This window comes from Ruegeria sp. TM1040, assembly GCF_000014065.1.
Classification (GTDB): Bacteria; Pseudomonadota; Alphaproteobacteria; order Rhodobacterales; family Rhodobacteraceae; genus Epibacterium.
Genome location: NC_008044.1, coordinates 1682647 through 1739588 on the forward strand (window position 1 = coordinate 1682647; position 56942 = coordinate 1739588).

Sequence of the window (56942 nt, forward strand, 5' to 3'; positions counted from 1 at the left end):
CACCCAGGTCCGCATTGAACCGACTCCAGAAGAAATCGCCGAAACCGTGATCGGTGCAGCGCGCCATGTGCGCCGATTTGGTCTGAAGCCGCAGATTGCGCTCTGTTCGCAGAGCCAGTTCGGCAACATCCAATGCGACACCGGGGAGCGTCTGCGCGCAGCTTTGGCGATCCTCGACGACAAGCGGCGCGATTTTGTCTACGAGGGCGAAATGAACATCGACACCGCGCTCGACCCGGAGCTGCGTGAGCGGATCTTCCCCAATTCGCGGCTAGAAGGTGCTGCCAATGTGCTGGTCTTTGCCCATGCGGATGCGGCGTCTGGTGTGCGCAACATCCTCAAGATGCGCTCTGGCGGGCTTGAGGTCGGGCCGATCCTGATGGGCATGGGCAACCGCGCTCATATTGTTTCCCCGTCGATCACCGCACGCGGATTGTTGAACATGGCCGCCATCGCGGGCACTCCGGTCGCCCATTACGGCTGACGCCCAGCGCAGCGCAAAATGATCTCTGCGAGGGGCAGCCCTGCCCTTCGCCCTCCACGCGCGGCGCGCCGTGGCCTCGACCTTGACCTTGACCTAAGGTGAGTCGGCGCCGCCCTGCTGGATTTACCACAAGATTAGCTTTGCAACTTTGCAGACCTGACAGATTTCCCCTGCAAAATTCGCCCAATTCCAGGGTTTGCAAAACTTTGCAACTCCACTTGGCAAAATCTATCGCTAACAGGTTCTAATTCGTCGCAGCAGCCGTCGCCGCGCTTGCGAGAGCTTTGCTCTTGCGCCTAGGCTCTGTCCTCAGAACAGACAGGGAGGAGGACCCCGATGACCTATTCTGAGGTATATGCGCAGTGGAAAGCCGATCCAGAGGGGTTCTGGATGGAGGCGGCCGGCGCCATCAGCTGGGACAAAGCCCCGTCAAAGGCGCTGAGCGATCTGGGCGGTGGGCTCTATGAGTGGTTTGCCGACAGCAAGGTCAACACCTGCTACAACGCGGTGGACCGTCATGTTGAGGCCGGGCGCGGCGAGCAGACCGCGATCATCTACGACAGCCCCGTCACCCACACAAAACGCGAGATTTCCTTTGTCGAGCTGCGCAACCGCGTGGCCACCCTCGCCGGTGCGTTGCGCGCCAAGGGGGTCGAAAAAGGCGATCGCGTCATCATCTACATGCCGATGATCCCCGAAGCGCTGGAAGCCATGCTCGCCTGTGCGCGGATCGGCGCGGTGCATTCGGTGGTCTTTGGCGGCTTTGCCTCCTCGGAGCTTGCGGTGCGGATTGACGACGCCACCCCCAAGGCGATCATCGCCGCCTCCTGCGGGATCGAGCCGGGACGTATCGTCCATTACAAGCCGCTTCTGGATGGAGCCATCGACATGGCCAGCCACAAGCCGGACTTCTGCGTGATCCTCCAGCGCGAGCAGGAAGTTGCGGAGCTTGTCGAGGGGCGCGACGTGAACTGGCACGGGTTCCAATATGGCGTCGAGCCTGCAGACTGTGTGCCGGTCGAGGGCAATCATCCCTCCTATATCCTCTATACCTCCGGGACCACCGGACAGCCCAAGGGGGTGATCCGCCACACGGCCGGGCAGCTTGTGGCGCTCAATTGGTCTATGAAGAACATCTATAACGTCGATCCGGGCGATGTGTTCTGGGCCGCGTCCGACGTGGGCTGGGTCGTGGGACACAGCTATATCTGCTATGGACCGCTCATCCATGGCAACACCACCGTTGTCTTTGAGGGCAAGCCCGTGGGCACGCCTGATGCGGGCACCTTCTGGCGGGTGATCTCGGAACATAAGGTCAAAAGCTTCTTCACCGCGCCCACCGCATTCCGCGCCGTCAAACGCGAAGATCCCAAAGGCGAGTTTGTTGGGAAATACGATCTTTCCTGTCTGGAGCAGGTCTATCTCGCGGGCGAGCGCGCAGATCCCGACACGATCATCTGGGCGCAGGACCAACTGGGCGTGCCAGTCATCGATCACTGGTGGCAGACAGAAACCGGCTGGTCGATTGCTGCCAATCCGCTTGGTATTGAAACGCTCCCGGTGAAGCTCGGCTCCCCCGCCGTGCCAATGCCCGGCTATGACGTGCAGATCCTTGACGAGGGGGGCCATCCTGTCGCCCCCGGAGAGCTGGGTGCGATTGCGGTCAAACTCCCCCTGCCCCCAGGCACGCTGCCAACGCTCTGGAACGCCGAAGAGCGGTTCAAGAAAAGCTACCTCACCACCTTTCCTGGCTACTACGAGACGGGCGATGCAGGGATGATGGATGAGGATGGGTATCTCTACATCATGGCGCGCACCGATGACGTCATCAACGTGGCCGGACATCGCCTGTCTACAGGCGCGATGGAAGAGGTGCTTGCGGGCCACCCGGATGTTGCAGAATGCGCCGTGATCGGCGTGGCAGACCAACTGAAGGGGCAGATGCCCCTGGGCTTCCTCTGCCTCAACTCCGGCTGCAATCGTCCTCATTCCGAGATCACCGCCGAGGTGGTCAAACTGGTGCGCGAAAAGATCGGCCCCGTGGCGGCGTTCAAACTCGCCTGCGTGGTGGATCGCCTCCCCAAGACGCGCTCGGGCAAGATCCTGCGGGGCACCATGGTCTCCATCGCGGACAACACCGAGTGGAAGATGCCCGCGACCATCGATGATCCGGCCATCCTGGACGAGATCAAAACCGCCCTCCAAAGCCTCGGCTACGCCCAAGGGTAGGACAGAACAAAGAAAAGCGGCCCGCCTTGGGGCCGCTTCCTCGTCCACGCTGCGATGAGCGCGGTGCTCGTATCAGATCTTTTCCTTCAGGCTCTCTGCAAAGGCATCGATCTGACGCTCAGCATCTTCGCGCGCCAAACCATAGCGCTCCTGCAGCAGACCAGCGAGTTTGTCTCGGTCGCCGGCCGCCTGATCGATCTCATCCTCGCTGAGCTTGCCCCACTGGGTTTGCGCCTCGCCTTTGAGCTGCTTCCATTTGCCTTCGATAATATCCCAATTCATGATCTCTGCTCCTTTGCAGGTTGGATCACAGTGCGTCCACAGACGCTCGCTGCTTGACCTCTCAACGTCCCGCCTCCGGGATTGTTCCAAGAAATCCTCCGCAAAGAGATCAGAAATCAGGTCAAGGTCGCAGCTCCTTTGGCTCAAAGAAGAAACGCACATGGCTGTCCGGCCGCTCTGCCAGCTCTCCGTTGCGGTAACGGTATTCGATCCGGTAGCGCTGCGGTCCATCCGGGTAATACCCAGCACAAGGCGCATCCGGATCGTAACTCTCATTGAGCTGACTCTGGATCAGCTCAGCATATTGCGGGCCGAGATCCGGGTCCCCGCCATCAACGTAGCGGATCGTCGGCGCCTGCCCCCAATTCGAGGGGCAGCCCCAGCCGAACAGAAACTCGTATTCGGAAGAAGCCAGGAAAACCCACGGCTCACCGGCGGGGTTCTCGATCGCAAACCACGACGCGTTGTAGATGATCCCCTCCTCGGTGCGCATGTAGGACAAACCGGAGCACGATTGCGTGGCGGGATCATAGCCGTCGCATTCATAGGGCGTCTCGCCCATTTCCTCAATGACCTGCAATACAGATACAAAGCTCTCCGCCTGCAGCGGCAAAGCAGAGCCAACAGAGATGGCACACACCGCAGAAAACGCGATTAATCTATTCATGTTTTGGGGTTCTTTCAAAAAATATCGCTCCGGGAACAGCCTTCGCGCTTCCACAGGCAGGATCAAGCACAATCCCCAAATAACAAGTTAAATTCCCCCCTTCCCAGCCCCTCAAACGGACACTAGTCTCCGCCTCAAGGAGATTGTTAACATGTCAAATCAAGAGCTTTGGCGCCTGAGCGCAGAAGAATTGTCCACCCAGACCCGCAACGGCGACATCAGTCCAACAGAGGCGGTGACCTCTGTGCTTGCGCGGATGGATCAGGTGAACCCGGCGCTCAATGCGGTGGTCGAGGATCTCCGGGACGAGGCTCTGGCGCGGGCCGAAGTTCTCGACAGCACGCCAAAGGCGCTGCGCGGCCCCTTGCACGGCGTCCCTGTCACCATCAAGATCAACATCGATCAAACCGGGCATCCGACATCAAACGGCATTCCTGCGCTCAAGGATCTGATCGCCCCCGATGACGCGCCGGTGGTGCAAAACCTAGAACGCGCCGGAGCTGTGGTGATCGGGCGCAGCAACACGCCAGAGTTTTCCTTCCGCGCCGATACCGACAATCCCCTTTATGGGCGCACCCATAATCCCTGGGGGCAGCATATCTCGCCCGGCGGCTCTTCGGGCGGTGGCGGCGCTGCAGTGATGGCGGGGATTGGTCCGCTGGCACATGGCAATGACATTGGCGGCTCCCTGCGCTTTCCCGCAGCGGCCAATGGCGCGGTCACCGTGAAGCCGGGCTTTGGGCGCGTGCCCGCCTGGAACCCCAGCCAAAAAGCCGAACGCGGCCTATTGGCCCAATTGATGAGCGTTCAAGGCCTGATGACCCGCTCCGCGCGCGATTTGCACCTCTCGATGCCCGCGATGATCGCGCCCGACATTCGCGACCCCTTCCACGCCCCGGTGCCGTGGCGCGGGGCGGCGCCGGACGGCCCGGTCAAGGTCGCCTTCACCCGCAACACCCATGGCTATGACCTCCACCCCGAGGTGGACGCGGCGCTCTTGGCGGCGCGCGACGCGCTGATGGATGCCGGGTATATCGTCGAGGAGATCGAGCCCCCCAATGTCTTTGAGGCCGGGCGCACAGGCTATCGCGCGCTCATGGGCGAAATTCATGCGTTGATGAAACCCGACCTCGACGCCATGGGCTCCGAGATCATCCGCACGATGTTTGACACCTATTTTCAGGAGTTCCCGCCCTTCCACGGTGATGAGCTGCTCAAGATGTACGCCAAACGCAGCCATTACGCCCGCCAATGGGCCATGTTCATGGCCGATTACCCGCTGGTGCTGACGCCCTTCCTGCCGCATCCGTTCTTTGCGCCTGATCGCGATCGCGAAGGTGTCGCGGGCGCCCATGATGTGCTGGGCTGTGCGGTCTACTCCTACGCCATGAATTACATGGGCCTACCAGCCGCCTGCGTGCCTGCGCGCCTCGCACAGCTTCCAAAGGGCCTACAACCCATCAACGTGCAGATCGTGGCGCCGCGCTGGCGCGAAGACATGGCCGTGGATGCCGCTATCGCCATTGAGGATCGCATCGGACAGATGGCTGCCCCGCTCTGGGATCACATGCAGTCCATGACTCGCTGAGCGACGACCTGTGCGCGCCGATGCCTTCTTCTAACCAGAAATATCCCCGCCGGAGGCACGGCCTTGGACCCATGGGTCCAAGGCTCAACCTGTCGCGCGCCAGCGCGGCCTCAGTTGAACTGTTCCGAGATCAGCCGTTCCTCAAGCCCATGACCGGGGTCAAACAGGATCTTGTGGCTGATCCGGCGTTCACTCTGGATTTCAACCCAGTCGATCTCCTTGAAGGAAATCGAATCCGCTTCCGCCATCACGGGTCGCTTGGCCGCATCGATCACGTCAAAACGCACGGTGGCCCCACTGGGCAGCAACGCGCCGCGCCAGCGCCTTGGGCGAAAGGCCGCAATCGCCGTCAGCGCCAGCACATCCGCCCCGATGGGCAGGATCGGGCCGTGCGCCGAAAAATTATAGGCGGTGGAGCCCGCAGGCGTCGACACCAGCGCGCCATCGCAAACCAGCTCCGCCATCCGCTGCCGCCCATCAACCGAGATCTTGAGCTTGGCCGCCTGCGGACCCTGCCGCAGCAAGGACACTTCGTTGATCGCCATCGCCTCATGCATGACCCCGGCCCGGTCCTGCGCCCGCATCCGCAAGGGGTGGATGATCTCTTCATTGGCGGCCTCCAGCCGTTCCAGAAGCGCGTCCTCGCCAAAGCTGTTCATCAAGAAACCAACCGTGCCGCGGTTCATCCCGTAGATCGGAATATTGAGATCAACGGTGTCACGCAGCGTGTGCAACATGAACCCATCGCCCCCCAGCGCCACGATAACATCTGCGGCCTCGACGGCGACAGATCCGTAGCGTTTGCTCAGAACAGAAAGAGCCGTCTGCGCCAAAGGGGCCTCGCTGGCCAGAAATGCGATTCTCATAAGGCGCGATCCTGTTTCCGGTAGGGTCCAAACGGTTCCGAAACAAGCACAGGTTTTCCCCGTTGACCAGAGTTGCCGTTCACCTGATGCGTTTCGTCGCTTTACAGCCTTTCAGATCCGTGAAGTTTCCTATAGGAAATCTCGCAAATACCAAGCCCCAACCAGACGGAGCCAATATGACTGACGCGACCCGCGACCCCGGTTTCTTCACCCAAAGCCTCTCTGAGCGCGACCCAGAGCTTTTTGGCGCAATCACCGATGAACTCGGTCGTCAGCGCGACGAGATCGAGCTGATCGCCTCCGAAAACATCGTCTCTGCTGCCGTCATGGAAGCGCAGGGCTCTGTGCTGACCAACAAGTATGCCGAAGGCTACCCGGGCCGTCGCTATTATGGCGGCTGCCAGTATGTCGACGTGGCCGAAAACCTCGCCATCGACCGGGCCAAGCAGCTGTTCAACTGCGAATTTGCCAATGTGCAGCCCAACTCCGGCTCGCAGGCGAACCAGGGCGTGTTCCAGGCGATTCTGAAGCCCGGCGACACCATCCTCGGCATGGATCTCGCGTCCGGCGGTCACCTCACCCATGGTGCAGCGCCAAACCAGTCCGGCAAATGGTTCAACGCGGTGCACTACGGCGTGCGCGAATCCGACTGCCTGATCGACTATGATCAGGTTCAGGCACTTGCGACCGAGCACCAGCCCAAGCTGATCATCGCCGGCGGCTCCGCGATCCCGCGCCAGATCGATTTTGCCAAGTTCCGTGAAATCGCTGACAGCGTCGGTGCCTATCTGCTGGTGGACATGGCGCATTTCGCCGGTCTTGTTGCAGCAGGCGAGCATCCTTCGCCCTTCCCGCATGCTGATGTGGCCACCACCACCACCCACAAGACCCTGCGCGGCCCGCGTGGCGGCATGATCCTGACCAACAACCCGGATCTGGCAAAGAAATTCAACTCTGCCATCTTCCCGGGCATTCAGGGCGGCCCGCTGATGCACGTGATCGCAGGCAAAGCCGCCGCCTTTGGCGAGGCGCTGAAGCCCGAGTTCAAATCCTACCAGAAACAAGTGCGTGCAAACGCGGTTGCGCTGGCGGATGAGCTGATCAAAGGCGGTCTGGACATCGTGACCGGCGGCACCGACACCCATGTGATGCTGGTAGACCTGCGCCCCAAAGGCGTGACGGGCAACATCGTCGACAAAGCGCTCGGCCGTGCGCATATCACCACCAACAAGAACGGCATCCCGTTCGACCCGGAAAAGCCCACCGTGACCTCCGGTATCCGCCTCGGCACGCCTGCAGGCACGACCCGTGGGTTTGGTGAGGAAGAGTTCCGCGAGATCGCCCGTCTGATCGTCGAGGTGGTCGACGGTCTCGCAGCCAATGGCGAGGACGGCAACGCCGCGGTCGAAGAAGCCGTGCGTGGCAAAGTCGCGGCGCTCTGCGGCCGCTTCCCGCTCTATCCAAACCTCTGATCTGGCGCCTCACCCGAGGTTGCTCTGCACCGCCGCGCTCTTTCGGGCGCGGCGGTTTTTTTTGCGCCGGTCCGCCTGGCGTGGCTCGCCTCCCATACCCGCGCTATCATACGGGCATGTGTGGTAGAATCGGCCTTCCTCAACTCAGCTGGAAAGACTTTGTCGCCTGGCAGCGCGGCGAGTTTGACTGGCTCGATGTATATCGCGAGGACCGCTCAGAGCCGCTTGCCCCCAGCTGGAACGTAAAACCCACGCAGACCGTTGAGGCGCTGTTCCTGCGCCAAGGTGCCCTGGTGGCTGAACATGCCAGGTGGTGGCTGGTGCCAAGCTGGTTCAAGGGCGCGCCCTCGGACTGGAGAGCCACGACGTTCAACGCCAAGATCGAGACCGCCGACACACTGCCAAGTTTTCGCGGTGCCAGCCGTTGCGCGATCCCGGCAAGCGGATATTTTGAATGGACCGGCGACAAAGGTCAGAAACAGCCCTGGTGGATCACGGCGCAAAGCAATGCGCCGATGCTGTTTTTTGCCGGGTTGCAAACGCGGCTGGCAAGCGGGCTCAGAACCTGTTCGATCCTGACGCGCCCTGCACTTGCGCAAACAGCGCATCTGCACCCGCGCTCGCCGGTCATTCTGGCCGAGGGTCAGCTTCAGGACTGGCTCAGCGGAGAGATCGACCGCACGCGCGCGAAATCGGAGCTTGGCACCGCGTGGGACGGGCGCCTGCGGTATCATCAAGTCCCTCGGTTTGGCATCGAAGACGATGGCCCCGAGTTGATCGAAGCGATTGGGCCAGAGCCGCTGATCTAGCTGGCTCCGGCCCCATAGGTCTGTTTCGAGACAGAGATCAGACCTCGGATGCGGGATCTTTCAACGCGTCCTCAAGCATGCGCTCGTTGCGAATATCCTCGATCCGGCGAATGCGATCTTCGCTCTGGCGGATGTCGAAACGGTATTTCACCACGTTGATGAGGCTCAGCGTCAGCAGCAAAATCCCCATCGCCCAATAGCCTTTGGTCGAAAGCGGCACTTCGGTCGAGAGCCACAGCGAAATCCCGAGCATTGCGTAGGCAATCACGACGCCAGCGATGTTGAGGTTGGTGATCAGGGCGTTTTCATTGCGCATGTTGGACATAAGTCAGTTCCTTCGACTGGTGTTTCTTGAAATTTTACTGAGGCTTACACGATACAGCTGAGGCAGATGCATCGGCTGGACTGCGATCAGGGCGCAGCCTTCAGACGACGCAGCACATCCTGCGGCGTGCTGCGGGTGGCTGCGCCAAAGCCCGCGTCTGCCAATTGATCCGCCACCGATTGCGGTGCGAGACCCGCTTCGATCTCGCCCAGAATTTCAGAAGCCTCGAACGGATCCTCCTGCCCCAGAACCTCGGCAATAAGCTCGGCGGCCTCATCCATGGGCTGACGGTCCAAGGACCGTCCCAGCGCGGCCTGCGCGCGATGCTCTCCCCGCACGGACTTGGCAGCGATTGCCCCTTGGCGCAGGTCAATCAGGCGACGGCTGGCGGTTTCGACCGATTGACGCAACCTCAGGATGCGCGCTTCGAGACGAGTCTGGGTCTCGTGTCGCAGTCTGCGCTCATTTTCCATCTCGGAAATCGCGGCTGCGGCCGTCGTGGCCAGGTCCTCGCGCCCGTCTGCCAGAGCCGCCTGCGCGCGTTGCGTCAAATCCGCGATCCGCGCGTCAAGGGTTGCGATCTGGCGCCCCTCGGCGCGTTCTTTCTGGATCAAACTGACCAGCGTTGATTTTGCTGCCTTCAGATCATCATTCGCCTGAGCGATCTTTTCTTCGATCAGCTCGATTGAAAACTGCTGGCGAAGCTCGCCTTCGGCGCGCCGGTTGGCCCCGATCATCAGAGTTCTAAGCGTAGAGAGCACGTTCCATCCTCCATTCGTGAACATTGTTCATAAGGGGGATGTACGGTATTTGTGAACGTCGTTCAAGCTAAAAATGAACAGCGTTCACGGAATTGGAGATTTACTTCATCGTCAGGCGCGACAACACCAGCGCAATCATGCGCCGGATTTCTTGCGGCGGGACGCCCGAAATACGATTTTCGAGCCCCAGCAAGACAATCCCATGCACCGAGGAAAACAGCGCCCGCACCGTGAGCGCCTGTTCCTGCTGCGGCTGATCTGGGAAAAGTTCGGCCACAGGACCGGCAATGTGCTGAAACAGCCGATCCAATGCGGCGCGATACCAATCAGGCACCTCCCCATCGGCGGGGAGTTCCAGGTCAAACAGAGCGCGCCACAAGAGATTGTTTGCACTTGCAAAATCCAGATAGGCTTCGCTCATTCGGATCAGCCTGTCGCTGGGCGAGGCCCCTTCGGAGGCTTTGACCGCGGCTTCAACCTCGGCCCCGAGACGCTGAAACGTGCGCCCGTTGACCGCCATCACCAAGGCCGTCAGATCGTCAAAGGCGTTGTAGATCGCCCCAACCGCGCAGCCCGCATCCTTGGCCAGATCACGCGCCCGCAGCGATGTCACGCCAGCCTCGCGAATGCGCGCCTCTGCAGCGCCCACCAGTTTTTCGCGCAGCTCCGCCCTGCGCTGCTCTGCCTTGGATGTCATTTTATTCGCCCATTTCTTGAACCGCGTTCATGTCCCCCTCTCTATAGGCTGCCGCAGTCCGGGAATGCAAATCCTCGCCGTGCGGTGACTGATCTTGGAGTTTCGCGTGGACTTGATGAGACTTTTCCCGTCATTTCTCGGTCATGACTGAACCTGCCCAAAATCCAATCCCCATGAATCGCACGCGCCGTCTTGAACGCGCCCTTGGCGACTGGTGCCGCGCGCGCCTGCCACATTACCTGTCTGAACTGGTGATGTTCACGCTCAAACAAGGTTGGGCGGCAATCTTCGGGATCTTGCTCCTGGGCGGGCTCTTGGTCTCCAGCCGCATCTGGCAGGCAGATTGGGCGCTGGCGCGCTATGATGCGCTGCTGATCTATGCGCTCGGGCTGCAGGCAGTGTTCCTGATCACCGGCATGGAAAGCACCCGCGAAGCGCGGGTGATCTTGTTGTTTCATCTCACCGGCACGATCATGGAAATCTTCAAGGTTCAGGCCGGAAGCTGGGCCTATCCGGGCGCGGGCGTCCTGAAGCTCTGGGGCGTTCCGCTGTTTTCGGGTTTTATGTATGCGTCAGTAGGGTCTTACATGGCGCGGGTCATCCGGCTGTTTGACATGCGTTTTGCGCCCTACCCGCCGACATGGATGGCAAGCTGCCTCGCGGTCCTGATCTATGTGAATTTCTTCAGCCACCACTTCCTGCCCGACATACGGCTCGCGCTCTTTGTTGCAACGGTGGTGATCTTTATCCGCACCCGCATCTGGTTTTACATCGGCGGCCATGCCTATTGGATGCCCTTGCCGCTAGCGGCCTTCCTGTCGAGTTTTTTCCTCTGGGTGGCCGAGAACGTGGGCACGCGTACGCGAACCTGGCTCTATGCGGGACAGGACAGCGACCACTGGGTCAGCTTGGCCAAGATGGGCAGCTGGTACCTGCTGCTCTATGTGAGCTTTGTCACCGTGACCCTCGTGGTGCGCGATGCACTGTCGGCAGAGGCCTTCCGGCCGTCTGGCCCATCCGGGATCAGACGAAACCCCGCCAGCGCAGCACAACCACCATCAGCACAATAACACAGAGGATCGCAAAGGCAGAGGTCGCAGCCATGTCCAAAAGCCGCCCCTTGCGCCGGTCCTTGAGGTCGAGCTCTGTCAGATAAGCCCTGAGACGGCGGGCTTTTTTGACGAGCGCGTCCTCGTCCAAGGTGAGCGCAAGCCGGGGATGGTCAAAGCGTTCTTCTGCGCGCAATAGATCATCTGCGGCCTTGCGCAGACGATGCGGCACATGACGGCGCGCCCGGCGCAAACTGTCCGAAAGCGGACCTGAGAGCCTCAGGCGTTTCTCCAAAAGGACACGCAGCTGCTCCAACTCGCTCTGAAGCGTTTCATTCATAAAGACGGCATCCCCAAGGCTTTGACGCGATGCGCGCGACCTTAGCCGCGGCGGCGCGGGATCTCAATGCTGCTGCGCGGTTTGGGGCTGACACTGCCTGCAGAGAGGGCTATCACCCCGTTATGCTGAACACGATCATACATGGCACCCCGACCGACCAACCGCCCCTCTTGATTGCCCATGGCCTCTATGGCTCCGGGCGCAACTGGGGGGTGATTGCCAAACGACTCGCGGACGAGCGGCAAGTGATCGCGGTGGACATGCGCAACCACGGGCTGAGCCCCAAGACCCAGAGCCACAGCTATGTCGATCTGGCCGAGGATCTGGCCGAAGTGATTGCGGCCCACGGCGGGCGCATGGATGTGGTCGGGCACTCGATGGGAGGCAAGGCCGCGATGATGCTGGCGCTGCGCCATCCCGAGGCGGTCAACCGCCTGGTGGTCGCCGATATCGCACCGGTCAGCTATCAGCACACCCAGGCGCATTTCATCACTGCCATGCGCAGTGTCGACCTTGCGCGCGTGACGCGGCGCTCGGACGCCCAAGAGCAGCTGGCGGCGGCTGGTGTGGATGCGATGTTGCAAAGCTTTTTCACCCAATCTCTGGATGTGGAGAACAAGAGCTGGCGCCTCAACCTCGATACCTTGGAGCGGGAGATGCCGCATATTCTGTCGTTTCCGGAGGTGGAGACCCATTGGGATGGGACGGCGCTGTTTCTGACCGGGGCGCATTCGGATTATGTGCTGCCAGAGCACCGCCCGCAGATCAAACGCCTGTTTCCAGCGGCGCGCTTTGCCAAGATCCCCGGTGCAGGCCATTGGCTCCACGCGGAAAAACCACGCGAGTTCGAGGCCACCGTACGCGGTTTCTTGAACGCGTGAACGCAGCGCAGAAGCCCTGGGGGCGCTGCCCCCGGCCCTTGTCGGGCCTCCCCCGGGATATTTCTCGTTAGAAGAAGGACTTAGTAGGTCAAAAGCAGGCGGTCGCGCACGGCTTCGCTCTCCATGCGCTGCCCGCTCATCTGAAAGCGTTTGAGCATGGATTGCCCCATATTGACGAGGATCTCGCGTTCAAACAGACCCTCAGGGATGGCGATGTCGCAATAGATATCGCCGGATTTCTTGGTGCCATCGATCGAAAGCGCGACCCTGACGCCGCGTGCCTTGCAGGCCGCGATCGCCGCAAACAATTCTTCGAGGCGAAACGCCTGGGCGCCGTAAAGGATGGTTTGCGAATGAGCGTAAGGCGGGTCGCAGTAAATCACATCGCCCGCGCGCGCCTGCGCCATGGCAGAGCGGTAGTCCAGACAGGCAAAACTTGCGCCTTTCATGCGCGCGCGCCACATCTCGACCCGTTCGGCAAATTTGTGAGGTTTCATCACCGGGTGGCTGCCGCAGGGGGTCGACATATATCCGTCCTTGCGACGAAAGCGCACCACCCCACCGTAACAGGCGCGGCAGAGAAACAGGAAATCGGCACCGTTGGGGGTGTCATTGTAGCGGGCCTTGATCGCCTCATAGGTGGCAACCCTGTCACCGGTCATGAAGCGGTCATAGCGGCTCTGATACCACGCGTTGAGGCGCGCGGGGTCCTCGCGCAGCGCCTGCCAGATCTCGACCAGGGGAGGATAGATGTCTGAGCCCAGCGCGCGATGTGGTTGCAGGTTCGCCATCACCCCGCCTGCGCCCAGAAACGGTTCAAAATAGGTGCCGTAGTCCTTGGGAAGATGTGCAACGATTTCATGGGCAAAGCGCTGCTTGTTGCCCACCCATTTGAGAAGCTGCGTCTTGAAGGGTTTTGGCAAAGCGGGCGCGACGGCTGGAACTGGTATCTCTATTGCCATCCGCTCCCTCTGGTTTCTTGATGCACGGTGTGTTTCGCATACGCTATCCGCGCGGAATCTGCCAGTGGGACGCGGGCTGACAAAAAAAGGGGGCACCTGCGCGCCCCCTTTCATGTTGATCCGGCCTACAGGCCAGAGGCTCAGAACTTCAGGCTGTAATCCAGGCTGAGACCGACGTCCTTGTAGCCCGCGCTGCCAAGCCCGTCGTAGCGCGCGGAGAGTGCGAGTTTGCTGCCGTTCTCCCAGACATAGCGCAAACCGAGGTCCAGTTTGGCGCGCCATCCCGCGTAGCTTGGCAACACCGTGTCCGCGACCGCCGTGCCACTGGTGGAGGACCAGACGCCCGCCAGACCGCCGGTCAGCACCGCTTGGTCTGCTGCGCCAATCGGCAGGGGCGTGGCAAAGCCCACACCAAAGCTTGCCTGACGCAGGTGGATTTTCTGCGCCCCGATGCTGTTGCCGAGACTGTCGACATAGGCGTCCTGCTCCTCGTTGGCGTAAGCGGCGTCGATATAGGGCGTGAAGATCGTGTCGCCCTTCTTGATGTCCCCCGCGACCCGCAGTTGGGCCAAGACGCGCGTTGTGTCAAAGGAATCCTCATAGGTGCCAAAGGGCGCAACCTTGTTTGAGGATTGGCCATAGAGCACGCGTCCTTCGACGTAGAGGGCCTGATCCGAGATCTGCGCCACCGCATAGGGCCCCACCATCCAACCGGTGCCTTCGACACGGCGGCTGCCTTGATCCTGATGCAGATGGTCGAACTGGAGCATCGCCCCAACCAGCAGCCGATCGCTCAGGGTCAGATGCCCGCCGACCGCCCCAAAGGCATAGCGCGCCTCGGTTGTGTCATCCTCGCTCCAGCTGCCTTGCAGGCGGAACCAAACCGGCAGACCGCCACGCGACGCGAGATTGAAGTTCCCGGCGCCCCGCGTGACATAGGCATCAAGCGTTCCCGATCCGATCCCGGTCTGCGACAGGAAACCAATGAGCTCTGGCTGGTTCGAGATCAGCTGGTTGGCGCGATTGTAGAGGAAGCCGGCAATCTGCTTCTGGGTTTCCACAACCGTGGTGTCGTCAAAGACAAGCGTGTTCGAGGCATTCGTCGGGTTTGACGCTGCGTCCTCTGCCGCTCCTGCGGGCACTTCGACGGTGACAGTCCCTGCGCCGGTTGCGCGCAAGCTGATGGTATAGTCGCTGCCCGACCCTGTCACGGCGGTGACGCTGGCGTTTTGTGCCACAACATCGCTCGCGCTAAAGCCTGTCACTACCTCGTTGAAGGTTGCGGTGACGGTAAAGCTCTCATTGGCGCTGATGCCGTCGCTCGGGCCGCCGCTCAGCACCACATCGGGCGAAGTCGCATCAACCGCAACCGAAGCGGAAGCCGAGGCGCCGCCCCCCGTTGTGGACGAATAGGCCGAGACGTCGCCGCTGGTTTGCGGGGTTGCAGAGGTGGCCGTATAGGTTCCGGTCGCCGCCGCAAAGACCGCCGTTGAGTCACGGTTCACGCGCCCTTTTGCCGAGGTCGCGGCGCCAGACGCAGTTGTCTCAACCGTGGAACCATCAGGGAAGGTGACTGTGACGGTTGCCCCGGCCTGCGCGGTGCCTGTCACCGTCAGGGTTTTATCGTCATTCACGACCACATCGGTGATCGTAGGCTCTGGCGGCGGCGTCCCATCAAGGACCGTGACCACAAAAGAAACCTGCACCGCGTCATTGCCTGCCACATCGGTGGCATCCATCGTCACAGTCGTCTCGCCAATCGGGAAGTCATAGGCGCCGTCCAACACAGTGTCGCCGACCTTGTAGATGATCGTCACCGAGTCATCTATGTCGTCGCTCCCCGAGCCAAGGCTTGTGACGTCCAACGATGTGGAGGTTGCGTCTGGCTCGGTGGATGCCGTCTGATCCGAGGGCGCTGTCAGGACCGGCGCGGTCGCGTCGCCGGGGGTGATCGTCACTGTAAACGACACTTGCGCTGCCGCATTGCCTGCCGCATCGGTGGCATCCATGGTCACAGTGGTCTCGCCAATCGGGAAATCATAGGCGCCGTCCAACACGGTGTCGCCGACCTTGTAGATGATCGTCACCACGTCATCGAGGTTGTCGCTGCCCGAACCAAGGCTTGTAACATCAAGCGCGGCTGTGCTTGCCCCCACGGCAGTTGCCGCAGTCTGATCCGAAGGCGCTGTCAGGACCGGCGCGGTCGCGTCGCCGGGCGTGATCGTCACAGTAAACGACACTTGCGCTGCCGCATTGCCTGCCGCATCGGTGGCATCCATCGTCACAGTCGTCTCGCCAATCGGGAAGTCATAGGCGCCGTCCAACACAGTGTCGCCGACCTTGTAGGTGATCGTCACCACGTCATCGAGGTTGTCGCTGCCCGAGCCAAGGCTTGTAACATCAAGCGCGGCTGTGCTTGCCCCCACGGCAGTTGCCGCAGTCTGATCCGAAGGCGCTGTCAGGACCGGCGCGGTCGCGTCGCCGGGGGTGATCGTCACTGTAAACGACACTGGCGCTGCCGCATTGCCTGCCGCATCGGTGGCATCCATCGTCACAGTCGTCTCGCCAATCGGGAAGTCATAGGCGCCGTCCAAAACGGTGTCGCCGACCTTGTAGGTGATCGTCACCACGTCATCGAGGTTGTCGCTTCCCGAACCAAGGCTTGTAACATCAAGCGCGGCTGTGCTTGCCCCCACGGCAGTTGCCGCAGTCTGATCCGAAGGCGCTGTCAGGACCGGCGCGGTCACATCGCCCGGGTTTACGGTCACGGTGAATGTGTCCTGCGCAGAATTCCCGGCGGCATCGGATGCCATCATTGTCACAGTGGTGTCGCCAAGCGGAAAGTCATACGCCCCGGAGAGCGCGGCGCTGCCGACATAATAGGTGATGCTGAGGCTGCTATCTACGTTGTCACTGACCGAGCCGAGGTCCGTAACATCAAGGGATGCGGTAGAGGCCCCCGATTCGGTCGTGATTTCCTGGTTGGAAGGCGCAGTCAGGGCGGGGCTTTCCTCATCGGAGACGACAACTTTGAACGTCACCGGCGTGGCATCATTGCCAGCAGCATCAGACGCAGACATCGTCACGGTCGTCTCTCCAACTGGGAAGTCGTAGGAGCCGGTGATCGTCGTACTGCCGATGGCGTAGGCGATGTCGATGCTCGAATCTGCGTTATCTGACGCGGAGCCAAGGGAGGTCACATTCAAAGACGCTGTCGCCTGTCCCGCATCGGTAGTCGCGGACTGATCGCTTGGCGGTGTCAGCTCGGGCGCAATCCGATCAGTGAACCCTAGGTATCTGATCTCCCCATTTGTATCAGTGGAGAACTCGTAGGTACCCGCGGCAAGTTCCATCGAGTCTGTTTGCAGATCGAACGTCAACCCGATGTAGGTTGTCAGCCGGAAGGACTCGCTACTATCGGAATCGAACACAGGCCCTTCCTGCCGAGTGACTTCAACCAGCGACGATGGGACTCCCAGGCAATCAGCGAGATTTTCAGCGGTCACTTCGGGCATCGGGTGCCAATTTCCGCTCCAAAGCTCTGCCCCACCTGCAGCTTGAAATTCCACCCCTAATAGAAACAAAAACGCCTCTTCGCGATGAGGGTCGACACGAAGGTCAACATCACACGACCCCAGCCGGGCATATTCAAAATGATACTCGCCGAAATCGAACGAAAAGGCTGCCGCAGGCATCAGCGCAATTGCCCCCAGGGCTCCTGCTTGGGAAAACCTTTTTAAGGTCACTTTTCTCTCCATTTTATGGGAGGCCAAGACGACTGAGAAAAAAATTGGGAACAATGAAACACGGTGCCGACTTGGCCAAACGTCGCTTCGTTAAAAAGCTGATGCCGCAGAACTATCGATGCGCACTTAAGAATGAGTAAATGATTACATGGTGTTGCAATCCAGTGTGGAGCGCGCACCTAGGTGACGCAACACCCCAACAAAGCACAACGCGCCGGGATCGCTTGACAATAATTTTTCAGAAATTTTCAGGCTCGGCCCTTTTGTCCGTTGGCCAGTACGCGCAACAAAAACATCTCATACGAGCCCATTTAGTAATTTCAATTTGAATGAATTCAGCGCCATTTGCGCCCCATTTAGATCACCTGAACTATAGAAACGCGGTCGACAACACAGGAAACCGGCTCAATAGGACAAGGATTAGCGCTACCGCCAAAAGGAATGGCCAGAGGGAGCGCAGGATCTGGCCGGGCGTGGCGCCACTCATGGAAGACGCAATATAAAGCCCGACCCCAACGGGCGGTGTCAGCAAGCCCAGCACGAGGTTCAGGCACATGACGACACCAAATTGATGGGCGCTGATGTCATAGTGGTTTACCGCGATCGGCAACAAGATGGGCGAGATCAGGATCACGGCGGCGATCCCATCCACCAGCATCCCGATCAGCAGCAGGATCAGATTGACGATCAGCAGAAACAGAAACGGGTCACTGGTGATCGAGGTGATCAGCGCCGCGAGCTTTTGTGGCAGGGCCTCGTAGATGATGACCCAGCCAAAGACATTGGCACAGGCGATCATGAAGATGATCATCGAGGCGTTGATGGCAGTGCGACGGAACATCGCAAAGAGGGCCGCAGGCTTCAGTTCGCCATAGACCAGCCACCCCATCCCAAAGGCCAGCAGAGAGGCGATTGCAGCGCTCTCGGTCGGGGTTGCAATCCCAAACACCACACCGCCGATGATCGCACAGGGGATCAGCGCTGCGGGCAAGCAATATAGAAGCGCCGAGAACGCCTCTGGCGCGGTGAACCAGCTGCCCTTTGGAAAGCCTGTGGCGACACCGATCCCGAAGATCACCAGCGCAAAGGCCCCTGCAAGCATCATCCCCGGAATGAGGCCTGCAAGAAACATCTCGCCAATCGGAACCTGGGCCAGTACGCCGAAGATCACGAACATCATCGACGGCGGGATGACCGGCGCAAGCAACCCGCCCGCCGCTGTCGTGGCAGCGGCAAAGCCCGTGTCATACCCCTCTTTTTCCATCTCTGGCGTCATCGCACGGGCCATCACCGCGATCTGCGCTGTGGCCGATCCGATGATCGCCGCCATGAACATATTGGTCAGCAGGTTGATATAGGCGAGCCCACCGCGAAACCCGCCGACAAAGACCCGAGCCGCATTGATCAAGCGGCGGGTCATGCCGCCTTCGTTCATCATCTCCCCCGTCAGCATGAACAGCGGGATCGCCAGCAGGCCGTAACTCTCTAGCCCGGAGAACATCTTTTGCGCAAAACTGTCATAGAGGACCGTGTTGCCGCTCTCCCAGATGTACCAGATGGCCGTGAGCGCCAGAACCAAGGCCACCGGCACCGCGATCAAGAGTTTGAAAGCAAAGATCAAAGGCGTCATGAACGGTCATCCTCTGGGTTGGCACCCTGCCCGATCAGATTTGCAAAACTGTGCAGTGTCATCCCGAGCGCGAAGACCCACATCACGGACCAGACCCAATGTTTCTGAAGGCCGAGGGTGGTGGTGGGTTCGGCGTAGACAAAGTTGAACGTCGCGCCCTGAAAAGCTGCCAGATCAAAGCCGCTCTGGATCAGGGCCAGCGGCGCAAACCAGCGCCAGCAAAACCACAGCATCGCAAGCGCAAACCCCAAAACGATCCCGTCCACCAGCTGTGCCGCGATCTTCTGAAGCGCAAGAGGCAAAGTATCGGTGAGGATCGTCACAGCGACCGAATGGCCAAAATGCACGGCTGCGGAGGCGCCCAGAAAGGCCATCCAGGCCATCGCATAAATCGCCAGTTCATCCACCCAGAACAAGGCCGCGCCAAGGCTTCGCGTCACCACATTGAGCAGGATCAGCGCCGTGATGGAGACCGCAAGACATGCGGCCAGCGCCAGCTCACAGCGTGCCCAGGCTGCCGAGATACGTCCGATCATTTCGCTCTCCGCCTCACTGGCGCGCCCCTCTCGCGAGGGGCCGCCGCCGATGGCTGTTGAGGGTCAGTCCCGCGCGGTGGCCGCAGCCGCTGCGCGTAATGGCCCGAGCATTTGCGAGCGCTCCGACCAAACCGCATTCCAGCTCTCGACCGCCTCACCAAAGAATGCCGCATCGACCGTCTTATAGGTGCGCCCCGTCGCCTTGATCTCATCCAGCCAGAGCTGTTCTTTCTCCACATAGGTATCGATCGTGCTGTCTACATGGCGCGCCATGAGATCTCCGATCAGGGCACGGTCCGCCTCCGAAAGGCCCGCCCAGACCCGTGCAGAGACAAGCCCCACCATCGGGAACATCATGTGGTTTGATTGCACAACCGTATCCGCATGTTCGTAGTATTTGAGCACCCAGATCAGTTCGGCATCCATGTCGATCGCATCGACCTGACCATTGGCCAGCGCATCATAGACCGAGGGCAGCGGCATCGGCGTTGGGGCGGCGCCAATGGCATTGTAGAAATCGAGGATCGGCTCGAAGGGCGTGATCCGCAGCTTCAGACCCGCAAGATCGTCAACACTGTTGACCTCACCACGGGTCACGATCTGACGCAGCCCCGCCATGCCATATCCCGTGCCGACAACACCTGTTTTGGCAGGCAATTGTGCCAGCATGGAGGTGGCGGTTTCACTGCGCAGGATTCGGCCTGCGTGGGCGATGTCCTCCGCGAGATAGGGCGCATAAAGCGCGCCAAAATCCGGGGCGCGATTGGACACTTCGGCTACCGTCATAAACGCCATGTCCAGGGCGCCGGTCTGCAATTGTTGCAGCATCTCTGCCTCGTTGCCGAGCTGGCGCGCGGGAAACACGGTGACGCTATGGGCCCCATCGCTGGCCTTGGCGATATCTGCGCCAAAGGCTTCGGCAGCTTTGGTCCAGATGTGTGGCGGCGGTGTGATCAGGCCAAGACGAAACTCCTTGGCCTGGGGGGCAACCGTACTCGACAGCACAAATGCGGCGCCTGTGATCGTTTTCCAAATGACATTCATTGGCCAATTCCCTGTTTTGCTTATTGTTTTGATCATCAAAGCTGCACCCAATCTGCAGGTGGCTTCCCCTTGCCGGGATGGAGCGCGCCGCAGTGTGGACAGGTGCGAGCCTCGAGACTGTCGTGGAATTTGCTGTAGATTTTTGGGAGCGCAGTCACGATCCCCTCGGGTCCATCAAGGGCCACCTCTTCGCGGTGAACGAGCCCCTCGCACTCAAAACAGTACCACTCGAACCCTTCTTTCATACCGGGCTGGCGCGGCGCCTCTACGACGATCCCCACCGAGCCCTCCTGCGGACGTTGCGGCGCGTGGCGAACATGGGGCGGCAGCATAAAGACCTCGCCTTCCCGCACTGGAACGTCATAGATTTTGCCCCCATCGGCAATCTTGAGCATCATGTCGCCCTTTTGCTGGAAGAACCATTCCTCCACCGGGTCGTCATGAAAATCCATGCGGGTGTTGGGCCCTCCCACAACCATCACGATCATGTCGCCTTCCTTGTGCAGCAGCTGATTGCCCACCGGAGGGCGCAGCTTATCCGCGTTTTGTTCCACCCATTTCTCAAAGTTAAAGGGCTTCAATGTCGGATGCTGAGGCATGGGTCTCTCCCGCGTGCAGCCCCCGGCACTTGGGGGCGTTGGGTTGCGCTTATCGCTACCCTAGGAAATATTGCCCATGCGAAATATTTATTTCCGCGAAAGTGGGTATCCAGATTGCTGATACCGATCTCAGGCCAATATCATCAGGGCAGTCCCGCCGAGCGCACAAAGGGTAGCAGCAAATAAGCGCTTAATATCAACACTCTCGCGCCCATAGATGAGCCATATAAAGACGGCAGAGAATAGCACTTCCAAAGTCCCAAGGAGGGCCACGGTCGCCACAGCGCTTATCTTTAGGGCAAAGAACTGTAGGAGTTGTCCGACACTCAGGGCCAGAGCCGTACGCCAATGCGCGGGACTGCGATCCGTCAGCAGATACCTCAGCCCCCGCTCTGGCGACCGGTGCAGACCGTGGCGCGCCAAACTCCAGATGATCGCGGCTCCTGCACCAACAAAGGTGCCAAGCGCCGGGTCTGGCAGTCCGTTCAATCCCAGCCCGCGCAAGCTATAGGCAAAGGCATAGGCCAACGGCGAAAGTAGCCCCAACATCACCCCGGATGACAGGCCTCCCGCAGCCGGTTGTGTGCTCGGACGCAGGTAGATCCAGACCCCGATCAGGATGACACAGCCGCCCCAAAGCGTTGCCACATCAGGAATTTGCTCGAGGAGCAGATAGGCAAACGGCAGTACAAAGATGGGGGTGAGACGGCGTAGCAGAGTTGCGGAAACGGCACCAATCCGCTCGGTCGCGCGATACATCGACCATCGCGCCAGACCGTTTGCGCTCAGCCCCGCAAGAGCAAAGACCCCAATAGCGCAGAGCCCTTCTGGCTGCCAAAGCGCCGAGAGCGGCACAACGCCACTGCCGAGCCAAATCCCGCCGGAGATCCCAAACAGCACCAGCACCGACAGGAAGACGCCGTTGTCTGCCTGCGCTCCGGGTTTGCTTTGCACAATCGATACAGCCGCGCCGCCGTAGGACAGCGCGGCCAGTATCGCCAGCCCCTCTCCGATCATGATGCGGGATCAACGCAGGAGGCCACAATCCTCAAAGGCGGCACTGGTGGCGGCTTTCTCGGCCTCGGTGAGCTCCAGCATCGGATGACGCACACGTCCCCCGGTCTGTCCCAAGAGTTCCTGCCAGTATTTGCCATGCGCGGTCGGCTTGCCAGCGGGTTTGGTGTCGCGCAACGCATTGCGCACGGGTTCCAGGCTGTTGCGCAGCTTCCGGGCGGCTTCGAATTTTCCGGCAAAGGCCAGTTCGGTGTATTCATGCATGCGCCGGTCGGCCTTGGTCTGCAGAAGATAGGGCGGCGAGGAACACAGATAGAGCTGCCAACCCAGATCCTCGATATTGTCGAGCCAATCGTCTTCTGCCGAGGTCGACACAAGGATCTTGTCCCCGACCATCTGCGTCAGTCGGGCATACATCTCGCGCGGAACAGAGTATTTGATCGCCATGATATTCGGCAGCTCGGCAATGCGCGCACATGTCTCCGGTGCCATCAGATAACCGCTGTCCGGGTGGCTCCACATGGCGATCCCGATATCAAGACGGTCGCACAGGTATTTATAATAATTATACAAAACCTCATCTCGGTCGTGGCAAAAGCTCAGCATCGGGGCATGCACCACAACATAATCCGCCCCGCAGCTCTGAGCATGGCGACCAAGGTCGAGCACCGTGTCCACGCTTTGGTCCGAGATCGACATGATCGTGCCCGCCTTGTCGCCGCATTCCTCGACTGCGATGGTCATGTTGCGCTTGCGCTCCTCGATGGACATCGACCAGAACTCGCCTTGCTTGCCAGCAATGAACAGGCCTTGAATGTCCAGATCGTCGATCCAATGGCGGATATTGCGCCGCAGCCCCGCCTCGTCGAGTTTTAGCGCCTCATCAAAGGGATTTAGCGCCGCCGCCCAAATGCCGCGCATGGTTTCACGGGCGTAGGCCTTGGCTTCGTTCTTTTTGTATTTCATGGGCTTGGCTCCGATGTTTCACGCGCTTGGCAGCGGCTATCTTGGGCCCAACTAAGGCTATGGCCTGCGGAAAAACCAACCAGATTGACCGAAACTGGATATCCAATATTCTGATACCGAAGCCGATCTGAATTCCGCTAGGCTAGGGCCAAAACAGCAGGCAGCACAGGAGGCAGCCATGAAAATCGGCATCATCGGAGCAGGTGCCATCGCGCAATATGTCGCTCAGCAGTTGCGCCTGCGTGGGTTGGGGCCACATGTGATCCTTGCGCGCTCGGCGCCGCCTCCAGAGGCTCAGGAAGCGCTCGATGGCGTGGACTATGTGCAACGGGTTCAGAACTTGCCGCAGGATATCTCGGTGATGGTGGACTGTGCCGGACACGGTGCCCTGGTGCAGCACGGCGCGGCCCTCCTTGAACGCGGCATCGCACTTGTGACGCTCTCGCTTGGGGCGCTTGCCGATGACGCCCTCCATGCAGATCTGGAACGGGCGGCCCGCGCGGGCAAGACGCGGCTGCATTTGGCAAGTGGTGCTATTGGTGCGCTCGACTGCCTGAGGGCGGCAAAGGTCGGAGGGCTTGCCGATGTGGTCTATGTCGGGCGCAAGCCCCCCCAGGCGTGGCGGGGCTCGGTCGCCGAGCACGTTCTGGAATTGGACGGACTAAGAAGCCCGGCCACCCATTTTCGCGGCAGCGCCCGCGAGGCCGCCATCGCCTACCCCAAGAACGCCAATGTCGCCGCAGCAGTGGCGCTGGCGGGAACCGGGTTTGACACCACTCGTGTTGAGCTGATTGCCGACCCAAGCGCGCGCGTGAATATCCACGAAATTCAAGCGCATGGCGATTTCGGCAGTTTTCATTTCCGCATCGAAGGCAATGCCCTGCCCGACAATCCGCGCAGCTCGGCGCTGGCCGCCATGAGCGCGGTCGCCGCCATCGAGCGCGCCTGCGCCGCAATCATCACCTGAGGACCACCTATGGCCACTCGCCACACCCGTATCGTTGAACGCGCTCTGACCCGGCTCAAGCTGCGCCAACTGAGGTTGCTTGTCGCCGTGGGCCAGCATGGAAGCATTCAGAACGCGGCGCGCGATCTCAACATCTCGCAACCAGCAGCGACAAAGATGATCCAGGATCTCGAAGTGGATTTTGAGGTCAAACTGTTCGAGCGCACCAATCGCGGCGTGGTCCCCACGGTCTTTGGAGACTCGCTGATCCGACATGGCAAACTGATATTCGCGCAGGTGTCCAACGCCGCACAGGAGCTCGATGATCTCAATGAAGGCAACAGTGGCCGAGTCGTGGTGGGTACGCTCTTGGCCGCATCGCCTTCGCTCTTGCCGATGGCGGTCGAGCGTGTGCTACAGGACCGTCCAAAGGTCGCGATCAAGATCGTCGAAGGCACACATGAGGTGCTGATGCCCGGTCTTCTGTCGGGGGAAATCGACATGGTCGTCGGGCGCCTGCCCAGCCATCGCCACCGCGAGAATATCACGCAGGAAAAGTTCTTTGATGAGAGGATCTTGGCAGTCGCCGGCCCGCAACACCCCCTTGCCTGTGAAAGCAACCTGACATTCGACGATATCCGGCCTCATGGCTGGATTCTTCCCCCCATCGAGACCACGCTCCGGCGGCAGACCGATCAGTTTTTTATCCGTCAGGATCAGTACATGCCGCAAACCGCGATCGAGTCAGTATCGTATCTGGCCAATCGCGCGCTTCTGCGCAGCCATGATTTCATCGGCTTGATGCCCGCACATGTTGCGGCCCTCGACATTGAAAACGGGCTCCTGAAGCCGCTGGATTGGGTGGTGCCCTTCGGGGCTGGTCCGGTGGGCGTCTCGTTTCGCGGCCAGCAGAGCCTCTCGCCGGCGGGAGGTGCGCTCTTGGCGGCGCTTCATGCGGCGGCGGCAGAGATTGCGCGTCTCACCCCCGCGTCCTGATATCGCTGATTGTGATACCTGTATTTGTTCAATTCGGTTGAGGTGATGCCACGCGCGCGAAAGAGTTGCCCTATCGCGACTGACACCAATGAGGCCGAAATGCGCAACTATCCCGATCTCAAACTCTTTATCGGCGGCACATGGCGCGACACGCCTGAGACCCTCTCGGTTGTGAACCCGGCCACGGAAGAAGAGCTGGGCCGCCTGCCCTGCGCGCGGATTTCGGATCTTGAGGACGCGCTGGCAGCGGCTCAAAAAGGGCTCGAGATCTGGCGTAACACCCCGCCGCGCAGCCGGGCGGATCTGATATTGCGCGCTGCGCGCCTTCTGCGGGATCGGCAAGAAGAGATCGCGCAGTCCATTACCGCCGAACATGGCAAACCACTGGCCCAGGCTCGGTTGGAAGTCATTCGCGGCGCAGAGTTTTTCGAGTGGGACGCGGCAGAGGCCATGCGCACTTACGGACGCGTGATCCCCTCGGCGGCGGGTACAAAAATCTCCGTGCATCACCACCCCATTGGCGTTGTCGCAGCCTTTTCACCATGGAACTTCCCCATGAGCCAGCCTGCACGCAAGATCGCGGGTGCCCTTGCGTCGGGCTGCTCCCTGATCCTCAAGGCAGCAGAGGAAACCCCCGCCGGGGCGATCCATATTGTCCGCGCGTTTCAGGACGCGGGCCTGCCCGATGGTGTGCTCAATCTGGTATTTGGCCGCCCGGCGGAGATTTCGGCTTATCTCATCCCGCAGCCCTGCGTGCGGCTTGTGGCCCTCACCGGATCCACCGCAGTGGGCCGCCAGTTGACAGCTCTTGCCGCCCAGAGCGACACCCGCGTCCTGATGGAGCTTGGCGGGCACGCACCGGTGATCGTCTGCGAGGACACCGATGTGCAAAAGGCAGCCCTGAGCGGCGCCATCCGCAAGATGCGCAACGCGGGACAGGTCTGCACATCGCCAACACGGTTCTTTGTGCATCAAGACATCTTTGATGAATTCGCGACCACCTTCACCCAACGGGCGGCGGCAACTCGTGTGGGCAACGGGATGCACGACGGGATAGAAATGGGACCAACTGCCAACGCCCGTCGCATTCCGGTTCTGACGGATCTGGTTAATGACGCCCTCGCCCAAGGCGCAACGCTCTGCACCGGCGGCACGCGCGTGGGGGAAAGGGGATATTTCTTTGCCCCCACGGTGCTGACACACGTGCCAGACAGCGCGCGCATCATGCGCGAAGAGCCCTTTGGTCCCATCGCGGTGCTCAACACGGTGCGCAACCTCGACGAAGCCATCGCGCAGGCAAACGCTGTGGATTACGGGTTGGCAGGGTATGCTTTTACAAATCGTGCGGACTATATCGCGCGCATGATTGACGAGGTCGAAGTGGGCAATTTCTCCATCAATACGCTTGAGGCCTCCTTGCCGGAGACCCCGTTTGGCGGAGTGAAATCCAGTGGTTACGGGCGTGAAGGCGGCACCGAAGGGCTTGAGAGCTATCTCACCACGCGCAACGTCTGGCAAAGTTCTGACATCACCTGAGGCGCTCTAGGGCTCAGACGGGTCCACGTCTGCATTCTCTGCCGCCCAGGTGGTTGCATCCTCAACCGCCACAATGGTCGCTGAAGGCACGAGGTTGACATAGGCGTCGGTCTCAGAGACCGGCGTCGCCTCACTCTGCGACATCCGGTAGAGCGCATAGAGCGTGATCATCAGGAAGGCAGCGCCAAGCACCATCCAGAATGCAAAGGGACCTGTGGCGTTCATCGCCAGACCAACCGCAATCGGCCCGATGATCGCACCAAGCCCAAACGTAAAGACCAGCCCGCCCGAGATCGCGGGCATATCCTCGGCGGCGACATTGTCATTGGTATAGGCCAGCAAGAGCGCATAGAGCGGCGTTGTCATGCCCCCTGCGAGAAAGGCCGCCGCCATAATGGGAACAAGCGGGTCAACCCCGAGCCAGGCAGGCGGGCTCTGCGCCAACCAGCCAAGTCCACAGGCGGCGGCCCCAAGCGCCGCGGTGCCACAGATGACCTTGCGCCGATCCAGCCGGTCCGACAGCCAGCCAATCGGCACCTGCATGAACAAGGCACCACCAAACAGCATCGCGACGAACAGCGCGATCTGATTGGCGCTCAGGCCGATCTCGCTGCCAAACACCGCGCCCATGCCGGACTGGCTGGCATAGATACTGCCCAGCACAAAAATACCTGCGGTCCCAAGCGGCGAGGCTGCAAAAAGATCCTTCAAACCACCGGGTTTGGTCACTTCGACGAGGGGGGCGGGCTGGATCGACAGCAAAATCGGCGCAAAGGAAATGGACACCAGGATCGACGCGCCAATAAACAGCGCAGCATTGGCAGCATCCCCAAGCGTCAGCAAACCCTGCGCGCCGATGATGCCTAGTGTCTGCGCCAGCATGTAGGCCGAGAGCATCTTGCCCCGGTTCTCATTGCTGGTGGAATTGTTGAGCCAGCTTTCGGCAACCACATAAATCCCAGACATGCAAAAACCGATCAAGATCCGCAGGAGCGTCCATGTCCAGGGCTCGACCCATAGCGTAAAGGCAATGAGCGCCGCCGAGATAAAGCTGCCGAGCGCTGCAAACACCCGCACATGACCCACGCGCTGGATCAGGAGCGGTGTAAAGCGCGCGCCTGATAAAAAGCCGAGGAAATAGCCAGAGGTCACGATGGAGAGCTCGGCCGAGGAGAACCCCTCGACCCCGCCACGCAGCCCCATCAAGGTAAAATGCATCCCGTTGCCCAGCATGATGAGCACGACTCCGGCCAGGAGCGCCCAAACGGAGGCCAGCATGTTGATCATCACAGCGTTCCTTTTATGGCGTCACAGATCCTCCCAGATAGCCATCAAACGCGCGCAGTTTCAAAATCTGCACGTCTGTGGGGGCTGGATCGGCTCTCATGTGCCACTCTTCTGTGCAACGGCCACCTCGTGTGAGTGGCGCCGTGGCAACTGGAACGCGTCCGGCTCGGGAGAGCCAAGGTGATCAATCTGCACGCCATCAGTTTACTCATCGCAAGTCACGCCCTGCCGCATCGTGGGACTGCTGAACGCGTAAAGTCGAACCTGTGTGGGCACGCGACGCATGCAAATGGCCGCACAGATTGGAAATGACGCTTTCACTTGCCGGTATCAGACGACAGTCCGAACACCTAGTGCCGCCCAGGGCGCGCAACGCCTTAGGTGGTGCAGCGCCGGCTGCATCGCATCAATTGATCTGCTGCAAGGGGTCTTGAGACCTACGCCATCTAAACACGGAACGGACGCCCTGAGCCCATTCCCACCAGGAAAGGCGCCAGTGCTCCGGCGTCACGTTCGCAACGAAGTTACGTTCAGAACAAGAAGTTGTCGCTGTCGTCCATCAACTCGACCGTGGTGTCTTGGACAATCACGGTTACGTTGCCGAAATAGACCGCCACATCGTCGCCGATTTGCTCAAAATCAACGCCACGCATACCGCGCGCGCCTTTGAGGACCTCGATGTGATCGACGCCAACTTCGAAGTCTGTAATCACATTGGTGTGGTCATTGGCCCGAAACTTGAACACATCTGCGCCCGCGCCGCCGGTCAGAACGTCATCGCCGGTTCCACCGCGCAGGACATCATCATCCGCACCGCCAGAGAGCGTGTCATTGCCAGTGCCACCGACCAGCTTGTCGCGTCCCGCGTTCCCGGACAGAACGTCGTTTCCAACACCACCGTTTAGCTTGTCGCGACCGCCGCCGCCCGTCAGGACGTCGTCTCCGTCATGGCCATTGATCTGGTCTCTGCCCGCGTTGCCGTTGATCGTGTCATTCCCTGCCCCGGCAGACACCGTGTCGTTGCCACGACCGCCGTTGATCACGTCATCACCGAAGCCAAGGGTGATAACGTCATCGCCGGCTTGAAAATTCATACGAAGACCAGAGCCGAGATTAGACGTGATCTCATCGGCGCCTTCGAACACCATGTTCAGGCGCTCTCTGCCATTGGCTGCAAAAAAATCCTCGTAGGAGAGCGCCATGTCCGAGATCGACACCAGCGTGTCGGCCCCGTCATAGAGCGCCAGAGCATAAATGACCCAGCTCCCTTCGTCCTCGGAAGAGAACGACCCGTCAAGAACAAGGCGCGTTCCGTTCTCGGCCTCCAACTCGATCCGGCTATCGCCCATTTCAGATGACACGGGCGCCTCAAAGGGACGCAACTGCAAGAGCTGCCGAAGAGACGCGCTGGTGTGGAGGCTTTGAAGGTACGCATTGGCCATGTGTTGGAGTCCTTTGCCGGAAAGCAGGGAATTTATTAAACTCCATACTTTTTTGCGCAAACCTGAGCAAATGATTGACTTGCTTTTTAGATATTCAGGGTTTGTTTACCCATATTTCGAGGACAATCCGGCTCCACCTCCGGAATTGGATTGATATTCGAAAAGATGTCGTCGGGCCCTTACGGCATGCTGCCTCTCAGGACGGCGCTGCCGAGCCTCTGATACAGCGCAGGATCCGCCTCGTTTTACGTCGACAACCCCGATGCTGCATCAGATGTCGTCGACGTTCGATGCTGCCATATAGCCAGCGCATAGAGCTCATAAGAGGCTCAAGATGCAATTTGTGGGCTGTTCGTCAGTTGGTACGGGCGGCGGGACTCGAACCCGCACGGCTAAAGCCTGGGGATTTTAAGTAGGCAGGTTTCCTTTAAAGATCAGAGCACTGGTGTCACAAGAAGACAACCCTGGCCCTCAGTGTTTGCGGGCCAGGTACCCGCGCCCCCCATCCAACGGGGATGCCTATGAGAAAGGAAGAAGCGGCGAGAAGGCCGCCCGAAGGAATGCCGCCGAATAGCTCTGGCAGCTGCATAGTTTCCGCCTCAGTGACCAGATGACCGCACAATCAAAGTACCTAGGTTCATCCCGCCCCATCTTTGTGAGCCTCGCCCACCCCTTTACCACTCCAATTGGATTCATCTGCCCAACCAAGCACTGCATTCACTGGACGGCCTCGCCGCCCGTAGGATCGGCAGACCTTACACCGAGCGCGGCGAAATATGGCGTGGTGATCTGCGTGAAGGTCAGTCTCGACCTTTCCGACACGGCCACACTCACACCAAATGTGAAGAACAATAGGCATGGATTACGCTCTCCGCGAGAGAGAACGTATGTAGAACATAAAAGCCGCAAGATCAACGCCTCCAAATAGCACGAGCACTGAGTTTGACTCAGTCTTTACTCCCTTGGGAGGTCGGCGGGGAGCTCCAGATACTCAGAAAACATCTGCTCGAGCGAGGCAGGAGCACCCTTTCCAGACAACCAATCTTCGATTTCGGCTTGTTCAACCATGCACCTCTGTACTATTTCCTCGTCGATCCCGGCATTGCGCGTGCGCCGCGTTTCCAATTGATGGTGTCGCATAGCTTTGTTGACACAATCAGAAAGGAACGCCTTGACTTTCTCACCAAAAATGAAGGTTCCGGTAGCGGATGACTTGTGAAGCGCGCCTATACTTTCCATTTGTGGAACACGGTGCTCAAACGCCGAATAGAAAAAACGTTGAACTTCAAAATAGACCTCAAGCCTCTTTTCAAAAAGAGAAAATTGGTAGTTCGCTCTGGCTACGGCTCTATCGTGCTTTTGTTGCTCTTTATGAAGCCTAAACATCGCAACCGTAAATACAGCAATTACTACGGTTGCAATGGCCGTGGCGACATCCGTTGCGCCTAGCTTCTTCAACCATGAAAACTCAAAAAAGTGATTTTCACTCTGATCTGAAACTGGGCGCAGCACGCAGGAAACAACATCAGAGATACGCGTAAAAAAATCCACTTGATGTTCTCAACCTCCTATTTCGATTTAATCGACTTAGTCTCATTAGTGCTTGTCGGTTCATTCTCAACAGTTGAACTATTGACCCAAAATCCAAACAAAAAGCTCGCACCAAGTAATACCAAGTAGCTTGGGGATACAAAACTACACCATTTTGATGCGCTGCTAGATGCCGGCTCCTTCAAAGTAATCTCATCTAGCAGCGTACTCAAGTACCAGTCTAGTTCCGTCTTGGCATCTTCAATTTGAGCTTGGAGAGAACACAGGTCTTTTCCCTTCGAAAAAATATAGACGTTTGTCTGCTCGACCTGGTCATCACAATGTTCTTTAACCCAGCTTTTAAATGACTGAAACTTGTCGTATGCGACGATGATTGTCTGAATTTCTTCTACACTTAGAACCGCAAGTTCACCTACGAGCGCGCTATAGATTTCGTCCCTCTCAGGCATAGAGAACCTGTAAGGGGCTTCAGGTCTATTGAGCGTGTCGGTCTTCTTAACTTCTGGTACTAGCAGTTCGAGATCGATTGCCTCGTCAGGTTCGACGCGCAATTCTTCAATGGTCTTCCAGTCAGGGGTGATCCACTTACGCAGTTGGATATCTTCGTCTCTTAGGAAGCCTGAGATAACTGAAAGTTCAGCAGAAAGTGCTCCCTTCAAGGAACGACGCTTGACCTCTAAGTCCCTTTCATGACGTGCTTTATCCAGCTGCGTAGCGTGAGCGAGCTGCTCTCGGAGACGTCGGCCTGTTGTCCACACCGTCAGCAAGACACCAAAAAACGCTAAGCCCCCACCAATTAGGTGCTGAAACTTAGCTGGATCTTCCTTTAAACCCTGTCCAATTGCCGACAGCACAACACCAACATTTGCAAAAAATTCGGTCACGAAAAATCACTCCAATGAATTCTGAGGGTGAGCAACGAACCAAGCACCCTCTTCCCAATCAAACCCATGCCAAGCGAGTCTGTCGACGCCATTGAACACAAACACGGTATCGTTGTAGTTCACGGCAATGCTCTCAAAAAGCCACCAAAATAGAGACATCGCAAGTTAGGCCGCCCCAGAAACGAAAAAGCCCCGCTCGATGGCGGGGCTTTCGTCTTTGAGGTTATGCCAGCTTCATCGAAGCGACTTGAGCGCTCCGACGCCCGTGCCGACATAGAATAGCCACCGGATCATATCCCCGGCCCACTCCTGCATTTGCGGGGTTGGCAGATCTGCGACAGACCAAGTGAATCCGAAGATGCTGTCGAGAATGACTGCGCTCCACCATGCGGCCAAGGGTACGAGGAAGAGCGCAGCGAACAGCCAAAACCACGGAAAAGCGAGCTTGGCGCGATTGTAGTCGGCCATGATCTGGGCTTCTTTCACGGCCTCACGGGCCAGCTCTACAGTCGTTTGGCTCCTGAGCTTCTCGCGGTCGTTTTGAAGCTCAGCGCGGCGCTCCAAATGGCTGATGGCTTTGTCCACCATACCGCCGAACCCCATGCGCATGAGGAATGCGATCAAGCCGGTCATGCCGCAGCCTCCTGCGAGCGCAGGAAGTACAGAGCGGCGGTCACAGCAGCAATCAGAAGCACAGCGGCCAAGGCGTAGGCAACAGGGCCTTGAAGCTGTGTGAGGGCGATTGCGCCGCCGCCCAAAGCGCCGCCATTGGTCCACCCCTTACCAGACGTGATCAACTCCTTGACCGTGGCAGACAGGCTCCGTTCACCGTCTTCGGCGCGGGCCCCCGAACCATCCTCGCGATAGGACGGCGCGTGAATGACGGCAAGTTCACGATGGAGGTAGACAGCGCGATCGATCACGCCGGTGTCGCGCGCCTGAACGCCGAGGCTTTCCCCCATCACCCGGCGTGTCCAGCCGCGGCCAAACGTGCCCCAGTGGCGCAGCTTCTTCAGCCAGGAGAACCGAGCCTGACAGATAGACTGGATCAACCCTTCGACGTCCGCGCGGTCTACGGCTTCCATGGTGTTCACCCCGACAATCCCATCAGCCTTGACGCCCAGCTGGCGCTGCATGAACTTCACAGCGCGCGAAACACCGCTGTTTACCGCGAAGTCAAAGACGCAGTAGTCCAAGCCCCCGGGAAGCTCATCGCCACCCACCTTGTCCCAGTATTGGCTGCGATAGATCGCCTTCACTTCTTCCATGGTGATCAGTTTCACGCTGCGAGATGACAGCTGACGACGCCGCAGATCGGCATCATATGTGCGCTGGGTGACGCCCATATTCGTTGCTCCCCCCGGATCCTTGGGGTGGTTCACATAACCGCCTTCATGGGCCAGAACCCAATCAAGGCTTCGGTCGAAGTTCTTCTGCATTCTAGCCTCCGCTGATCGTGAATGTGTTGCTGGTGCGCCTGATCTCGCGTGCCCTGCCCTGCGTCGGATGGATGCGCCAGAGAGTGTTCACACGGTATTCCCCCGGTGGCAGGAGGAGCGGATCCGCCCACGTCCACCAACAGAGGTCGAGCTTGTCCGGCAGCTGGTTTTCCGGCCGATAGTCATTGGCGCCCTGAAAGGTGCGATAGGTGGCCCAACCATAGGATGCGCGCCCCATGATGGTAACGGTCCAGGCGGCCTTAAATGGCCGGTTGATCTCGCGATCAAACTGCATTTCCGGACACTCGCCGGATGCAGCGTCGGCAACGCGCACCTCCCCAGCCTGAAACCACCAGCTCGCGGGTAGCGCACTGGTCATAAGGCTCAGCGCAAGCACGGCGCCCCAAGCCCCGACGATAAACTTGCCCCACGTCATTTCTTGTTCCCCCGCAGAAGTCGGACGGCATCCTCAATGCCAAGAGACAGGATCTGTCGGGCGATATGCTCACCGGTCAGCGCGATCAGAGCGCAAACTGCGTAGGTGTAGACCTCGCCATCAAGCTCCAGCCAATCCATAAGCGGCTCAGTGAACACCAGAGCGCAGCAGATCGCTGACGCGGTGGTGGTGATAGCCCCGAATAGGGTGATTTGGGGCGAGGCGCGCAGCTTCAGCAGGATTGCCGCCGCCATAGCCAGCCAGAATTCAATCGCAAACAGCAGGTCTTTCACGGTTGCTCATCTCCATTTGTGGATAGTGACGGCCAGAACCATTGCCAGCCTGCGGATGCGCGAGACGCCAGCGGCGCGCAGCGCTTCGGAAAAGGGTGCAGCCGCGCTGACCCGCCCCCAACCGAGCCGGTGGAGGGCGTAATCATGCAGCGCAGCAGCTTTCAGATAGCGGGGATCGTGCCGGTCGAAGATCCACCCGGCCCAGCGAGGAATCGAGACGTCAAAGGCAAAGCCCGGAGGCACGTAAATAAAGAGACCGGAGCCCTTGGCTCCAATCTCCCATGCGAGTTCAGTTGTGGTGAAGTATCCGTCCCCGTGGCGGATGTACCAGTTACTGCGGCCAATACCCGTCATTGGCGTAGTCTGCCGGGATGCCGCCTTGCGTGTCCTTCAGCGCCCAACTCGCGGCATAGACCTGTTCGATCCAGGCAGAGCCCAAGGACCACATTTCAAGCACCTGTGCGGGCGTCAGAACGTGGTCGGCGTTCTCAGCGTCCCTGAAGGTGGTCTGGTGTGTTGTATCGCCTTGGGAGAGTCGAAGCTGCGCAGCGAAGGCAAGGCCCTGCAGGTTGCGCGTGTCTTCGTCGCGCCCAGAGAGGGCCACAGGGCCGTGGCCGGTGACAGTGACAGTCGTGCCCGCTACGAGGCGTCGGGCGCGTTCGGCGTTTACATCATCGGTTGTTGGTGGGGGCGGCGCAGGGGGCGTGAACGCCTGCCCGTCCCAAAGATCCCCAATGCGCGCACCTCCCGCACCAACCCAGTTATACGCAAGTGGCGCATCGGCCTTTGCGATGTTCACTACAACACCGTTTTCAATGATTGCGTATTTCATGATTACCAACTCCATACCCGAACACGACCATCGCCGCCGTCGCCGCCCCCGCCATCATTAGACGACGCGCCTCCACCTCCACCCGGTGATTGTCCGTCACCGCCCTTAGTGGATGCCGCGCCAGACCCATCCCCGCCATTACCCGCGAGTTGCGATACCCCTCCAGATCCAGCTTGCGAAGACCGTGATCCACCACCGCCACCGCCGCCAATAACAGCACCGCCTCCGTTGTACCCCATTGACCCAGATCCACCTGAAAATCCACCCTGCCCCGGGGCCTCAGTCGATGTTACGTATACGGCTTGCGTACCCGACCCTGAAGCGCACTCATTACTGAACGGGCTGACACTTCCAGTCGTACCAAGGCCACCACCCCTGCCAATCAAATGAGAGCCAAACGAGCTATCACCGCCAACCGACGCATCACCAGTTGAACCACTGGGCGCACCAGCACCCCCAGCGCCAATTGTTACGGTCTCGGTCGAGCCAAGAGATGATGCCAAGAACAAACCTAGGCTCCCCTCACCCCCACCTCCGCCGCCAGCATTTCCGCTTGATGTGATATTGCCGCCACCGCCGCCACCGCCAACAACCTCAACACGAACAAACGTGGCCCCATCTGGCTTTGTCCACGTACCGCTTGACGTGAACTCTTGGAAGTCCGCAGCACCACCGCCCCCCAGCTCCAGCCAATCCGTCCCGTCAACCGGGGTTGTTCCAGCGGGCGCAGTGGTCTTCTTGACGAATACGCTGCCCGTGTAAGACACGCTCTCGCCCACCGCGTACAGCGTACCAGCATCATAGTCGCCCCGATAGTTCGCCGCGCCCGATGCAATCAGTTCAGACTGTGCGGCTTCCGAGGCGCTACCCGCAGCCGCAGCAGCACTGCCAGACGCAGCACTGACACTGCCCGCGATTTCGGTGACCTTTTCTGAGACCCACGAAATGACAGTTGTTACCTCAGCAGCAAATGTGACCATCCAGGCAAAGAACGCATCCCCCCGCGCAGAGAAGGTAGAAGGCTGCTGACGCGATGGTGCATCTGGTGGCGGTGTGATCGTCGGATCGCTCATGTGATACTCTCCAGTTCGAGAATGCCTTCCGAAACGCTCCCGATGCGGGGAACGACTTGAAAGGACTGGTAAAATCCGTAGACGGAAAACTCATTGGCCTTGTACGGCCCGTCGCTGCTGTAGACCGTCAATTTGGCGCGACGGCTTGCCAGACGACTTTTTAGGTAGGAAGCGCGCGAGGTCGGGAAGACAAATGCGACGGGCATTTCGTCTGCAAAGTCCTTCTCCAACAGCGACACCCGACCAAAATCAGAGTCGCGCTCTTTGCGGGAGAAGTCCTGGATCGATAGCGGGATCTCATCAATCGTGACGCCGATCTCTTCTTTCCGGCCGATCACGATCTGCCCGACCTCTACGTCCTCTCCGGGTGCCTCCGCAGTAACCGTCACTTCTGCACCCGCATAGGGCGGAATATCTGCGATGACCAAGCGGTCACTGAGGATGATCGGACTTGTGAGGTAGGTGTAGAGATCAACCACACTGTTCTCATCCTGCAGTGAGTATGTCTGATTGTAGACCTCGGCCCCACCACTGTCGCGAACAAGGACCGTCACCGACAGGGCGTAGAGCCCGAACAAAGCCACACTGTCGATCACGTTGGGCGCGGTTATCACCCACTGCGCGCTATTTGCCTGGACACTCGGGTCGCCGATATACTCATCGAAGACCCGCCAACGGTTGGTAGAGCGGATTTTCACCCATTTGGTGTTCCCCGTGTCGGTGGCAGGATCGACTGCGCCACCATGGCTGGGCCCCGAGGCAGAGACAGCGCGGTAAATGGCATGTTGCCCCTCTTCGACAATCACCTCTTCTGGGTTGTCCGGATCAGAGAACGGATAGTCAGTTGATGCATTCCAGACGGGCGCGTCAGTTTCGGGAACGGTCGAAGACACAAATGCGGCGTCGTCAATCGTCTCTGGCTCGATCATTCTCAGGCTCATTAAGTCCGCTCCTTCGGCACACCATCTCTGTCCCATTTGGTGTGCGTTCGCATCGACTTGCCTGTGTTGTAAGTCGTTGCGCGCGCATGGGATTCCAGAACTGCCAGCCGATCACCGATCTTGCGCAATTCCTGAACCACTGCGCTGCTATCCCCCTCGGCTTGGCCACCCGAACGGTTGGTGCGCGTGTGATCGATAACTGTCTCACGAGGATGCAGCATTGCGAGGAAGCCGCCCTTTCCATCAAGGCCGCCAACACGCGGTCCGCTGCCGGTGTAACCACCACCATCAAAGCTGGGAGTGTCTCCAGCGGCCAGCGCCCCATCTCGGAATGCGTTGATAAGCGCCTCGCCCTGCAGGCCCGTAGACTTCCAGAATTCGACACCCGCTGGATCTGCCGCACGGCCCAGCATAGAGCCATACAGTGCCTCAACCGGATCGACAGGCTGCGCTGCAGAGCCGATGTTGCCAAAGCCCGGTGTCACCCCCGTCCGAGCCTCGCCCGAGGTCATCAGATCGTACTGGATGCGGCCAGCCTTGACCTGTCCGGATTGCAGAAGGTCGCCGTAGAAGTCCAAGCCAGCCACATCGACATTCCGGCCAAAGACGTCTTGGTAAAGGCCGTTGATCTGCGCGGCTACGCCGTCAAGCACGCCCGCGCCTTTCTCGCTCAGAATGCCATTGGTGCGGTCAAAGCTTAACTGGTCGAAGGCGTCCGGCCCCATCCCCATCAGTCCGCCCGTACCCCCGATGCCCGAGACTGCAGAGAGCAGGGCCTGAGCAAGCGCATACATCGAGTCCTCGACCCGCAGCATGGCAGCCTCGACGCCAAGCATGGCAGTCTCCAAGCGCTCCATGGCCTCTTCCAGGTTGTCGGTGTTCTGGTCGATCCCGAGCAGTGGCCCATAGAGTTCCTCGATCGCGCGCTTCTGGTTTTCCAGTGCGCGGAGTTGCTGCTCTGCCTCTGTGAGCTGTTCCTCTGCGATTCCCTTCTGCTCATCCATGAGGGCGCTTGTTCTGGCGTAATCATAGGCGAAGTCCGCGTATGTGCTGAAGAACTGCTCTGCCGGCGCGTTCAAGCCCTGCACGACCTCTCTCAGCCGCTGTGGGTCATCGATGCCGGCAGAAAGCTCCGCCTTCAGCCGTTCGCGCTGCAGGCGCTGCGCCTCACGCTCAAGCGGTGTGCGGGCGCCCAGCCCATCCGAGAGGATATCGAAGATGCCTTTGATCGAGTCACGCGCGCTTTGTGCCGATCGGATCTGCAGATCCATGATCCGCATCACGTTGTTGTACTCGACCAGTGCTGTGGCCTGCGCATCAGCGAGTTCATCCTCCGCCCCCAAGACGTCACTGGAGAAGGAGCGCACCAGTGCAGAGATGCCGCTGGCAGCAAGCGAAGCAGAGCCATACAGCTCTTCCGAAAGCTGGCTCAGATTGGCGAACTCACCGGACAGGTTAAGCAAACCAGCATATAGCGCCCTGCCCTCTTCTGTGCTGAGATCCTGCGCCTCGACCAGATCGCGGAAGGCCTCTTTGGTGGCCGGCATGGCGACATTCAAGGCCTCGAATTGATCGGCCAGCAAGCCTGTGCGCGATGTCAGCAGCTCTTCCTGTGAATAGAAGTTGGTGAAGTAGCTGTTGACCGAAGCATTGAAGGTATCAAGGCCACCCGCTGCATCGATCAGTTGCCGCGCCAAGTCTGCGCCGTAGACCGAAGTCTCAAACATCGCCCCATTGAGCAGGTCCATGGCCTGATTGGCCGAGGTGATCGAGGAAACAAGCGCATCCAGCGTGGCAGCGGCGTCTTCGCCTTCGCGGATTAGCCTGCCACCCATGGCCTCATTGAACGACCCCAATGCCGCGTAGGAGAACTGATCGGCGACGGTATCGAAGATGCGCTGGATCTCAGCATTGCGCGCCGCCTCATCCAGCCCCTTGAGGCTGACCTGGATCTGCGTGGACCAGCTGGAGAAATTATCAGCGGTGAGACCAAGCCGCGCACCGGCAGCCCCAATCGAGGTGGTGATGTCTTCAATGGACTTGCGGATGGGCGCAGCCGTAGCCTCATCGGCCTCCTCAAAGGTGAGGCTGACCTTTTTGGAGAGCCCCCAGAAGCGGGACTTCTGCACCTTGTCGAACTCTTCAACCAAGGTGCCCATATTATCGGCGGTCACGCGAAGGCCGTTATCCAAGTGCTTGGTTTTGGTGGTGAAGAAGCTCACCGCTGCGGCAACAGCGCCCAGAGCGGGCAGCGCCGCGCCCACTGCGCCCCAGCCGCCCACAGAACCGGTCACCAGACCACCCAGGTTCGCAAAACTGGACCCAAGGCCACCACCTGATAGCACGCCGCCAAGGCCCGAGGAAATTCCACTCACTGCACCGCTAAATGCACCACCACTGCCCAAACCGAGGACGTTGCCAAGCAGGCCACTACCGCCACCGGCCGCGGCCTGAGCGACCCCACCGGCCACGGCCCCGCCACCGCTGAACGCGGCCATGAACGGAACGACGATCTCGTTTTTCAGTGCCACTGAGATCATCTGCTTGAGCCAGTCTTCAAACCCGTTGAGGATAGCTTCGAGACCGTCGGTGAAGCCGTTGAACAGGCCATCCACGAGGCCGTCCGTTAGATCACCAACCAGCGGCAAGGAGTCTGCCAGTTCAACGTTGAGGTTGCGCATCGCGCGCGCCATTTCATCCTCGGACAAAACACCTTGGAACCTAGCCAGTTTTTCCAGCTCTTGCCGATAAGCCTCCATTGGGTCGAGAGATGCTTTGAGAGCCTTAAGCTCGTTTTCAAGCGCCTTGGTGGACTTGCCGCTGGCAGAGGACACCTTGTTCAGTGCACGCTCTCTCTCGCGAGCGGCTTCGCGCTCTTTATCCAGCATGATATCCGCAGCCTGTCCCGAGCGGAAAACCCATCTCTCAGCCTCAATCGCCATCAGCTCAAAAACATTCGCACCTTGCGAGCGGGCGTTCCAATCGGTCTCTCGATTGAATAGCTCGGCCTCTTGGCGCGCTGCCTTGATCGACTTACCGGATTGCAGCGCTTCGATTTCCACGAACTTCGCCGCGTTAGAGAGCATGCCGCCGCCGATTGCAGACAGTGACGACATGATCGCTTGGATCTCAGAGTTGACACCCATCATGGCGTCGGCCCAGCGTATCGTCTGAGAGGTGGCCTCCTCGGTGTCGGACACCGCCCTGCTGGATGCCGTAATGATGGCCTCCAGCTGAACTACTGCATCTGTCAAAGCTGAAGGCAGCTTTTGTCCCTCAGGGTAGAACTCTCGAATGATATCTAGGGCTTCTTTAGACTCTCTTTGGATGTCCTCAAGCGCCTGTGCTCCACGAAGCTCGTCAAAGCCTGCCTTGATAGCGCGAATTTCTTCGGGCATCAGCCCGACGGCTTGAGCGGCGACATAAGCATCCTCTTCAAGTGCCTCGAAGTTCTCCTTGAATGTTTGGATCTGTTCAGAGGTGGCTCCGATCGACTTGTTTCGCTCCAACGCGGCAAGTGCATCTTCCATGGCAGAAATGGCAGATGCAGCATCACTCAGGTTCGCAAAAAGATCAAAGTTCTCAGTTTGCAAACCATCCAGTGCGCGCTTTATCGAGACTCCAGAGAGATACTCGTAGGTCTCTTTGACGTCCGCAGCAAAGATGCCAAACTCTTCTATTAGCTCCAGAGTTCCACGACGCGCGGCGTCAGCATACAGCGTGTAATCGTCGAGCGCCCCAACAAGCTCGCCCATCGCTTCAGAATTCAGGCGAGACTGTTCCTCCATTTCCCTTGAAGCATCACCTACCTCGAGTAGCCCAACAGCCATTGGCCCCAGCACGCTGATGAGGGTACCGGCTGCAATACCGGCAATCCCGAACATGGCGCCAATATCGGCAGCCTGAATTGCAGCCGCTCCGAGATAGTCGCCAGTAACAGATCCTTGTTGGCCCACCTGGCTCAGCTGAAGGCCAATCTGCCTCAGATCATGGCTTCGCTCCTTGGAAAACAGCCCAAGAAAGCCTCTCGTTGGCGTGGAAGCCTTATCGGCCGCTGACGAAGTGCCCAAATATCGCTGCTCTGCCAGCTGCATGACGCGGTTTGCTTCTTGCTGCGTGACGATACCGGAACGCACAGCATTTTCAGCCTGCTGTACCGCAGCCTCATACCGTTTGGATGAAGCGTAGACAGGATCGAGCGTTGAGCGCAGCCGATCAAAGGATTTGGCTTGCCGATCCAATTGCCCTGCCCACAGCTTTGCAGAAGCCGAAGCCGAGTTGGACGCCCGTTCCACACCTGTCAGCGCATCGATTTGCTTCTGTGCTGCCGAAGCTGCTTTCTTGAAACCATCATCCCAAGACCGCGCCATCCCCTCGGCGTGGCGCAATGCATCTCGGCTGGTCTCCTCAAACCCACCACGAAGATAACCGAGTGCCTTGCGCGCTCTCGCACTACCGGCCTCAAACGAGGCTGTTTCCATCGATGCTTCGGCATGTAGCGCGCCAACTGGGATTACAGACATGAGGGTTGATCCAGTGAGAGAGAACGTGGAAAGATCCTCTCGAATTGGATTCAAGAGGTTGTTATTGTGAGGAAAGTAAATTGAACGGGGTTTTCAACGCGCTTGGAGTAATTACGATCGTTGTTGGAGGCGGGTTCGCCCTGTTCGCTCTTTCCAAACTAGAGTTAAGCTTGGCTCTTTTCGGCGCAGGCCTTATCGGCGGAGGCTTGGTCTTTTTAGCAGCCGCAGAAGTCATTTCCCTACTCAAGCAAATCAGGGATTCTGTCGCGCCTGAGCAGAGGTGCATTCTAAATGCTCCGAAGGCCAACGAGAATGAAAACACCTAAAGATAGGCCGCCTGGTAGCGAGTTAAAGCCGACGGTTGAGTACTCTGTGCCGACGGTCGCGGCGGAAGTCATTCGACCTCAAGAGCTAGGGTGACAGCAACACTGGAACTAACCCGCGAGTGCTGAAAGCGCTGCGCCCAGGTTGTCAGACAGTCTCTTTTGCTCCAGCGCCACGCCCGGATCTTCATCCGGTCTGTCATCATATGCCGGGGAGACCTTCATCGGCTCCCTGCCCCGCGCCAGTCCGTTGACGTAGGCAACACTCATCGCCCGCAGCTGGCTAGACTCCCAAGGCTCCAGGTATATGCCTGCCTCTTTCGAGAACGACCGGATCTCGGACCATTCAATCGGCTGCGCGCCCCCCATGTGGTCAAAGGTGCACCAGCCGATACCCTCTGGAGCCATGATGTCCAGAAGGTATTCGACCCCGGAGACATCGGGCAATGCGAGGTCGATCCCCTCTCTCTGCCAGAGCTTGAAGCGGCTGGTTTTCCATTCTTCAGGCCTTGCTGCAAGGAACCCGGCCTGGGCTGCGTAAAGCGTCAGCCGGCGGAGGCGTTTCCCAAGTAGCCGCCGCGCTTAGCGGAGAACTCAGCGGCCTGTTCGGCAAATGACTTTTCGCCCTCCTGACCGTTGAATCGGTTCAGGCCAAAAAACCATTTCGCGTCACGCTTCGTAGCGGGCTTATCGCCATTGAAAACATTGTTGAAACCGACCACACGGGGAAGTAACCCTTCGACCAACTTATCGTGGATCTGGTCATACGAAACACCTTCGTCATCCGTATCACCTTCGGCGTCCTGCGAATTGGCGCGCGCCTTCTGAAGCTCGCGCATCGCTGCACGCACAGACGGAGCTTCAGAACCCAGAAGGATTACCTCACAAGGCTTGCCATCCTCAGTGAACAGTGGCGCCAAGGTGGCTGGGTCTTTCAGTTGCATAGCTGCGCCTTTTTCTGCGGCAGAAACGCTGTCGAACTTGTTGAAATCCATATCATCATCCTTTGGTTCAGTGGTTCAAACAGGCCGGGGGAACGAACCACCTTCCGCCCGGCCCTACCGTTCCTGAGAACGGATCAGCGCGCGGCAGGTTAGGCTGCGGCTTTCTTCAGGATCTCGTCAGGCATGATCTCAATCGAGGTGGTCGCCGTCACAACGTCATCGACACCGCCGATGCTCGGCTTGAACGACATGACCAGACCCACAAGGTAGTAGATCGTGCCATCTTGGAGTGTCACGGCGATGTAGACAGGATCATCGCTTTCGAGAGCGGTTTCCATTGCAGCTTGGCCGGCGTCGTCGGGGTCAAGCGCGAGGCTGGGGCTCAGGGTGCCGTTATTGAAGCTACCCTTGCCTTTCTTCGTCCCGCGGGTGGCCAGCGGGTTGTGAGTCACAAGTTGCCACTCCTTGCCGAACTCACCCACGTTCGTGATTTCACCAACGGAAGTGAAGGTGAGAGCGTCAAAGCCGGTGATGTCGTGAGTTGCGGGTGCAGCGGCCGAAATGCCGAGTGTCACCCCAGAGGCGGTCTGGTGCGCCATATCAGTTTCCTTTCAGGATAGAGAGAAAGCGCCTAGGGGCGCGGATTTATAGGCCGAGGCCTATTCTTTCGGAACGACAGCCAATGGGGCGGAGAACTCAGCCATCACCTCGCCGTCGGACTCGACCGCTTCGGAGACTTTCCCCCGGTAGGTCACACCGTTCTTCAGAGTGAACTCGAGAACATCACCCGGTTTGGGCAGCGGGCCTTTGAAAAGAGCGAAGGGATGCGTGGGCTTATTTTGCTCCATGGGCATGCGCTTCAGTTCGACACCTGTGACAACCATCGGTGCAGCGTCTTTGGATGCAGGTTTTGAGGCCGCCGAAGCGGTTTTCTTTGCGGTCATTGAATGATCCTTTCGAGGGTGATTGAGGCTGTTTCAGCCAGTCAGTCGCGATACGTGATCGCGAATGTCAGAGAGACCCGGTGTGCAGCCGAGGCATCGCCGCTGTTGCTGTCTCGGATCGCAGTGAGAAGCGCACTGACGATCGGGCCGCCGCGGTACCCTTCCAGTACAGCCCGGACTTCACGCGACGCGCCGATAGCTTGATTATAGCTCGCGCCCCAGCAGTCGATCTGAGTGGAGCCTTGCATCAGCCCCTTGCTGTTCAAGGTGTGGTAGCGCTTCCCCGACATACGGGTCATAGTCACGCGTGGCATGGTCTCCCCATCGCTGAAGAAGCCCCACTTCACCGGGCAACTCAGGGCGCCGGAGAGAGTTGAATACAGGTGCTCTTCCATTAGAGGCCTCGCTTTGCGCGGCGCGCCAGGGTCGCCTCGATCTCTTCTCGCAACGACGCGGCCAGTCCCTCTAGGATCTGCCCACGGAACGCATCCCAGGAAGGTGTCAACATCGGTTGAGGTGAGACCGCACCAACGTACTTTCCGCTTTCGTGAAAGCGAGGCTCAGTGCCCAATTCCAGTAGATGCGCGTGAGGTGCGGAAGGAGTTGCGCCAACATACATAGTCACCGCAGTGGTGCTGCTCTTGGCTTTTTGCAGGTTTCTCTTGAGCTTGGAGGAAACAGCGAATGCACTGTCGTCGGCGCCAGGCCATAGCCCGTTCGCCATATCTGCAACCGGCTGCAGCTCCTTTGACAGCGCGCGGCGTACAACGGCTTTCGATGTAGCCTTAGGCAGCGCAGCGAGCGCGTTATCGACCTCTCTTAGGCCTTCGACCTTGAACAAAGACTTCATGTGCTGACATCCCTAGATGGGGTGCTCCGAGGTTTCGACACTCAAGAAAACCCATTTACTGTCCGAGATCGCGTCAACCTCAAGGACATTGTAACGCACGCCGGGGAGCGGATCCTGATCGTCGAGTCCTTCCGGAAGTCCTCGTTTCACCGTGCGCATACGGACGTTCTGAGCCAGAGACCGAGCGGTACCCAGTTTCCGGATCCGCACTCTGAAAACGGACCGACCCTGCAAGCGGGCCGCGTCGACACTCTCGGATCCTCTCATGAACATGAACTCAGCGCGGCAGGTTCGGATCTCGGTCCAAACATCGATCGTACCACCCAGACCATCGGGATGTCCGGGAACGCGACGGTCAAACGCAACAAGCTCTTTTAGCCTGCCGGCTCCAGCTCTATTCTTCATGAGTCTCACCCTCTCACAAAGGAATGCGCCAGCGCGCCAAAAGAGCACCAACTGGTGCCGGCCAGCCACTATTCACATCTACCGGCATGATGGCCTCACGATGCTCATACCAAAGACCGACGATCATCTTGATGGCGACTTTCAACCCCGGCGGACAGGCGTTGGCACCACCGAACCCGGCGATGATCGAAATCCTGACAGGCCAGCTTGTATCTTTTAGCACTGGCATCTGCGTGCCGCTAACCAATGCCAACTGCGTCCGCTGCGAGGGTCGCGCATTCAGCTCATAGGCTCCTTCCGGCAAGGTCTGCTCCGCCCCGGACGCGTCCAGATAGGTGATGGTTACCGAACGAACCGGCTCTAGCGGAAGATCAAGTTTGACGGGAAAGCTTGGCAGCTCCAAAAGCCAAGTCTGTGTGATAATGGCCCGCCCAAGGATACCGGACGGGCCATCTAGGTAGTCCACTGCCGCCGCAATGAGACCCTCGAGCAGCTGATCATCTTCGGTGTCATCCGCCTCGACACGGCAGTGCCTTTTTGCCTCCTCGAGCGACACAGGAAGATCAGCCGCTGGCGTGGTAAGGGTCAGACGCATTCGTCAGGCCTTTTTTGCAGTGGATTTCTTGGTGGTATCCGATGAGGACCCTGACGCAGATTTGCTGGGTTTGGCAGAACCCCCTGAGGCCCCAACGGTGTCGGTTGATGTGGCGTCATCCGAACCAGACGCATCGGCAGCATCCGCTGCGCCAGGATCTCCGGTGACGGTCTCAAAGGCTGCGGGTGACGACTGATCGCCGCTTCCCGTTTCAATCACCACCGTACTGAGATCGATGCCCGACCCATTCCCAGCCTCTGTGCCAGATGCAACATCGACAACGGCATCGTCGCGATCCACCGGGCGCCCCAGCTCATCGGCGGTTTCGGTCTTCAAGGCACGTTTAGCGCCAGGAAGAACAGCAACACCACCCGCGATCAACTTGTCCGCCAACGCATCATCGAATCCGGCGATTTCGCCTGGTTGATACATGCGATAGGATTTCAGAAACTCGACAGACTTCATGCTGGCAAGCGGTCCGCACCGCCGAATACGAGGACGGATGACAACGCGGCCGTGTCAGTATTGGCCGCACTGAGATCGGGGGTGAAGTTCGCGCGAACGTAGCGCCCCGCCCCCATGATAGCTGCATCGAGCTCGAGGGTGCCCGTGACGGCTCCACCACCGGAGGGGCCCGTTGCAACCACGGCGCTCGCAGCAGTGGTCACGGCTGTGGCACCGCTGAGATTCGGGTCGTTGCTGGACTCGATTTCGCAGGCAATCGACAGCGTCTCTCCCTCCGCGAGGGTCGCAGAGAACGGGATGGCGAGTACGCAGCTTTGCGGGAAACCGATCTCGCCGCGATCAATGATGGCGCCCACCACTTCGACGTTGTCGCCTGCCCCGCCTGCCGTCGCTGCGACGTTGGCGGTGGCGCGCATAACCGAAATCAGCGCGCCGATATTTCGAAATTGTGTGGTCATGACATGTCTCCTCAGTATGACCGAAGGGTAATGGCGGGCCCGACTGGGCCCACCGGCTCAGGATCAGAGGCCGGGTGCCCAAGTGACGCCCGTAAGGACGGCCACGGCTGGCAGATGGCGCAGGCCAATGTCATGCTGCATGATCATCCGCATCAGTGTCTCGTCGCGAGAGAACGCGGCCTGCATATTGCCCGCGGAGTCCTTGTAGGCCGCTTCGGTAGACATCGCGACTTCAATGCCCATGTGCTCACCAACAAGGATGTGACCCGGATGCGCCAGCATGATCTCGGACTCGTTGCCGCCTCCACCAAGGTTACTCGGGATCTCGGTGGTGATGTGCACCGGTTTCATGCGCAGCTGGCCATTGGCCATCTCCGGATAAACCTTGTTGCCATTGCCGTCGCGCAGGTTGGTCAGGAACATCGCAATTTGCGGCGACATGATCCAATGCGCCCCGGTCACAACGACATTGTTGTTCGCCAGAGCGAGCTCGAGGCGGCCGAGATCGTTATCCACCTTTTGCAGATCCGGCGCAGCGGTCATCGTCAGCACATGGGTCGCGGCGAAAGGCGTGCCCGTGTGCTGGAAACGAAGCCCCTTTGGCGCATAATCTGTTCCCGCACCGCGGAGGAAATGACGATCCTGGATCTGCGCAGCATCGGCCAGTGCATCATCGCGCACCATTCGGTCGACGGCCGTGGAGGCCGTGCGCAGCAGGTCATTGGATATCGGGATGATCCCGCTCAGCTTCTTCGCCGACAGCTTCACCTGACCATACTCGTATCCGGTTGCCTTGATGTCCTGCTGCTCACCGCCATATTCGAAATTTGCTCCGCTCGCGCGGCGGTTGGTAGTCATATTCCCGTTCGGCATGGGAACAATACGCGGGCCCATCGCTGTAACGACGCTGAGCGGGCGCAACAGCTCGATCACCTCACTGGACACATCTTCCGGCACCAGAAATCCGCCGGCGGTGCCGGTGGACATGTTCTGGCTGGCAAAAAGACCGCTGTCTCCGCTCGCCTCGGCGATCTGCTGTGCAACATACTGGTTGCCGCCCGCCGCCGCGATCGTGCGCACCATGCGAGCGAACTGCAGGCCTGGCTCCTTCGGGGCTGCGGGTGCAGTCGGTACCCCACCAGCTTCGGTGCCCGCAGCACCAGGCAGCGGCGCGGCCGGACGCGCGGCCTCAGCGCGGCGGCGCTCCACATCTTCAAGGCGGGTGAGCTCTGCCGTCACCTTATCATCTTCGGCCTTCAGGGCATCGAATTGGGCAGTCTGATCCTCTGTCCATTCCTCCCCATCGCCGATTGACGCAACCAGCGCGTCCATACGGTCGATGATACCCGCGCGGCGGGCTCGCAGTTCCAGGATCTTATCCATGGTCAGTTCCTCATTGCGGCGCGCCGCCGCGTTTCGATTTCAGCGGCCGCGTGCGCACTGCGACCCGCTCCAGTTTTCCGGGTGCGCCCGGAACCTTCAGTCAGCACCCCCTCAAGTGTGCCAATGCGATCAGCCATGCCCGCCTCGATGGCGCGCGTGGCCGAGAGCATTGCGCCGCGGCCAAAATCGCTTCGCACGCGATCGGCCGAGACGCGGCGACCGGCGGCCACATCTGCGATGAACACCTCCTCTATGGCGTCGATGTCTTTCTGGATGGCCGTCCGGCCCTCTTCCGTGGACGGATCCGGACGTTTGTTCGGGGCATTGCTGCTGACGATCTCATAAGACCGGCGCCCCTGGTTATCCGCCGCCTCCTGCCGGGACAGCGACGCGACCACCCCGATCGAGCCGACCGCCGCAGAGCGATCCATCACGATCTCGCCAAATTGGCTGCAGAGCCAATAAGCCGCCGAGGCGCAGTTGCCGGTGACAAAGGCGGTGATCGGCTTTGTGGTGGCACGCAGCGTTTCAGACGCTTCGCCGAGCCCGGAGACCACGCCGCCCGGGCTATCCACCACCACGACGATCCGATGCACATCGGTCGACGCCTGCGCCACGCGGATGTCCCGCATAAATGCGTTCAAGGAAGTTCCGTCGGAAGAAGCGTTAATCATCGATGCCCGTGGAAAAATCGGCCCGAACATCGGCACCACGGCGGATCCGTCGCGGACAGTGCTCATCCCAGCTCCCTCGAGGCGCGTTCCTACCGCCGCAACGGCCGACAAATTGCCTTCGAGGCGCGGAATGTGGCCGTCCTGCGCGATCCGCTTCAGCACGTCTTCATCAAGGGCGCGCAGCGCGATGGCTTCGATCGCATCGAGATAATCCGGCATGATCGCCCAGGGCTGCGCCCGAATGGCCGCAACCAGCGCCGTCAATTCCTGTTTCATGATTGGTCTCCGCTGGTGTCTTCGGTGCTGCCCGGCGCCGCAGATGCTCCGGCTACTTGCATGTTCGCCGGCATCCAGTAGTCCGTCCCCGCATTGCCTTCGATGTTGGGAAGGTTCTCGTAGCTGCGCAGTTCGTTGCCGTTCACCATGCCCATCTGGCGTTGCAGCCAATAAGCCTCCATCCTGCTCTTCAGGTCGCCTTTGACTAGCTCGGCAGTGACATGCTCAAAGTAGAACCCGATCTTGGCAAAGGCCTTAGTCGCGGCCTGGGCAACCCGCGTGTAATGGGGGCCCAAGTGATAGATGACGAACTCGAGGCTTTGTTGCTCGATGTTACCGAAGGTGGCGCGCGACAAATCAAAGATCAGGTGCGGCGGCACACCCCAGATTCGGGCGAGATCGACCACCTGAAACTGTCGCGTTTCCAGATATTGGCTGGATTTCAAATCATGAGCCAAGAACTCGGCCTTTAGATCTTGATCGAGGACAGCAACCATATCGGCGTCTGGACCCGAATACATTTGGGTCCAGTCGGTCTTGATCCGATCCTTATCGGTAGGCCCAATGGCTTTCTCGCTGGTCAGCACCGTCGAAGGGCGCCCGCCCTTGTTCCAGAACCGAGCCGCGTGATCCGCTGTTGCAATTGCACCGCCCAAGGCATCACGTGCGTATTGCACGGGGTTGAGACCCTGAACCCCATCCCGAGAGAACCCGCCAACGTGAAAGATATCACGCGCCGGGAAACGCTCATGGCTTCCATCCGGCAAGGTGGCATCGAAAAAAAGGATCGATCCTTCGGCGCGATCGAAATATTCGACCGGCTGACACTGGCCGGGCTTCAGCCGGGTCACCGCCTTCACCTCGCCCCGAAAATCCCGGCTGACATAGCCGTAGAAATTCCCGGTCAACAGGATGTCCGCCAACAAGAGCTCAAAGAACGCATAGGCAGTCTGGTGACTGTTTGGACCCAGCCGAAACAACTGCGCCGCCGGGTTGCCTTCGGCCGACATCCGCCCCCTGTCGGTCTTCTGGTAAAAATGCAGCGGCGTCATCGCAAAGACGCCGGTCAAGATCCGAAGCGCCTGCAAGGTGGCTGGAATGGTCAAGGCGGTGGTTTCGCTCACCGGCACGCCGGCCTTTGATCGACCGCCCGCAACGACAAAACCCTTCCATTGACGTTCGCTCGAAACCGAGGTGTCTGAAGCTGCAGACACCGGTGGTTCAGCGCGCACGGCTGGTTCAGCCAGCGTCGCCGCTGGCCGAAGGAAATCAAAAATTCCCATTCTCACATCCCGTTGTAAACGAAGGTCTTGGACCCCGCCGCAACCGGATTGCGGCTCATCAAGGTAAAGGCGTTCATGCCGGCAATCAGGGGGTCGATCTTGGCCCGCCCCGCGGCCTCTTTGGTCATCCGCACGGCAGAACCGCGCTGTTCAACCTTGGCGTTGCCAAGCACCCACTCCATCATCGGTTGCCCGCTGTGCAACAGCGTGCCGTCTTTCAGCTTCCGCTCCATGCCCCAGATCGCCGGTGACAAGCGCCAGTCTTGACCGATGTTGCGTAGCTGATCTTCCGCGACACCGATCGACATCAATTCTTCGAGGATCGCGTAGACCTGCACCGTATCCAGCCCGATTGCGGCCTCCTCCGGCAGCAACTGCGCCTCGAGAAGTTTGCCAACAATCCGCGCTGCGCCCTCGATATCTCCCGTTGGCTCGTCCTCACCCAGTAGAATAAGATCGCCAGCCTTGGCGAAATCACCCAGACGCGACGCAATCTCCTTACGCACCCGCAGCACTTCTGGATGCGCCCAGGCGTGGAACCACATCAACCAATTTTTGGTCTCGATCTCGCGCCCGACCACGGCCAGCCCAAACAGGTCATCCAGACCGCCGCCGTCTAGCCCAACAACCGCTACGTCAGACCGGGCAATCAACTCATCAAGGCCGAACGTCTGCGGCCCTGCTTTCTTCCAATAGTGCGCGCCGGTCCATCCGCCACCGAGGCCGACGCCGATTTCGACGTTGAAGTGCTGAGAGGCCAACAGCTGCAGCTCTTTCGGCCCTTTTTCACGCGCCTTGACCAGCTGGTCCTGCAGGAAGGCCGGATCGACAGATCGGCCGAGGTGCGGATTGACCAGCGCCCAAGTCTCTTGCTTCTGCCAGCTTTTGGCCAGCTTTTTGGGCAACTCATAGAGCACGGCCAACATCGGCGACTGCAACCGCCCGTCCCGCACGGCACGCGCGGTCTCGAGCTCAGCCTTGAACACGCCGGCGGGCTGTTCCTTTGATTGGGTAGTGATCTGCATCACAAACCCTTCAGGCCGGGATGCCAATGCCCCCCGCAGTTCGAGAAAAACTCCGTCCGCCTTGCTCTTGCGGGCAAACTCGTGGGTTTCGTCAATCATCGTATAGGTGGCCTTGCCACCGGTGATGACGTCCCCATCAGCGGCCTTTACCGAGATCTCCGCCTTGCTGACCAGATGCGTGATCATCCGGGCGTGATCTTGAATATGGAACCGCTTGTCCAGCTCCGGATCGGCCCGGATGATCCCCTTGATCTGTTTGAAGGAGATCTTGGCGATCGTCATCGTAGGGGCGATCAGCAGCAGCTCCGCTTCAGGCCGTTCATTCATGATGCAGGCGGTCAGGATGATCGCCGCCGCGATCGCCGACTTCCCGTTCTTCTTTGGGATCAGCAGGAAAAATTCCCGCAGCATCCGCCGTTTCTTGACTGGGTCGTAGCTGCCGAAGATGGCACGCACCAGATCAAAGACCCACTGATCGCTGACCTCGCCGTAGGTAGGTTGCCCGATAAGATCGGGAACCCGAAGCCGTTTGAAGATCCGCAGCGCCCGCTCAGCTGGCTCGTCCCACAACGGAAGATCCGGGATCAGCGATTGCCGATTGAGGATCCGCTCTTCCCAGTCCGGAACCGCCGTGGACCAAGCCGCCCGCTCAGCAGGATCAATGAACGCATCGAGCATGGATCAAACCTCAGTTCGGGCGAAATCCGGGCAGATCGAGATCCGCGCCCCATTCGCTATCCTCAGCGCTTTCATGCGCCGCCTGTCGCGCGGCCTCTTTCTTACCGAGCTTTGTTTCTCGATCGGGCTTCGCAGCATCCTTGCTCGACTGAGCATCATCGAGGCGTCGGCTGGCCCCCATCAGGTCGTTCTTTTCCAGCATCTGCATCAAAAGCCGCTCGGCCCCGATGTTGCCTGCCTCGGCCGCCGCCCAGGTCCGCTCGAACCGCCGCGCCTCGAGCCGATCTCGCATTTTGTTCCGCTCACCGAGCTCGGATCTAAAATACCGCTTTAGCGTCGGCTCCGAGATCGCATTGCCCGTGCGCGGATCCACGATGCAGGAGGCAATTCGACCATTCGACCAGCCCAAGCCAAGTAACATACTGACTTTACGTGCATTTTCCTCAGTCCTTTGGAACTTGGGACGTCCCCGCTTTCCTTTGGTGGAAAAGACAGGGTTCCCAAAGAGGTCAAAGGCGTCGGGATTTTCATTCTCGGCCAAAAAAATTCTCCACATGAGATAGGCGCCGGTTTGGGTATTCCGCCCCCTGGAGGGATCAGCCCCCCCCTATGCCCCCGGCGATCCGCTCGGCGGCCTCAGTGCGCTGTTTCTCCCTGTCGTGGCAGGGTTTGCACAGGCACTGCAGGTTATTGAGATCCCAGAACAGATCTGGATCCCCATTGTGGCGACGAACGTGATCACCGATGAGCTTCGATGTGTCAGCCTCAATCGCCCCACACATCTGGCAGGTGAAGAGATCACGCTCGAAGCACTGCATCCGCAGCCTGCTCCAGCGTGCCGTGCTGTACCATTTCCGCCATGCATGTTGCTGTCGGCGCGTCGTGTCAAAGTCGGTCTTCAGGGCCGCAATGCGCGGTTTCAATCCCTGAAGTCTTGGCTCCAGTCTCTTCAGCTTAGGCATCAGCGCCTCGAACTATGATAGAGAAAGCCCGGCAGCGATGATCGCTCCGGGCACATTACAGGCGGGTCACTCTGAGCGTTTTTAACCAGAGTCCGCCGCCCACCTTCCGGGGCGCTGCCGCGTATCGCGCGGGGACCTGCCGGAATGGGGCTATGGTTGGGGACGTTAGTCGCGGCTCTTAGTCCCAGTCAAGTGTTTCGCTGAATCGCAACAAGGTCATCTACCGATGTCGTCGTTAGCACCTCGCGCCCAAAGAGCTTGAAACTTACCTTGGCGCCATTGTCCGCGAGAACCTGGACTACTTCGCAATGGTGCCCGACGAAAGCGCCCGATTTGAACAGCGCAGCGTCACCACGTTGGATCGACTGGCGACGTCGACGCATACGCTCCTCTGCACGACGCGCCCGATCGGCGTCTTCATCAACCCGACGCATAGCATGAAGCGAACGCAGGTCGTTCGGGAGGATTACGCCCCACGCGCCATCTGCACGCGTGAGCGCGCCCTGTATGAACGGGCAAGACAGAACCTCATGCGGCTTAGCTTCGCCGGGAAAGCGAGCGAACACATAGCCCGGCAGGTAACGACGATGGTATTCACGCGCCTTTCCAGCTCTCGTAGTACGGCGCGTAGTGACCGGGTGAAAGCCATAGACACCACGTCGACGAAGCCATGCCTCAGCCTGATCTTCCTTCTGCGGTAGCACAAACAGTGCATGCCACCGTACCGCACCAGGCATACACAGGACGCTGCCTGCCACTGCCGAACGACCTGTCATGTTCACCCTCATCATCATTTTCACTGCCCTTTTTCGCCCGTTACGCTTTGACTTAAGTGTAACGCCACCGTAACGGCCTGCGTAACTCACCCAAGTCTCTGTTTATTAATGTCTTTTTGTTATCAGATAGATTTGAGTTCCGGCGTTACGATGAATATGTGCACACCGTTCGCGCGCCTGCCCGTCAGGGAGGCTCTCCCTGCAGCGTAACGCCGTAACCGCACTGAATTTTTTCATATATTCTGAATTATTTTCAATGCATTGCCTCCGTTACTTAAGGCGTTACGTTTGCGTTACGCTCGAGCTCAAACGTAACGCCCATCCAACCTATCAGATGCCATCCTCCCCCTCGTTCGAGGCGGTTTCTTTGATATAGCCGGGGAGGAAACGCGCGGGCACAACGAGGCCCCTCTTGGGCCTACCATCAACTCTGACTGGCTTTGGCGCAGGAGCCACCTCAGGCATAGTATCCAGCGCTGCGCGGTGCCCACCGCCACGCCACCGCGTGTTCGCGAGCGCCTTGTTCAGCTGCGGGTTCTCACCGTTTGCCACGAAGAGGTCGCGCTGCCCGCGCTCGCCCGGCATGACCCTCAGCCCCAATCGAGCGAGGAGCTTGTTCTGGTATTCGCCCGACTTCACGTCCTGGAACTCCTGGATGGTCTGGATCAACTCGCTAACCGAAATCATGCCACCGTGATCCTTGTGGATCATCGCTCCGAAGATCCACGTCAGCAGGCGCTCACCTTCGCCCTCCTCCTCAGCCTCGCGGGTTTCCTCGACAAGCGGGAGTGCCATGGCCAGAGCGCGCTCCATGCGCTTAGGATCGGCCTGATTTGTCTCAGGGTCCACCAGCGGCCTCTCGAACAGCATCAGGTCCCAGCCGGCAAGCAATGCGCCTACCGTGTCTCCTGCACGTGCCTGGGCGCCGAGGCTCTGCACAAGGCTGTTGTAAACCCGAAACGTGCTATCCCAACGCTGGGACGCTAGGCTTAGCATGCGCCTCCAAACCCGGGGGCCAAGCTCCTTTGCCCTTCGTTCCAACTTGTCGAGCTCGACCGCGTCATGCGCCGGATCTGAAGACTTCTCTCTAACCTTCAGAGGAACAACGACAAACCGGGATCTGTCCTGTGGCGTCATCGATCCTGGAATGATCGAGCCCAGAAGGCCCGCTCCGTAGATCTCAAAGCGAATGCCAGTATGGTCAGAGGTCCCTCGCTCCACCCGCGCGCCATGCGCATCGGACATCAGACGAAACAGAGCGATTACATCTTCGATGTCGCCGGTCCCGGTGCCCTCGGCCTCATCAAAGATCCGCGCAATCGCCATCCGGTTGGTTGTCTGCCTGATCGAGGCCGATGACCCGCTGCTCTTCACACCTGTCGACATCCCACCTAGCAGCGAAGATATCACCTCGAGCAACGTTGTTTTACCGGCACCAGAACGCCCACGGATCCACATATGGCTGCGCCATCGGGGGTACTGGCCTAGTGCCGCCTGACCAATCCAACCTATCACCAGATCCACGGCATCTGGAGACACCCAGTTCCACCCATCGCGAAGCGCCATCCGGATGATGTTCATCTCTTCTGCAGTGGCCGCGACCCCATCCGGGAGGCCCAGCGTCGGCACTGCGGGATAGAGGTCACTACCGATCATGCGCCCGACAACCTCTTCTTCCGATGAGGTCTCGACCGTTTCGCCGAGGTGGACAACCGGATGCACAGATCCGCCACGCCAAGTCCCGAAATGGCGGACCGGTTTCGATGGATCATAAAGCGGCATTTCGGCACAGGCCTGCATGAGCTTGTCAGCCGCATTTGCAGGGTTGAAATCTGTATCCTTGCGCGCGTCCGGCGGAGCGATATCTTTCAGGTGCCGTTTCGGCGTTGTGCTGCCAGCCAGCAATGACACCAGATTGGCACGCTGACTCAAAGCGCCTGCGGTCAAATCGATTCTCTCACCGCGGGCATTGAGGAAATAGTACTTTCCCGCAGACATACCGAGCGGCTGCACGGGGAATCCTTCTGGCAAGATCGATGACGGCTTGCCGCTGCCCTGCTTACCACCACGCCCCGCCCTACCCGCTCCAGCGCCCGATTTTCCAATTGGTCCTCTCGGTTTCTGAGGTGGCGGACCATCATCCATCGGAGCGATCACTTCTTCATTTTCGAAATCCGCTTGCAGCGCATCGCTATCCTGCGTCATGCCTGCCCTCCTTTCCTGCAATTGGCCCGTTAGGACTCTTTTGATTGACTAAACTCGTGCGCGAGCGTCGCTGCCCGAAACAGCGACAGGCACCATTCCTCCAGCTCACGCGCGAGCCCATCGTCGCCATCGCTGCCGGCCGTGACTGCGCGCTGACCGGACACGCCGGCCTTCCACGCGAGCCAACGCGACATTGCCGCCAGCTCGCTGGCATCAAGATCTGGACGCCGTGAGGCGTAGAATTCCTCTGCAGTCTCGCTGATATGTTCGGCCTGTCTGGCATCATCGGGACACAGGAATTCGATCTGCATGGGTTACACTCCACCCTTCGCAGCGGAGCCGATCCGCACGATCGACGCCCGTAAGCCGGGGCGAACGTGCATCGAGCGCTTCAGACCACTTTCGAGCTTCTGCCGAGTGCCAGTCCTGTCATCTTCCTGAAGGAACACGAGGCGCTTCACCCAATGCGGCGCGACGAATGAGGTATCATCTGACAGATCAGGCAGGCCCGAGTATCGAACACCCTTCTGCCGCTGCATCTTGCCGGACATCACCTTGAGATCCACAACAGCCCAATAGGCCGCATCCTCTAGCCCGGATGGGCGTGACGCATAGGCGCGCAGGGCCGCTTCCAGGCTACGTGCTACTACCAGAGCCGTGGCTGCCTCTGGCCAAACCAGCGGCAGGAATCCCCCTTTACAGGATCCGCGCACGATCTCTGCAGGCATATGGTCCCCGTCCATTTGAATGCTTGCGCGCCCATGCGGCGGCTTTGGATCAACCCAAATTTGGTTGACGCCAAGCAGCTGGCCTGCCTCAGAGAAGATCCCGCCGAGGACACAAGGCCCGCGATGTAGCTCATGGTATAGGCCTCCGGATTTCTTCATGTACGGATGGTCAAGCACGAACCGGAGATTTGCAGGAATTTCATCCAACTGGATGCCCTGCGAGGCAAGATAGGCAGCAACGACGCCGCGCGATCCGGGGATTGACTTACGCCACAGGCTGCGCGCATCGGCCACCGCCTGGCGGCGATACGGGTCGTTCAGCGTTCCTGCGACCACCGACTGCGATCGCGGCCGATCCGAAATCGGGATGACCGGCGTGATCGTGTCGAATGGATCTCCTGTGTCCACTAGATCAAACCCATCTTTCACGGTTTCACCTTATAGAAAGTTCCGGCCGGATCGGCCCTTTCCAAAAACTTGCGCCGATCCGCATCCGCCATGACTTCCCAGAAGGCGACGAACAGACGCTTCCGAGCCGCCTCGGACAGCTGCGTGCGTTCCAGACGGCGGATGCCCGCAGCGACATACGCCTCCAGTTCAGCAGGGTGTGCGATATCGGCCCAAAACCTTGCGTCGCCGCGCAGATCACCGAACACATCAAGCTCCGGCATGCCTGCGCCGGCACCATCCAGCCAGGACACCAAGAGGGTCGCAACCTTACGGACATCCTCAGGCTGCACCGCCTTTAGCAGCACGCACAGCTCCACGAGCAGAGATCCTCGACGCTCACTCTGGGACTCCTCCGGTTTGCCCTCACAGCATTTGGCGTCCTGCACATTCAA

The 56942-nt window shown here is 59.4% G+C and carries 59 protein-coding genes (1 of these 59 running past the window's edge); 10 read left to right on the forward strand and 49 right to left on the reverse strand.

Annotated elements, in window-relative coordinates; genetic code table 11:
• On the forward strand, positions 1-484 hold the 3' portion of the coding sequence (locus tag TM1040_RS12245) for an NADP-dependent malic enzyme (RefSeq protein ID WP_011538906.1). The gene continues 1796 nt to the left of window position 1, outside the view; the window shows 484 of its 2280 coding nt (coding positions 1797-2280); its start codon lies beyond the left edge, outside the window; it ends in the stop codon at positions 482-484.
• Positions 485-820: 336 nt separating this feature from the next.
• The gene (gene prpE / locus TM1040_RS12250) at positions 821-2713 is read left to right on the forward strand and encodes a propionate-CoA ligase PrpE (protein WP_011538907.1); all 1893 of its coding nucleotides are present in this window, start codon (positions 821-823) and stop codon (positions 2711-2713) included.
• A gap of 72 nt (positions 2714-2785) precedes the next feature.
• On the opposite strand, the gene TM1040_RS12255 is transcribed toward prpE, so the two are convergent.
• Entirely contained in the window at positions 2786-2995 is a 210-nt protein-coding gene (locus TM1040_RS12255) for a CsbD family protein (protein ID WP_011538908.1), read from the reverse strand.
• Between the two features lie 121 nt (positions 2996-3116).
• Positions 3117-3662, reverse strand: a complete 546-nt coding sequence (locus TM1040_RS12260; RefSeq protein WP_011538909.1) for a hypothetical protein — start codon at positions 3660-3662, stop codon at positions 3117-3119.
• Between the two features lie 151 nt (positions 3663-3813).
• Here TM1040_RS12260 and TM1040_RS12265 point away from each other — a divergent pair, with 151 nt between their 5' ends.
• On the forward strand, positions 3814-5250 hold the full coding sequence (locus TM1040_RS12265; RefSeq protein WP_011538910.1) for an amidase family protein: 1437 nt from the start codon (positions 3814-3816) through the stop codon (positions 5248-5250).
• Between the two features lie 110 nt (positions 5251-5360).
• Here the strand turns inward: TM1040_RS12265 and TM1040_RS12270 are convergent, their stop codons facing one another.
• On the reverse strand, positions 5361-6116 hold the full coding sequence (locus TM1040_RS12270) for an NAD kinase (RefSeq protein WP_011538911.1): 756 nt from the start codon (positions 6114-6116) through the stop codon (positions 5361-5363).
• Positions 6117-6292: 176 nt separating this feature from the next.
• Here TM1040_RS12270 and glyA point away from each other — a divergent pair, with 176 nt between their 5' ends.
• Both glyA and TM1040_RS12280 read left to right on the forward strand, forming a co-directional pair.
• Positions 6293-7588 (forward strand): serine hydroxymethyltransferase, encoded by a 1296-nt coding sequence (glyA, locus tag TM1040_RS12275; protein ID WP_011538912.1) that lies wholly within the window; start codon positions 6293-6295, stop codon positions 7586-7588.
• Between the two features lie 116 nt (positions 7589-7704).
• Positions 7705-8397, forward strand: coding sequence for an SOS response-associated peptidase (locus TM1040_RS12280; RefSeq protein ID WP_011538913.1), 693 nt, complete (start codon positions 7705-7707; stop codon positions 8395-8397).
• Between the two features lie 37 nt (positions 8398-8434).
• Here TM1040_RS12280 and TM1040_RS12285 read toward each other — a convergent pair whose 3' ends face one another.
• The 3 genes from TM1040_RS12285 to TM1040_RS12295 form a co-directional block, all read right to left on the reverse strand.
• Positions 8435-8722, reverse strand: coding sequence for a YiaA/YiaB family inner membrane protein (locus tag TM1040_RS12285; protein WP_011538914.1), 288 nt, complete (start codon positions 8720-8722; stop codon positions 8435-8437).
• An 86-nt stretch (positions 8723-8808) separates the two neighbouring features.
• Positions 8809-9507, reverse strand: a complete 699-nt coding sequence (locus TM1040_RS12290) for a PspA/IM30 family protein (RefSeq protein WP_011538915.1) — start codon at positions 9505-9507, stop codon at positions 8809-8811.
• Positions 9508-9583: 76 nt separating this feature from the next.
• Complete coding sequence (locus TM1040_RS12295) at positions 9584-10180, reverse strand: TetR/AcrR family transcriptional regulator (RefSeq protein WP_011538916.1); 597 nt, start codon at positions 10178-10180, stop codon at positions 9584-9586.
• Positions 10181-10353: 173 nt separating this feature from the next.
• Here TM1040_RS12295 and TM1040_RS12300 point away from each other — a divergent pair, with 173 nt between their 5' ends.
• Entirely contained in the window at positions 10354-11250 is an 897-nt protein-coding gene (locus tag TM1040_RS12300; RefSeq protein WP_166485545.1) for a DUF817 domain-containing protein, read from the forward strand.
• On the opposite strand, the gene TM1040_RS12305 is transcribed toward TM1040_RS12300, so the two are convergent.
• Positions 11204-11569 carry a hypothetical protein gene (locus tag TM1040_RS12305; protein WP_011538918.1) on the reverse strand — a complete coding sequence of 122 codons (366 nt, stop codon included), beginning with the start codon at positions 11567-11569 and terminating at the stop codon, positions 11204-11206. The genes TM1040_RS12300 and TM1040_RS12305 overlap by 47 nt on opposite strands.
• Before the next feature lie 122 nt (positions 11570-11691).
• Here TM1040_RS12305 and TM1040_RS12310 point away from each other — a divergent pair, with 122 nt between their 5' ends.
• Positions 11692-12450, forward strand: coding sequence for an alpha/beta fold hydrolase (locus tag TM1040_RS12310; RefSeq protein WP_011538919.1), 759 nt, complete (start codon positions 11692-11694; stop codon positions 12448-12450).
• Between the two features lie 80 nt (positions 12451-12530).
• On the opposite strand, the gene TM1040_RS12315 is transcribed toward TM1040_RS12310, so the two are convergent.
• From TM1040_RS12315 to TM1040_RS12350, 8 genes are all read right to left on the reverse strand, one after another.
• Complete coding sequence (locus tag TM1040_RS12315) at positions 12531-13412, reverse strand: DNA adenine methylase (protein ID WP_011538920.1); 882 nt, start codon at positions 13410-13412, stop codon at positions 12531-12533.
• Between the two features lie 140 nt (positions 13413-13552).
• A complete protein-coding gene (locus tag TM1040_RS12320; RefSeq protein WP_166485546.1) occupies positions 13553-16843 on the reverse strand; it encodes an HYR domain-containing protein in 3291 nt (1096 codons plus the stop codon).
• A 685-nt stretch (positions 16844-17528) separates the two neighbouring features.
• Positions 17529-18788, reverse strand: coding sequence for a TRAP transporter large permease (locus TM1040_RS12325; RefSeq protein WP_011538922.1), 1260 nt, complete (start codon positions 18786-18788; stop codon positions 17529-17531).
• The gene (locus tag TM1040_RS12330) at positions 18785-19324 is read right to left on the reverse strand and encodes a TRAP transporter small permease (protein WP_011538923.1); all 540 of its coding nucleotides are present in this window, start codon (positions 19322-19324) and stop codon (positions 18785-18787) included. The genes TM1040_RS12325 and TM1040_RS12330 overlap by 4 nt, the downstream gene beginning before the upstream one ends.
• A 63-nt stretch (positions 19325-19387) precedes the next feature.
• Positions 19388-20368 carry a TRAP transporter substrate-binding protein gene (locus TM1040_RS12335; RefSeq protein ID WP_011538924.1) on the reverse strand — a complete coding sequence of 327 codons (981 nt, stop codon included), beginning with the start codon at positions 20366-20368 and terminating at the stop codon, positions 19388-19390.
• Between the two features lie 35 nt (positions 20369-20403).
• The gene (locus TM1040_RS12340; protein WP_011538925.1) at positions 20404-20967 is read right to left on the reverse strand and encodes a 3-hydroxyanthranilate 3,4-dioxygenase; all 564 of its coding nucleotides are present in this window, start codon (positions 20965-20967) and stop codon (positions 20404-20406) included.
• Positions 20968-21096: 129 nt separating this feature from the next.
• Positions 21097-21984, reverse strand: coding sequence for a DMT family transporter (locus TM1040_RS12345; protein WP_011538926.1), 888 nt, complete (start codon positions 21982-21984; stop codon positions 21097-21099).
• 9 nt (positions 21985-21993) lie between these two features.
• Complete coding sequence (locus TM1040_RS12350; RefSeq protein WP_011538927.1) at positions 21994-22947, reverse strand: dihydrodipicolinate synthase family protein; 954 nt, start codon at positions 22945-22947, stop codon at positions 21994-21996.
• 178 nt (positions 22948-23125) lie between these two features.
• Here TM1040_RS12350 and TM1040_RS12355 point away from each other — a divergent pair, with 178 nt between their 5' ends.
• From TM1040_RS12355 to TM1040_RS12365, 3 genes are all read left to right on the forward strand, one after another.
• On the forward strand, positions 23126-23914 hold the full coding sequence (locus tag TM1040_RS12355; protein ID WP_011538928.1) for an aspartate dehydrogenase: 789 nt from the start codon (positions 23126-23128) through the stop codon (positions 23912-23914).
• A 9-nt stretch (positions 23915-23923) separates the two neighbouring features.
• The gene (locus tag TM1040_RS12360; RefSeq protein WP_011538929.1) at positions 23924-24889 is read left to right on the forward strand and encodes a LysR substrate-binding domain-containing protein; all 966 of its coding nucleotides are present in this window, start codon (positions 23924-23926) and stop codon (positions 24887-24889) included.
• A 99-nt stretch (positions 24890-24988) separates the two neighbouring features.
• A complete protein-coding gene (locus TM1040_RS12365) occupies positions 24989-26425 on the forward strand; it encodes an NAD-dependent succinate-semialdehyde dehydrogenase (protein ID WP_193339795.1) in 1437 nt (478 codons plus the stop codon).
• Positions 26426-26431: 6 nt separating this feature from the next.
• On the opposite strand, the gene TM1040_RS12370 is transcribed toward TM1040_RS12365, so the two are convergent.
• From TM1040_RS12370 to TM1040_RS19770, 34 genes are all read right to left on the reverse strand, one after another.
• A complete protein-coding gene (locus tag TM1040_RS12370; protein ID WP_011538931.1) occupies positions 26432-27712 on the reverse strand; it encodes an MFS transporter in 1281 nt (426 codons plus the stop codon).
• A gap of 530 nt (positions 27713-28242) precedes the next feature.
• A complete protein-coding gene (locus tag TM1040_RS12375; protein WP_011538932.1) occupies positions 28243-29154 on the reverse strand; it encodes a calcium-binding protein in 912 nt (303 codons plus the stop codon).
• A gap of 954 nt (positions 29155-30108) precedes the next feature.
• Positions 30109-30705 (reverse strand): hypothetical protein, encoded by a 597-nt coding sequence (locus TM1040_RS12380; protein WP_011538934.1) that lies wholly within the window; start codon positions 30703-30705, stop codon positions 30109-30111.
• A 17-nt stretch (positions 30706-30722) separates the two neighbouring features.
• Positions 30723-31589: a hypothetical protein gene (locus TM1040_RS12385; protein WP_011538935.1), complete on the reverse strand. Its 867-nt coding sequence runs from the start codon at positions 31587-31589 to the stop codon at positions 30723-30725.
• A 234-nt stretch (positions 31590-31823) separates the two neighbouring features.
• Complete coding sequence (locus TM1040_RS12390) at positions 31824-32222, reverse strand: hypothetical protein (protein ID WP_011538936.1); 399 nt, start codon at positions 32220-32222, stop codon at positions 31824-31826.
• Positions 32219-33028: a glycoside hydrolase family 108 protein gene (locus tag TM1040_RS12395; protein ID WP_011538937.1), complete on the reverse strand. Its 810-nt coding sequence runs from the start codon at positions 33026-33028 to the stop codon at positions 32219-32221. Before TM1040_RS12395 ends, TM1040_RS12390 begins: the two co-directional genes overlap by 4 nt.
• A 1-nt stretch (position 33029) precedes the next feature.
• Complete coding sequence (locus TM1040_RS12400; RefSeq protein ID WP_011538938.1) at positions 33030-33464, reverse strand: hypothetical protein; 435 nt, start codon at positions 33462-33464, stop codon at positions 33030-33032.
• A complete protein-coding gene (locus TM1040_RS12405) occupies positions 33461-33757 on the reverse strand; it encodes a hypothetical protein (protein ID WP_011538169.1) in 297 nt (98 codons plus the stop codon). The genes TM1040_RS12400 and TM1040_RS12405 overlap by 4 nt, the downstream gene beginning before the upstream one ends.
• A 6-nt stretch (positions 33758-33763) precedes the next feature.
• A complete protein-coding gene (locus tag TM1040_RS12410) occupies positions 33764-34111 on the reverse strand; it encodes a DUF1353 domain-containing protein (RefSeq protein WP_011538939.1) in 348 nt (115 codons plus the stop codon).
• Positions 34089-34589: a DUF4376 domain-containing protein gene (locus TM1040_RS12415; protein WP_011538940.1), complete on the reverse strand. Its 501-nt coding sequence runs from the start codon at positions 34587-34589 to the stop codon at positions 34089-34091. The genes TM1040_RS12410 and TM1040_RS12415 overlap by 23 nt, the downstream gene beginning before the upstream one ends.
• Complete coding sequence (locus TM1040_RS20310; RefSeq protein ID WP_049763241.1) at positions 34570-34854, reverse strand: hypothetical protein; 285 nt, start codon at positions 34852-34854, stop codon at positions 34570-34572. Before TM1040_RS20310 ends, TM1040_RS12415 begins: the two co-directional genes overlap by 20 nt.
• 804 nt (positions 34855-35658) lie before the next feature.
• Positions 35659-36603 carry a hypothetical protein gene (locus tag TM1040_RS12430; protein ID WP_011538942.1) on the reverse strand — a complete coding sequence of 315 codons (945 nt, stop codon included), beginning with the start codon at positions 36601-36603 and terminating at the stop codon, positions 35659-35661.
• Positions 36603-41126 carry a tail tape measure protein gene (locus tag TM1040_RS12435; RefSeq protein WP_011538943.1) on the reverse strand — a complete coding sequence of 1508 codons (4524 nt, stop codon included), beginning with the start codon at positions 41124-41126 and terminating at the stop codon, positions 36603-36605. Before TM1040_RS12435 ends, TM1040_RS12430 begins: the two co-directional genes overlap by 1 nt.
• 434 nt (positions 41127-41560) lie before the next feature.
• Positions 41561-41896 (reverse strand): hypothetical protein, encoded by a 336-nt coding sequence (locus tag TM1040_RS12445; RefSeq protein WP_011538944.1) that lies wholly within the window; start codon positions 41894-41896, stop codon positions 41561-41563.
• Between the two features lie 98 nt (positions 41897-41994).
• Positions 41995-42444: a hypothetical protein gene (locus TM1040_RS12450; protein WP_011538945.1), complete on the reverse strand. Its 450-nt coding sequence runs from the start codon at positions 42442-42444 to the stop codon at positions 41995-41997.
• Between the two features lie 98 nt (positions 42445-42542).
• A complete protein-coding gene (locus tag TM1040_RS12455) occupies positions 42543-42992 on the reverse strand; it encodes a hypothetical protein (RefSeq protein ID WP_011538946.1) in 450 nt (149 codons plus the stop codon).
• Positions 42993-43052: 60 nt separating this feature from the next.
• Positions 43053-43337 (reverse strand): hypothetical protein, encoded by a 285-nt coding sequence (locus TM1040_RS12460; RefSeq protein ID WP_011538947.1) that lies wholly within the window; start codon positions 43335-43337, stop codon positions 43053-43055.
• A 41-nt stretch (positions 43338-43378) separates the two neighbouring features.
• Positions 43379-43651: a hypothetical protein gene (locus TM1040_RS12465; RefSeq protein WP_254658818.1), complete on the reverse strand. Its 273-nt coding sequence runs from the start codon at positions 43649-43651 to the stop codon at positions 43379-43381.
• A gap of 80 nt (positions 43652-43731) precedes the next feature.
• The gene (locus TM1040_RS12470; RefSeq protein ID WP_011538949.1) at positions 43732-44187 is read right to left on the reverse strand and encodes an HK97 gp10 family phage protein; all 456 of its coding nucleotides are present in this window, start codon (positions 44185-44187) and stop codon (positions 43732-43734) included.
• A gap of 12 nt (positions 44188-44199) precedes the next feature.
• Positions 44200-44592, reverse strand: a complete 393-nt coding sequence (locus TM1040_RS20620; RefSeq protein ID WP_044026766.1) for a phage head completion protein — start codon at positions 44590-44592, stop codon at positions 44200-44202.
• A 13-nt stretch (positions 44593-44605) separates the two neighbouring features.
• A complete protein-coding gene (locus TM1040_RS12480) occupies positions 44606-45187 on the reverse strand; it encodes a head-tail connector protein (protein ID WP_011538951.1) in 582 nt (193 codons plus the stop codon).
• Between the two features lie 3 nt (positions 45188-45190).
• Positions 45191-45652, reverse strand: a complete 462-nt coding sequence (locus TM1040_RS12485) for a hypothetical protein (RefSeq protein WP_011538952.1) — start codon at positions 45650-45652, stop codon at positions 45191-45193.
• On the reverse strand, positions 45649-46110 hold the full coding sequence (locus TM1040_RS12490; RefSeq protein WP_011538953.1) for a hypothetical protein: 462 nt from the start codon (positions 46108-46110) through the stop codon (positions 45649-45651). The genes TM1040_RS12485 and TM1040_RS12490 overlap by 4 nt, the downstream gene beginning before the upstream one ends.
• Positions 46111-46173: 63 nt before the next feature.
• Entirely contained in the window at positions 46174-47493 is a 1320-nt protein-coding gene (locus TM1040_RS12495) for a phage major capsid protein (RefSeq protein ID WP_011538954.1), read from the reverse strand.
• A 2-nt stretch (positions 47494-47495) separates the two neighbouring features.
• Entirely contained in the window at positions 47496-48443 is a 948-nt protein-coding gene (locus TM1040_RS12500; protein ID WP_011538955.1) for a S49 family peptidase, read from the reverse strand.
• Positions 48440-49726, reverse strand: coding sequence for a phage portal protein (locus TM1040_RS12505; protein ID WP_011538956.1), 1287 nt, complete (start codon positions 49724-49726; stop codon positions 48440-48442). The genes TM1040_RS12500 and TM1040_RS12505 overlap by 4 nt, the downstream gene beginning before the upstream one ends.
• A gap of 2 nt (positions 49727-49728) precedes the next feature.
• Positions 49729-51429, reverse strand: a complete 1701-nt coding sequence (locus tag TM1040_RS12510) for a terminase large subunit domain-containing protein (protein WP_011538957.1) — start codon at positions 51427-51429, stop codon at positions 49729-49731.
• A 10-nt stretch (positions 51430-51439) separates the two neighbouring features.
• Positions 51440-51850, reverse strand: coding sequence for a hypothetical protein (locus TM1040_RS12515; RefSeq protein WP_254658819.1), 411 nt, complete (start codon positions 51848-51850; stop codon positions 51440-51442).
• 175 nt (positions 51851-52025) lie between these two features.
• The gene (locus TM1040_RS12520) at positions 52026-52391 is read right to left on the reverse strand and encodes an HNH endonuclease (RefSeq protein WP_044026769.1); all 366 of its coding nucleotides are present in this window, start codon (positions 52389-52391) and stop codon (positions 52026-52028) included.
• 188 nt (positions 52392-52579) lie between these two features.
• Complete coding sequence (locus tag TM1040_RS20315) at positions 52580-53167, reverse strand: transcription termination/antitermination protein NusG (protein WP_166485547.1); 588 nt, start codon at positions 53165-53167, stop codon at positions 52580-52582.
• Positions 53168-53497: 330 nt separating this feature from the next.
• Positions 53498-55372: a hypothetical protein gene (locus tag TM1040_RS12530; RefSeq protein WP_011538961.1), complete on the reverse strand. Its 1875-nt coding sequence runs from the start codon at positions 55370-55372 to the stop codon at positions 53498-53500.
• A gap of 29 nt (positions 55373-55401) precedes the next feature.
• Positions 55402-55683, reverse strand: coding sequence for a hypothetical protein (locus TM1040_RS12535; RefSeq protein WP_011538962.1), 282 nt, complete (start codon positions 55681-55683; stop codon positions 55402-55404).
• A gap of 3 nt (positions 55684-55686) precedes the next feature.
• Positions 55687-56529, reverse strand: a complete 843-nt coding sequence (locus tag TM1040_RS12540) for a DUF7146 domain-containing protein (RefSeq protein ID WP_011538963.1) — start codon at positions 56527-56529, stop codon at positions 55687-55689.
• Positions 56526-56942, reverse strand: a complete 417-nt coding sequence (locus TM1040_RS19770) for a hypothetical protein (RefSeq protein WP_166485548.1) — start codon at positions 56940-56942, stop codon at positions 56526-56528. Before TM1040_RS19770 ends, TM1040_RS12540 begins: the two co-directional genes overlap by 4 nt.

Coding starts and splice junctions, on each gene's coding strand:
- prpE (WP_011538907.1), top strand. CDS start 821: ATGACCTATTCTGAGGTATATGCGCAGTGGAAAGCCGATCCAGAGGGG.
- TM1040_RS12255 (WP_011538908.1), bottom strand. CDS start 2,995: ATGAATTGGGATATTATCGAAGGCAAATGGAAGCAGCTCAAAGGCGAG.
- TM1040_RS12260 (WP_011538909.1), bottom strand. CDS start 3,662: ATGAATAGATTAATCGCGTTTTCTGCGGTGTGTGCCATCTCTGTTGGC.
- TM1040_RS12265 (WP_011538910.1), top strand. CDS start 3,814: ATGTCAAATCAAGAGCTTTGGCGCCTGAGCGCAGAAGAATTGTCCACC.
- TM1040_RS12270 (WP_011538911.1), bottom strand. CDS start 6,116: ATGAGAATCGCATTTCTGGCCAGCGAGGCCCCTTTGGCGCAGACGGCT.
- glyA (WP_011538912.1), top strand. CDS start 6,293: ATGACTGACGCGACCCGCGACCCCGGTTTCTTCACCCAAAGCCTCTCT.
- TM1040_RS12280 (WP_011538913.1), top strand. CDS start 7,705: ATGTGTGGTAGAATCGGCCTTCCTCAACTCAGCTGGAAAGACTTTGTC.
- TM1040_RS12285 (WP_011538914.1), bottom strand. CDS start 8,722: ATGTCCAACATGCGCAATGAAAACGCCCTGATCACCAACCTCAACATC.
- TM1040_RS12290 (WP_011538915.1), bottom strand. CDS start 9,507: ATGTTCACGAATGGAGGATGGAACGTGCTCTCTACGCTTAGAACTCTG.
- TM1040_RS12295 (WP_011538916.1), bottom strand. CDS start 10,180: ATGACATCCAAGGCAGAGCAGCGCAGGGCGGAGCTGCGCGAAAAACTG.
- TM1040_RS12300 (WP_166485545.1), top strand. CDS start 10,354: ATGAATCGCACGCGCCGTCTTGAACGCGCCCTTGGCGACTGGTGCCGC.
- TM1040_RS12305 (WP_011538918.1), bottom strand. CDS start 11,569: ATGAATGAAACGCTTCAGAGCGAGTTGGAGCAGCTGCGTGTCCTTTTG.
- TM1040_RS12310 (WP_011538919.1), top strand. CDS start 11,692: ATGCTGAACACGATCATACATGGCACCCCGACCGACCAACCGCCCCTC.
- TM1040_RS12315 (WP_011538920.1), bottom strand. CDS start 13,412: ATGGCAATAGAGATACCAGTTCCAGCCGTCGCGCCCGCTTTGCCAAAA.
- TM1040_RS12325 (WP_011538922.1), bottom strand. CDS start 18,788: ATGACGCCTTTGATCTTTGCTTTCAAACTCTTGATCGCGGTGCCGGTG.
- TM1040_RS12330 (WP_011538923.1), bottom strand. CDS start 19,324: ATGATCGGACGTATCTCGGCAGCCTGGGCACGCTGTGAGCTGGCGCTG.
- TM1040_RS12335 (WP_011538924.1), bottom strand. CDS start 20,368: ATGAATGTCATTTGGAAAACGATCACAGGCGCCGCATTTGTGCTGTCG.
- TM1040_RS12340 (WP_011538925.1), bottom strand. CDS start 20,967: ATGCCTCAGCATCCGACATTGAAGCCCTTTAACTTTGAGAAATGGGTG.
- TM1040_RS12345 (WP_011538926.1), bottom strand. CDS start 21,984: ATGATCGGAGAGGGGCTGGCGATACTGGCCGCGCTGTCCTACGGCGGC.
- TM1040_RS12350 (WP_011538927.1), bottom strand. CDS start 22,947: ATGAAATACAAAAAGAACGAAGCCAAGGCCTACGCCCGTGAAACCATG.
- TM1040_RS12355 (WP_011538928.1), top strand. CDS start 23,126: ATGAAAATCGGCATCATCGGAGCAGGTGCCATCGCGCAATATGTCGCT.
- TM1040_RS12360 (WP_011538929.1), top strand. CDS start 23,924: ATGGCCACTCGCCACACCCGTATCGTTGAACGCGCTCTGACCCGGCTC.
- TM1040_RS12365 (WP_193339795.1), top strand. CDS start 24,989: ATGCGCAACTATCCCGATCTCAAACTCTTTATCGGCGGCACATGGCGC.
- TM1040_RS12370 (WP_011538931.1), bottom strand. CDS start 27,712: ATGATCAACATGCTGGCCTCCGTTTGGGCGCTCCTGGCCGGAGTCGTG.
- TM1040_RS12375 (WP_011538932.1), bottom strand. CDS start 29,154: ATGGCCAATGCGTACCTTCAAAGCCTCCACACCAGCGCGTCTCTTCGG.
- TM1040_RS12390 (WP_011538936.1), bottom strand. CDS start 32,222: ATGACCGGCTTGATCGCATTCCTCATGCGCATGGGGTTCGGCGGTATG.
- TM1040_RS12395 (WP_011538937.1), bottom strand. CDS start 33,028: ATGCAGAAGAACTTCGACCGAAGCCTTGATTGGGTTCTGGCCCATGAA.
- TM1040_RS12400 (WP_011538938.1), bottom strand. CDS start 33,464: ATGACGTGGGGCAAGTTTATCGTCGGGGCTTGGGGCGCCGTGCTTGCG.
- TM1040_RS12410 (WP_011538939.1), bottom strand. CDS start 34,111: ATGACGGGTATTGGCCGCAGTAACTGGTACATCCGCCACGGGGACGGA.
- TM1040_RS12415 (WP_011538940.1), bottom strand. CDS start 34,589: ATGAAATACGCAATCATTGAAAACGGTGTTGTAGTGAACATCGCAAAG.
- TM1040_RS12430 (WP_011538942.1), bottom strand. CDS start 36,603: ATGAGCCTGAGAATGATCGAGCCAGAGACGATTGACGACGCCGCATTT.
- TM1040_RS12435 (WP_011538943.1), bottom strand. CDS start 41,126: ATGTCTGTAATCCCAGTTGGCGCGCTACATGCCGAAGCATCGATGGAA.
- TM1040_RS12450 (WP_011538945.1), bottom strand. CDS start 42,444: ATGGATTTCAACAAGTTCGACAGCGTTTCTGCCGCAGAAAAAGGCGCA.
- TM1040_RS12455 (WP_011538946.1), bottom strand. CDS start 42,992: ATGGCGCACCAGACCGCCTCTGGGGTGACACTCGGCATTTCGGCCGCT.
- TM1040_RS12460 (WP_011538947.1), bottom strand. CDS start 43,337: ATGACCGCAAAGAAAACCGCTTCGGCGGCCTCAAAACCTGCATCCAAA.
- TM1040_RS12465 (WP_254658818.1), bottom strand. CDS start 43,651: ATGCCACGCGTGACTATGACCCGTATGTCGGGGAAGCGCTACCACACC.
- TM1040_RS12470 (WP_011538949.1), bottom strand. CDS start 44,187: ATGAAGTCTTTGTTCAAGGTCGAAGGCCTAAGAGAGGTCGATAACGCG.
- TM1040_RS20620 (WP_044026766.1), bottom strand. CDS start 44,592: ATGAAGAATAGAGCTGGAGCCGGCAGGCTAAAAGAGCTTGTTGCGTTT.
- TM1040_RS12480 (WP_011538951.1), bottom strand. CDS start 45,187: ATGCGTCTGACCCTTACCACGCCAGCGGCTGATCTTCCTGTGTCGCTC.
- TM1040_RS12485 (WP_011538952.1), bottom strand. CDS start 45,652: ATGAAGTCTGTCGAGTTTCTGAAATCCTATCGCATGTATCAACCAGGC.
- TM1040_RS12490 (WP_011538953.1), bottom strand. CDS start 46,110: ATGACCACACAATTTCGAAATATCGGCGCGCTGATTTCGGTTATGCGC.
- TM1040_RS12495 (WP_011538954.1), bottom strand. CDS start 47,493: ATGGATAAGATCCTGGAACTGCGAGCCCGCCGCGCGGGTATCATCGAC.
- TM1040_RS12500 (WP_011538955.1), bottom strand. CDS start 48,443: ATGAAACAGGAATTGACGGCGCTGGTTGCGGCCATTCGGGCGCAGCCC.
- TM1040_RS12505 (WP_011538956.1), bottom strand. CDS start 49,726: ATGGGAATTTTTGATTTCCTTCGGCCAGCGGCGACGCTGGCTGAACCA.
- TM1040_RS12510 (WP_011538957.1), bottom strand. CDS start 51,429: ATGCTCGATGCGTTCATTGATCCTGCTGAGCGGGCGGCTTGGTCCACG.
- TM1040_RS12515 (WP_254658819.1), bottom strand. CDS start 51,850: ATGTTACTTGGCTTGGGCTGGTCGAATGGTCGAATTGCCTCCTGCATC.
- TM1040_RS12520 (WP_044026769.1), bottom strand. CDS start 52,391: ATGCCTAAGCTGAAGAGACTGGAGCCAAGACTTCAGGGATTGAAACCG.
- TM1040_RS20315 (WP_166485547.1), bottom strand. CDS start 53,167: ATGACAGGTCGTTCGGCAGTGGCAGGCAGCGTCCTGTGTATGCCTGGT.
- TM1040_RS12530 (WP_011538961.1), bottom strand. CDS start 55,372: ATGACGCAGGATAGCGATGCGCTGCAAGCGGATTTCGAAAATGAAGAA.
- TM1040_RS12535 (WP_011538962.1), bottom strand. CDS start 55,683: ATGCAGATCGAATTCCTGTGTCCCGATGATGCCAGACAGGCCGAACAT.